The following is a 56870-nucleotide window of genomic DNA, read 5'->3' on the forward strand; positions in this document are numbered from 1 at the left end:
TCGTGGCGATACCGGTCGCCCAGCGGGCGGAACTCCGCATACGGGACGTGGCGACACCGCTGTCCCAGTGCGCGGTGGCGGCGCCGGACGATCTGCTGACCGAGGCGTTGGAGAAGCCGTCCCTGCGGACAGGCATGCGGATCCTGGTCGTGGACGGGGGGCATCTGGTGGGGATCATCACCGCCAAGGACGTCTCCCGGCTGATGCAGCGGCACACGTTGAGCGGTCGGGCGGGGGCCGGGTGAGCCCGTGGGCCAGGGGCGAGACGGGAGACGTCGTGGCGGACCCGGCGGGGGAGCGACCGCGAGGGAGCGACGGCCATGGACACGGCTACGCGGTACATCACGGTGACGGCGCTCAGCCACACCGGTCTGATCCGGGAGCACAACGAGGACAGTCTGGTCGTCGGGCCGTGGACGCTGTGCGGCACGGTGACCGAGACCCCGCAGACGCTGGTGTTCCCGTTGGGCAGCCCCTTGGTGGTGGCGGTCGCCGACGGTATCGGCGGACAGCCGGGCGGTGAAGTGGCGAGCGCGCTGACCGTGGCGCACCTGGCGGCGCTGGGGCCGTCACTGGACGGTGAGGAGGCGGTGCGGGAGGCCCTGACGCGGTGCAACCGGGCGGTGTACGCCGCCGCCGACCGCGATCGGGCGTTGACCGCGATGGGCACGACGGTGGCCGGCACCGTCGTCCTGCCCGATGAACTGCTGGTCTTCAACGTCGGCGACAGCCGGGTCCTGGAGTCGGACGGGGCCGGGTTGCGCCAGGTGAGCGTGGACGACAGCCCGCCGTTGCAGGCGGGACAGCGGACCACGTCACTGGTGACCCAGGCGATCGGCGGCGCGGCCCGGTTCAACGCGATCACCCCGCATGTGCGGAGCGTGCCGCTCGCGCGGGAGCGGCGGTACGTGGTGTGCACGGACGGGCTGACCGATCCGGTCCTGGAGGAGGAGATCGCCGCGGTGCTACGGGTGCACGACGGCGGGCGGGCCGCCTTCGAGCTGTGGAAGGCGGCCATCGAGGCGGGCGCCCCGGACAACATCACGATGGCGTTGATCGGCGTCGGGGGGTGAGGCGGACCCCCGGGCCGGACCAGACCACACCGGATCACGCCCGATCGGCGCCACGCCAGGACCACACCAGACCACGCCAAATCACGCCATGCCAGGTCAGGCCAGGAGCCAGGCCCTGGGTATGGCCCTGCCGGACGCCACGGACGCCACGGACGCCATCGGGTGTCGTCGATCGTCGCCGAGCACCCTCAGTGAGCTGTTGCGCGGGCCACCGGCGGGTGCTCCCCGACGTTCGCGGACGGGCCGGTCGAGATCAGCCGCCCGGCCTCCAGGGTGTGCACGGTGTCGGTGTACGCGGCGACGAGCGGTGCGTCATGGCTGACGACGACGAGCGTCAGGCCGCGGTCCGTCCTGATCGTGGTCAGCAGGTCCATGACCGCCACGGCGGTGTCCGGGTCGAGGGCCGAGGTGATCTCGTCGCACAGCAGCACGTCCGGTTCGGAGGCCAGGGCGCGGGCGATGGCGACCCGTTGGCGTTGGCCGCCGGAGAGTTCGTGCGGATAGCGGCCGGCGAATGCAGCAGGCAGTCCGACCTGGCCGAGGAGGTCGGTGACCCGGCCGGTGACCGCGCCTCGGGCGGCCCGGCGGTGCAGCCGCAGCGGGCGGGCCAGTGTGGCGCCGATGGTGTGGGCGGGGTTGAGGGCGCCGAGCGGGTTCTGCGGTACCAACTGGATGCGGCGGCGGTCCTCGCGTGGCCGTTTGCGGACGAGCACCGGCAGCGTTCGCCCGTCGAAGGTGAGGGCCCCCGCATCCGGGTGCTGGAGCCCGGCCAGGACACGCAGCAGGGTGGTCTTGCCGGAGCCGGAGGGACCGCAGACCCCCGCCGAACTTCCCGGCGCGGCCAGGAAGTCGACGTCGGTGAGAGCGTGATGGCTGGCGCCCCGCCGTCGGTAGGTGACGTGGAGGCGGCGCGCGCCCAGGCCGGTGGCGGCGGGCAGACGTACCGGGGGGCCGGGGGGCCGCGGCCGGGTGCGGGACGGGTTCCCGGCGGCGGTCGCCGGCGCTGCCTCCGTGACGGGCGGGGGCTCCGGTGTCTGCCTCAACTCCTGTCGGCCTTGGCCGTGTTCGGGTGTCTGGCCGTCCGCGGGGGCTCGGTCGGCGTCGCCGGCGGTGGCTGCGGGAGCCGGTGCGGTCAGGTTGACGACGTCATCCGCGTACCGGTGAACCAGTTCGAGATCGTGACAGGCGAGGGCGATGGCCAGGTGGTGCTGATCGGCGAGGTCGCGCAGCAGTGCGCCGATCTCGTCGCGGAGGGCGGGGTCGAGGCCCGCGGTGGGTTCGTCCAGGAGCAGGACGTCGGGCTGGCGGGCGAGCGCCCGGGCGAGGGCGACCCGGCGCTGCTGGCCGCCCGAAAGCGCACCCGGGCGACGGTCGGGCAGACCGTCATCGATGGGCAGCCGGCAGGCGGCGAGCAGGTCCCGTACGGCTGCGGGGCTGGGGTCGGCGGCGACCTCGGCGACCAGGCGTCGGACCCGCATCCGGGGGGTGAGCGCCGAGCCGGGGTCCTGGCCGACGTAGCCGAGGCGGTGCCGGCGCAACTCCCGTAGGGGGGACGGGGGGAGGGCCAGGACGTCCTGCCCGAGGACCTCGACCGTGCCGGTGGTGACCTCGGCGCCGTCGGGCAGTTCGCCGAGCAGCGCGCGGAGGAGGGTGGTCTTGCCGGAGCCGGAGGGGCCGGTCAGCGCGGTGATCCGGCCGGGCCGCAGGGTGAGTCGGGCGCTGGCGAGCAGTACGGGACCGTCGGCGAGGCGTATCTCCAGATCGGTGACGCGGACCAGGGGTGGCGGAGCGGACTGTTCATCGGTCATGACCGGGCTGCGTTCCTCTGCTGGAGTCCTACGGATGAGGATGAGGATGAGGATGAGGATGAAGACGAGGGCAAGGTCCGGGATGGGGACAAGGGCTAGGACGAGGGCGCGGACGCAGACGAGTACGAGTACGGGTACGAGGACGGAGATAAAGCGGACCGTGGTGCGCGCGCACGGCAGAGTCGTACGCCCGCCGCCCGCCGCGTCACGGAGCCCGCCCCACCCCCCGCTCAGCGTCCGCCCCCCGCTCAGCGTCCGCTCACCGCCCGGCGTCCGCTCACCGTCCGGCGTCCGGCCGTCGGTGCCACCGTGTCCGCGGCCAGGTTCACGCTGATGGCCAGCAGGCCGATGGCGAGGGCCGGGGCGACCACCGCCCAGGGGTTGAGCAGGATGCCGGAGGCGTTCTCGCGGATCATCAACGCCCAGTCCGCGGTGGGTGGTTGGGGCCCGAGCTGGAGGAATCCGGCCATCGAGATGACGTACACCGCCTCGACGAAGCGCAGCCCGAACAGGGCCAGGACGGTGGCCCGCAGATTGGGCAGGATCTCCCGCAGCGCCAGGTGGCACAGGCCCTCGCCACCGGCGGCGGCCGCCTCGACGAAGCCGGCGGCGGCGAGCGGCGCGGCGGCGCTGGCGACGATCCGCACCGCGTACGGCGTACCGAGGGCGATCGCCGCGACCGTCACCGAGGGCCGTCCGCCGCCCGGCCAGGCCAGTGACAGCAGCATGATGCCCAGGACCGGCGGCAGGAGGATCGCGACGTCGGCGACCGCCTCGATCTCCCGGCCCACCGCGGGCCTGAGCGCGGCGAGGCACCCCAGCAGGGTGGCCAGTGCGGTGACCACCAGCGCGACGATCAGGGCGCTGCCGATCAGGGCGCTGCCGCCGTGCAGCAGCCGGCTGAGGACGTCCCGGCCCAACTGGTCGCCGCCGAGCGGCGCGCCGTCGCCGGGCGGCGCGTACGGGGCGGTGACCGGCTGGTCGGCGGCGTGCGGCGCGAGCAGTGGGCCGAGCAGGGCGAGGACGGTCAGCAGCAGTGCGGGCGCCACCCGCGGCAGGGCGCGGGGCCGCCGAAGTCGGGCGCGGGCCGGTGCGGTCGGGGCGGCGGTGGCGTTCATGGCCGGTCTCCCAGGGCGCGGTACCGGATCAGGTCGGCGAGGAACAGCACCAGGCTGACCGCGGCACCGGCGCAGGCCACCACACCGGCGATGACGGGGGTGTCGCGGTCGGCGACGGCGCCGGCCAGCACCGTGCCGATTCCCGGGTAGTTGAAGAGTGTTTCGACCACGACGGCGCCGCCCAGCAGCATGCCGGTGGAGGTGGCGGCGCCGGTGGCGATGGTGGGCAGGGCGCCCGGCAGGGCGTGTCGTAGCAGCACCTGGCGGCGGGGGAGGCCGTCGAGGCGGGCCGCGGTGACGTGCGGGGCACGCTCCTGGTCGGCCAGGGCGGCCCGCACGATCCGGGTGTTCCAGCCGGTCTGCGGGACGGCCAGGGCCAGTACGGGCATCACCAGCATCGTCCAGTCGGCGGGGGAGCCGTCTCCGCCGGTGAGGGTGACCGCGGGCAGCCAGCCCGTCCACAGGGACAGCACGAGCAACAGGCCGACGGCGACGATGAATTCGGGCAGTGCGAAGGTGGCGGTGGAGCCGAGTCCGATCGCCCGGTCCAGCCGTCCTCCGGGCCGGGCCGCCGCCCAGCAGCCGAGCGCCAGTGCCGCGACCATCGTCAGAACGAAGGCGGTGCCACCCAGCAGCAGGGTGTTGGGGAAGGGCGCGGCGAGCAGGTCGGTCACCTTCTCCCCGCGGGCGGAGGTGCCCAGGTTGCCGGTGGGCAGCCCGGTCATCCAGTCCTGGAAGCGCTCCCACACCGGCCGGTCCAGGCCCAGCAGATGGCGGCGGGCGGCGACCCCGGCGGCGCCTTCGCCGCGCTCGGAGGTGGCCGATGCGGCGTCGCCGGGCAGCAGTTGTACGGCGGCGAACACCACGGCCAGCAGGACGGCGAGCATCAGCATCCGCTTCGCGAGCAGTGCGCCGATCCGGGCGGCGGTCCGGGCGGCGGTCCGCCCGGCGCCGGTGCTCCAGGGAGTGTCGGGTCGGGTGTCGGTCCGGGTGTCGGGCCGAGTGGTGGGCCGAGTGGTGGGCCGGGCGATGGGGCCGCCGGGCGGGGCGCTCACTGCGCCAGCCAGACGTGTTCCAGTTGCACCCGCCCGTAGCCGGGGAGCTTGGGCAGGTTGCGGACCTTGCGGGCCGCCAGGTCGATGCCGTCGGCCATGCCCCACAGGAGGTAGCCCGACCGGTCGTGCTCGATCTGCTGGAGGTCGCGCAGGGCGTGGCCGCGTTGTGCGGCGTCGGCGGTGCCCAGGACCTTGCTGCACGCGGCGTCGAACCGCGGGTCGGACCAGTCGGCCTCGTTCTGTCCGGCGCCGGTGGTCATGGTCTTGGAGGCGAAGAAGACCACCGAGTCGTTGGTGCCCCAGTAGGTGGTGTAGAGGTCGCCCTTGAGCCAGGTCCTGGCGTAGAAGGTCCCGGACTCCTGCCGGGTGACCTTGATCGCGAGGCCGGCCTCGCGGGCCTGGGCGGCGAAGAGGGTGGCGGATTCGGCGAGTCCGGCCATGTCCTCGGTGGTGACCAGCTCGTAGGTCCTCGACAGGTCGAAGTGCGCCTCGTGCAGGAGTTGCCTGGCCCGCGCGAGGTCGCGGTGGCGCTGCGGGATGTCCTCGGCGTAGTCGGGGTCGCCGGTGCCGAGGACGTCGTTGGCGACGGTGCCGTAGCCGGAGAGCACCTGCTTGACCATGGCTTCGCGGTCGACGATCAGCCTGACCGCCTCGCGGACCTTCGGGTCGGCGAACGGGCCGTCGGCGGTGCGCATCACGATCGGCATCGCCATGTCGTTGGGGCGGCGGACGACCTGGATGTCCTGCCGGCCGGCGGCGGTGCGGGCGGCCACCGCACCGGCGTTGGAGGCGACGTCGAGCTGCCCGGCGAGCATGGCGTTGGCCATGGCCTGCGGGCTCTCGAACATGGTGACTTCGATGGCGTCGAGGTGGACGTCACCGCCGTGCCAGTGGGGGTTGCGGACCAGGCGGGCGTTGCCGCCGCGGTACCAGTCGAGCGTGAACGGGCCGGTGCCGGGGGCCTTGGCCAGGTCCTTCTCGGGGGTGTCCTTCTTGAGGACGAAGGTGGTCAGGCGGGTGAGCAGCGGCAGTTCGGCGTTGGGGTGGTCGGAGACGAGGACGACGGTGTCCTTGCCGTCGGCGGTGATGCGGGGTGCCTGGACGCCGGGGAGGCGGGCGGCGCCGGCCGGGGTGTTGCGCAGCCGGCGCAGCGACCAGACGGCGTCGTCGGCGGTGACGGGCGTGCCGTCGTGGAACGTCGCGCCCTTGGCGAGCGTGAACCGCCAGGTCTTGAGGTCCTTGGAAGAGCGCCAGGACGTCGCCAGCCGGCCCACGGTGTTGTCCTTGAGGCCGGGCGTGGTGAGGGTGTCGTAGACCAGCGCGATGATGAGGTAGTCGCTCTCGTTGCCCTGGGTGCCGTGCGGGTCGCGGGTGAGGGCCGAGGCCCGGCCGAGGGCGCCGATGCGGAGGGTGCCGCCCTTGCGGGGCGGGCCGTCGGGCCCGCCGCCGTCGGGGGCCGCGCCCGTCCCGCCACCACAGGCGGCCAGGAGCGCGGCCGCGCCCATGCCGCCGCCGGCCCAGAGCAGTTGACGCCTGTTCAGGTTCACCATCGCGCCCTCGTTCCAGCGGTGCCGGAGGCGGATCCCCGTACGGCGGACCCACATTGACTAAGGTTTGCCTACCCTAATCTCGGGTACTTGCGCAAGGGCTCGCGCAGCCTCACGACTATTACGAACTAAGGTTTGCCTAACCCAACTTCCCTGTGTAATTTCGGCGGCACCCGCTCACCGCGACCGGCCTCCCCATCGGGCCCAACTCCCGTGTCGAGACGTCGAGTCGGGGTGCACCTCCGCCTCCAACGGAACGGATGGCCTCGCCATGAGCACGGGAGCCGCCCCCGTACGCCTGCTCGACGACGCATCGCTGACCGAACTGGGCCGCGCGGCCGAGGAGATCCTCACCGCCGTCGGTACCGCCGCCACCCCGCCCCACCTGCCCGCCGCCGTGGCGAAAGCGGCGAAAGTGGCGAAAACGGCCACCGCGCTCAGCGCGTCGATCCGCCACGCCTGCCGCCCCGTCGACACCGACGACGGCCTGTTCGTCCTGCGCGGCCTGCCCGTCGACGACACCGGAATCGGCCCCACGCCCGGCAGTTGGGCCACCGCCGGCGACCGCGCCGCCCGCGCCGCCCGCCACGAGATCGTGCTGCTGCTGCTCGCCACCGTCATGGGCAACCCGATCGCCTGGGAAGGCCAGCAGGACGGCCGCTTCGTGCACGACATCGTCCCCTCGCCCGGCCACGAACAGGCCCAGACCGGCGCCAGCAGCAGCGTCCTGCTCAGCCCGCACACCGAGGACGCCTTCCACCCCGGCCGCGCCCACCTGCTGATGCTCGGCTGCCTGCGCAACCACGACGCCATCGCCACCACCGCCGCCAGCATCCGCAAGGTCCGGCTCGGCGACGCGGACCTGGCCACCCTCTCCCGCCCCGAGGTCCCGATCCTCCCCGACGACGCCTACACCGAGGCCCGGGGCTTCGACGGCCGCCCGCCGAAGGTCCCCACCATCTGGCAGTCCGCGGACGGCCCCACCCTCCGCTTCGACCCCGCCTACACCCCCCTCGACGAGGCCACCCCCGCATACCGGGCCGCCTACCGCCGCCTGTCGGACCAACTCGCCGCCGTCTCCACCGCGGTCACCCTGGAACCCGGCGAGGTCCTGGTCGTCGACAACGACCTCGTCGTCCACGGCCGGGTTCCCTTCCAGGCCCGCTACGACGGCACCGACCGCTGGCTCAAGCGCGCCTCCGTACGCGTCCCCGGCCGCCGCACCCGCCCGCCCGCCGAGGCCACCGAGCACGGCTACGGGCAGGAGGCCATCGAGGCGCACACCGCAGACGAGACCGACAGCCCGCCCTGGAGGACCTCGTGACCGACCGCCGCACCCCCGTCGGGGACACACCCGGCCGCACCCTGTGCGCCCTGTCCACCAGTGACCTCGCCGGTATCGACATCGCCCTCACCGACGTCGTCGACACCGTCGAGCAGGCGTACCGCACCCTGGCCGCCGGCCGGTCCGACAACCCCCGCAAACTCACCGTCAAGCCCGCCGACGGGCACTCCGTCGCCTACGCGATGCTCGGCCGGGACGGCTCCCGCGACGTCGTCGCCGTCAAGACCTCCTACAAGCACGGCCTCGACAAGGACCGTGGGGACCAGCACTACTACACCGCGCTGACCCTCTACGACGATGTCACCGGACTGCCCCTCGCCATGATGGACTGCGGCCGCATCGGCGCCCTGCGCACCCCGGCCGTCTCCGCCCTGCTGGCCCGCTCCTGCGCCCGGCCCGGAGCCCGCACCGCCCTCGTCATCGGCACCGGCACCCAGGGCCGGCTGGCCCTGCCGTTCCTGCTGACCACGCTCCCGGACCTGGACCGGCTGCTCCTGGCGGGCACCCACCCGGACGGCATCGCCGCGGTCCGCGCGGAACTGCACCGCCACTTCCCCGACCGCACACTGGAACGCGTCACCGACCTGCGGGCGGCCGCCACCGACGCCGACGTCATCGTCGCCACCGCGGGCGGCCACACCCGCGCCGCCGTCGAGGCCGACTGGCTCGCCCCGGGCGCGCTGGCCGTCCTCGTCGGGCACGGCCTCGCCCCCTCGACCCTGCACCGCGCCGACCGGGTGATCGCCACCAGCGAGGCCCAGATGCGGGTCACCGGAACCGACATGGCCGACGCCGACGGCCACTTCCCGCCCGTGGACGCCGAGTTGCCGCAGATCGTCGCCGGTGCCGCGGACGGCCGCCGCACCCCGGACGAGCGGATCTTCGGCTACAACAGCGGACTGGTCGTCACCGACATCGCCCTCGGCCACCGGTTCGCCCAACTCGCCCTCGCCCAGGGCCGGGGAACCCAGGTGCCGCTGTGGCAGTGACCGAGGTCCGCACCCCGTCCCTGCCCGCGCTCCCGGACCCCGCCACCGACGCCGTCCTCGACAGCGGACTGCTGCCCGAACTGTCGTACGCCTTCGGCGGGCCCTTCCACTTCCTGCTCCCCGACCGCTTCGACGCCAACGCCGCCGCCTTCCGCACGGCACTGGCCGAGGCCGGCGTGGACGGCCGGATCCACTACGCCAAGAAGGCCAACAAGGCCGCCGTCTGGATCGAACGCTGCGCCGCCACCGGCATCGGCGTCGACGTCGCCAGCCTCGGCGAACTGCGCGAGGCGCTCGGCAACGGTGTCCGCGGCGAACGGATCGTGGTCACCGGCCCCGCCAAGAGCGACGACCTGCTGCGGGTCGCGGCGCTCCAGGCGTGCCTGATCGCCGTCGACTCCCTCGACGAACTGGCCCGGCTTCTGCACCGTGCCCCGCACGGCGCCCCCCGCGCGCCCCGCATCCTGCTGCGGCTGCTGCCTCCGGCGCAGGCCGGCAGCCGGTTCGGCATGACCGGCGCCGAACTGGACACCGCCCTCGCCCGCTGCGTCGAGGCCGGCGACGCGATCCGGATGGAGGGCTTCAGCTTCCACCTCGCCGGCTACGCCGTACAGCCGCGCGCCGCGCTCGCCGCCCACCTCATCGACCGCTGCCTGGCCGCCCGCACCATGGGCCTCCAGGCCGACCGCATCAGCATCGGCGGCGGCTTCGCCGTCGACTACTGCGCCCCCGCCGACTGGTACGCCTTCCTCGCCGCCCAGCAGCCGGGTCACTACCACGCGGACAAGACCTTCGACACCGCCGACTTCTACCCGTACCACTCACCGGTCGCCGGGGCCGACGCGCTGCGCGCCGTCCTCACCACCACCGGCGACGGACCCCACACCCTCGCCGACCGACTGCGGGACACCGGCACCGTCCTGCTCCTGGAACCCGGGCGCGCGCTGCTGGACCGCGCCGGCGCCTCCGTCTTCCGCGTCCAGGGCGTCAAGGACCGCGCCGGATACGGCATCGTGACCGTGGACGGCACCAGCCTGAGCCTGTCCGAACAGTGGTTCAACAGCGAGTACCTGCCGCAGCCGGTCCTGGTCGGCCCGGACGGCCGGGCGACCGGCGACGCGGCATCCCCCGCCTACCCTGCCTGCGTCGGCGGGGCGACCTGCCTGGACGCGGACCTGCTCACCTGGCGCAAGATCCCCTTCCCTCGCCGGCCCACACCGGGTGACCTGCTGGTCTACCCCAACACGGCCGGCTACCAGATGGACTCCAACGAATCCCCCTTCCACGAACTGCCGTTGCCCCCCAAGGTCGTCCTCGACCGCACGGACGGGCGCCCGCGCTGGCGGCTGGACCGCCACCCCGCCCCCTGACCCGACCGGCCACCCGCCCCAGGAGTCCCGCCCGTGAACGAGGCACTGCACCGCCCCGCCGTGGTCTCCCGCGTGTCCGAACTCATCGGCCACACCCCGCTCCTCGAACTGTGCCGCACCGAGAACGGCAGCCGGCTGCTGCTCAAACTGGAGATGTTCAACCCCACCGGCTCCGCCAAGATCCGGATGGCCCGGCAGATGGTCCTGGACGCCGAGGCCCGCGGCGAACTCCGCCCCGGCGGCCGGATCGTCGAGTCCACCTCCGGCAACACCGGTCTCGGCCTCGCCGTCGTCGCCGCCGAACGCGGCTACACCTTCACCGCCGTCGTCGACCACCACGCCTGCGCCGACAAGCTCCGCGCCATGCGCGCCCTGGGCACCGAACTCGTCTACGTCAGCGACGACGACACCGAAGAGCTGGCCACCGCCGCCCGCGAGGAACGGGCCGAGGAACTGGCCCGCGGACAGGACAACACCCACTTCACCGAACAGCACAACAACCCCAGCAACGGCGTCGGCTACTTCCCCGTCGCCCACGAGCTGCACCAGGCGCTCGACGGCCGGATCGACCTGCTCATCGCGGCCGTCGGCACCGGCGGCGCACTCTGCGGCACCACCCGCGAACTCCGCACCCTCATACCGGACATCACCACCATCGGCGTGGAACCCAAGGGCTCCATCGCCTTCGGCGGACCCGCCCACGACTACTACCAGTCCGGCACCGGCACCCCCGAAGGCGCGGAGATCGGCGCCCTGGTGGACTTCTCGCTCATCGACGAGGGCGTCAAGGTCGGCGACGTCGAAGCCTTCGCCACCGCCCGAGCGGTGGCCCGCACCGGCCTGCTCATCGGCGGCTCCGCGGGCGGCGTGGTGCACGAGGCGCTGACCCGACTCCCCTCGCTGCCGCCCGGGACGACCATGGTCGCCCTGATCAACGACGGTGGGGAGAAATACCTGGACACCGTCTTCGACGACGCATGGCTGGCCGCCCGCGGCCTCCTCGCCCCCGACGTCGAGCGGGAGATCGACGAACGCCTCGGCAAACTCCGCAGGAATTGACGGCCCATGCCCCTCATGTCCGCCACGCAGTTGACCACCCTCCTCCGCGACAGCCGGGCGCTGGCCGCCCTGGCCGTACCGCTCGTCCTCACCCAGCTCGCCCAGGTGGCCCTGACCACCACCGACACGGTGATGATGGGCTTCCTCGGCACCGCGGACCTGGCCGCCGGCGGACTCGCCCTCGTCCTCTTCAACCAGCTGCGCACCATGGGCGTCGGCCTGGTCACCTCCGTCGGCAACCGGATCGCCGCCGCCGCGGCCCGCGAGGAGGACGACGCCGGGCGCGGCACGGCCGCCGACGTGGCCGGTGTCCGGGACACCGTCCGGGCCGGCATGGCCGTCGCCACCCTCGCCGGACTGGTCGGCGCGGTCCTGATGGTCCTCATCGGCCAGGCGCTCACCTGGTTCGGTCAGGACGCCGCGATCGCCGACCGGGTCCGGCCGATGCTCGCCGCGCTCGCACCCGGACTGCTGCCCTGCCTGTGGTTCCAGACGATCCGCCAGTTCACCGTCGGCATGCGCCGCCCCCAGGCACTGCTCCGCATCACCCTCGCCTCGGTGGCCCTCAACGCCGGCCTCAACTGGGCTCTGGTCCACGGCACATGGGGCCTGCCCAAGCTCGGCCTGCCCGGTATCGGCGTCGCCACCTCCGTCGTCCACCTGCTGTCGTTCCTGGCCCTGTACACCGCCGCCCGGCGGGACGCGGTCCTCGCCCCGCGGCTCGGCCTCGACATCACCAAGGCCGACGCCGCCACCGTGCGCACCCTGGCCGGCCTGGGCATCCCGATCGCCGCCACCTACGGCTCCGAGGCCGGCTTCTTCTCCGTCACCGCCCTGATGGCCGGCAGCTTCGGCAGCGCCGCGCTCGCCGCGCACACCGCCGTCAACCAGCTCGTCTACATCGTCTTCCAGGTCGCCGTCGGGCTCTCCCACGCCGCGTCCATCAACGTCAGCCGGGAACTCGCCCTGGGCCGCACCGACACCGCCCGGCGCCTGAAGAACACCGCCCTGGCCTGCGCCGCCGCGGTCATGGCGGTGGTCGCGGTGATCTACCTCGCGCTGCCGGACCTGGTCCTGCGCGCGTTCTTCGACCCGGCCGCGGCCGGCGACCGGGACGCCGTCGCCCTCGCCACCCAACTCCTGTTCGTCATCGCCGTCCTACAGTTCTTCGACTGCGCGCAGAACATCGGCGTCGGCCTGCTCCGCGGCCTCGACGACACCAGGAGCGGCTTCCGGATCACCCTCATCGGCTACTGGCTGGTCGGCCTGCCCGCCGCCTGGACGCTCGGCTACGCCGCCGGCCTGCACACCCTGGGCATCTGGCTCGGCCTGCTCGCCGGACTCGCCACCACCGCCCTCCTCCTGCTGCGCCGGTACGGCACCGCCCTACGGATGCGCGCCGCCGTCGCCCGACAGGCGTGAGCGTGACGACCGGGCCCAGGGTGTGACCGGTGGATCAGGGTCGGACAGGCCCTACCCCCGGTCGCGGGGGAGCGCCGGCAGCCCCAGCCGATTCCCGGTGTCATCGTCGAATTCCGTGCAGAACGCACCGAGCGTGTCCTCAAGATGGGAGAAAGAGCGCGCCGCGAATAAAACGGGCTGATAGCTGGAAATGCGGTAGTAGGTACTGGCTGTCGCAGACATGTCCAGTTCGCGGACTTCCCGACCCTCGTGCGCGGCGATCTCCCCGTACGACGACAGCAGCGCCGCGCCGAACGCCTTGACGGCCCCGGATTCGGTGATCAGCCCGAATTCGAGGGTGTACCAATACACCCGGCTCAGGATGTCCAGCGCCTCCGCGGTCCGGACCCGGTTCGCGGCCCGGCCGATCACCCGGTACAGCTCGGCGATGCGCGGCGACGACAGGTGGATCCCGTGCCCGAACACGTCGTGCAGCACATCGGGTTCGGGGGTGTACAGCGGCACAGCCGGATGGCGTACGAACTGCACCGCGTGGAAGTAGCCGTGCTCCATCGCCCCCAGGAACCGCTCGTTGGGCACCACCCCGCCGGCCAAGGTGAGCGCGAATCCGGAACGGGCCCGCAGCCCGGGCGTGACGTCCGCGTGCTGCGGGACCCGCTCGGCGGGGATGTCCGCGTCCGCACCGGCCTCCAGCGCCGCCCGGCAGGCGTGCGCCCGGTGCGCCGGGGCCAGCGCGTCGTGCACCGTCCGCCAGGTCCGGTGCTCCTCCTCGGTGTACTCGACGCCGGGATACGGCGCTCCCACCGGGTGGTTGGCGGCGCGGGCGGCCAGGGCGTCGCGGCGCCGCCGGTAGTCCTGGTCGCTGCGCCCGGGGTGTTCGTTCGCGCGGCCCAGCCGCCCCTCGGCGGAGACGGGGGTCTGTTTCCGTACCGTGCTCATGGCTCTGAATCTGCCCCACGGCCGAGGGAAGATCACTTGGCGTAGCGGCCGGTGCGCGGTCCGCCGCGACCCGATCCGTGCGCGCCGCCCGTCCGTCGAGCGCCGCGCCCGCGCCGCCTTCGGTCTCTCAACGCATGACTCCCTTTTGTATCGTTATTGCTTCGTTTCTTGACGATCCGGGCTTCAGTGACGTTCACTCAGCCCTTCATGGGCCGAGTCAGGGCGGCCCCTGTGGAGGTACTTTTCATGAGGCCGATGAAGGCAATGGGCGCAGTGAATGTGATGAATGCAACAATACGTCGCCGCGTCATCGTCAGTGCGCTGACACTTTCCCTCGCCGCACCCTTGGCGGCCTGCGGAAGTGATCATCAGGCAGCGCCCGAAGGGAAGGACCATATTGGCCTCCTCCTTCCCGAGAGCAAATCCACGCGGTACGAGAAATTCGATCACCGCATCATTTCCCGGAGAATCGCGGCGCTCTGCCTCGAATGCACGGTGGACTACGGGAACGCCGAGTCCAGCGCCGAGACCCAGCGCACCCAGTTCGAGGCCATGGTGAACAAGGGCGTCAAGGTCATCGTCCTCGACCCGGTCGACGCTCGGGCGGCCAGGAGCTGGGTGGACTCCGCCGCACGTCAGGGCGTACAAGTCGTCGCCTACGACCGGCTCGCCGAGGGCGACGTCAAGGCGTACGTCTCCTACGACAACGAGAAGATCGGCCGCCTCCAGGGCGAGGGAATTCTCACCGCGCTCGGCTCCCGGGCCGCCACCGCCAACGTCGTCATGTTCAACGGTTCCCCGGACGACCCGAATGCCCCGTCCTTCAAGAAGGGCGCGCATGCCGCCCTCGACGGCAAGGTCCGCAAAATCGTCGACGAGAAGGACATCCCCGAATGGTCCGAGGCGACCGCGAAGAAGGAGATGACCGACGTCATCAACTCCCGTGGTCCACAGGGCTTCGGCGCGGTCTACTCGGCGAATGACGGGATGGCCGGCGGTATCGCCGATGCGCTGAAGTCGGCCGGTGTGAAGAATGTTCCGGTCGGCGGCCAGGACGCCGAACTTCCCGCATTGCAAAGGTTGTTGAACGGCACTCAGGCGTTCACCATTTACAAGGAGGTGCGGCCGGAGGCGGAGACCGCCGCGGAGATCGCCTTCCGTCTGCTGCGCGGGCAGAGCATCACCTCGCTCACCTCCACCACCGCCGACAGCAAGAGCAAGTCCGGCATCCCCGCCAAGCTCTTCAAGGCCACCATGGTCACCAAGGAGAACCTCAAGGACACCGTCGTCAGCGACGGAGTGGTCCGCACCGACTGGCTGTGCACCCCGGCCGTCGCCGCGGAGTGCGCGTCCCTCGGCCTGAAGTGACGCGCCCCGGGGCCGGCCGGCGCACCTCGCACCAGGCCGGCCCCGGGCCCACCGCGATCACCCCGACCGATCCGCCCACCCGATCCCCGCGCACGCCGTCCGGCGCCAACTCCCGCTGACCGCTCCCGCATCTCCGGGAACACCGCCGTACCCACCCGCGTCAGCTCCGGAGGGCGCGATGGGTCCCGGCCGGCAACTCCGCGACCGGCGCGCGCCGCCGCCGTCCCGCCCGGATCCCTCAGCCCGCGGGCCCGGCCGCGCCGCCCACGGCCTCGACCAGCGGCAGCATCCGGTGCGGCACCCGCTCGCGCAGCACCACCTCCGTGCGCGTACGGACCACCCCCGGCAGGCTGATCAGCCGCTGGATCACGTCCTCCAGGTGTGCCGGGTCCCGGGCGACCACCCGCGTCAGCAGGTCCCCGCCGCCGGTCGTGGAGAACGCCTCGATGATCTGCGGCACCTCGGCCAGCGCGGCGGCGACCTCCTCCAGATGCCCCTGCGTCACCTCGATGTGCACGAAGGCCAGCACCGGGTGGTCCAGCGCGGCGGGCGAGAGCCACGGACCGTAGGCGGTGATCACCCCGTCCCGCTCCAGGCGGTCCAGCCGGGCCTGCACCGTCCCGCGGGCGACCCCCAGCACCCGGGCGTACTCCCGCACGCTCGTCCGCGGCTGCTCCAGCAGCAACCGGAGGATCTTCGCATCCAGCGCGTCCACGGCCATCGGCCCACGGCCTCCTCACGGTCGGCGGGTTGGTCGGCGGGGTGCCGAGCACGGTCGGAGCGTTCCGGAGGCAGATCCATTATCCCGCCGCGGCGCCCCTCCCGTCACCGTACCCAAGCACGATCTTCCGTGCCGATTCGCCCCTTTAGCGTGGAGGCAGCCGACCCGACGCAGGGTCACCACCACCGTCTGGAGCACGGATGACGCACGGCACGCACGAGCGCAGCACCGACCACGGCGACCGGGGCCACCACGGCGCCGACGACGACCTCGCCGCGGTGGCGGCCGAACTCGTCGCCATGGCCGCCGCGGACAACCAGGCCGCACCCCGCGCCAACAGCGGCGACTTCGCCGACCAGTTGGCCTGGCGCCGGCTGACCGCCCGGCACGCCGACCGGCTCACCGAGATCATCGACGCCCACGGCTGGCCCACCGCGGACCGTTTCGGCACGGACGCCGCCCGCGGCGCCTGGCTGGTGGCCCAGCACGCCGACCGCCAACTGGAGGTGCAGCGGCGCGCCCTGCGCCTGATGGAACGCGCCGTCGCGGACGGCCTGGCGAGCCCCCGCGAACTGGCCTTCCTCACGGACCGCACGCTCGTCAACGACGGGCACGAGCAGATCTACGGCACCCAGATCGCCGGGGTCCGGGACGGCGCGCCCGTACCGTGGCCGTGCCGGGACCCGGAGCGGATGGACCAGCGGCGGGCCGAGGTGGGCATCCCGCCGTTCGACGAGTACGTCGCCCAGTTCGCCTGAGCATCGTCCGACGCCCCGCCCGAGGGCTCACCTCGCCCGCTCCGCCTCAGGTGCCGCCCGGACTGGTCCCCCGGCCGTCCGGTGGATCATGATGCACGGCATGACCGACCTCCCCGCGCAGCTCACCGCGGTGCGCCTCGACGACTTCACCGGCGACCACCTGACCGAGATCCTCGGCGACGGCCCCGACCCCTTCGGCGTCGCCGCCGCCGGCCTGACCTGGCTGCCCAAGGAAGAACACTTCGGCATCCGGCTCGACGGCCGCCTGGTGGCGCACGCCGGTCTGCGCCGGCTGCCGATCGAGCTGGGCGGGACGGAGACCTCGGTGATCGGCGTCGGCGGGGTGGCCGTGGCCTTGGACGTACGCGGCCGGGGGCTGGCCCGGCGGGTGGTGGCGGCCGCGCTGGACCACGCCCGCACCATGGGACCGCGGCACGGCCTGCTCTTCTGCCGCCCGGTGCTGGTCCCCCTCTACGCACGGCTCGGCTGGCGGGAGGTCCTGGCGGAGGTGCAGGTCGAGCAGCCCGCCGGACCCGTGGTCATGCCGCTGCGCACCCTGTGGACGCCCCTGCACGACGGCGCCGCCTGGCCGTCCGGCCCGGTGCGGCTGCGCTCCCTCCCCATGTGAGGTCCCCCAGGTGAGGTGTGCCCGAGGCGGCCCCGCCGCCCGGGCACCCCGCCCCGGCTGGTCCGTTGGCCCGCTACTGGCGCACCGAAACGCCTCTTCACCATGCCAATGGACCAGTCATTTCGTCATCCCTTGAGCCACCTGGTGGCTTGATGGTCTGATGTCCTCGTCAATGGCGCTGCGGAATCCGCGGCGCCTTTTTCATGGGCTGTTTCCCGCCCCCGCCCGCACCGGCCGGCGCGGGCGAAGAACAACAACGAAGGGGAGGCCGTGCTGAAGAGGATGTTCGTGGCTCCGGACCCAGGACGGATGCGGCTGCGCAGCGCCGTCCGGGCCGTCCTGGGGATCACGCTGGCGGTGACGGTGTCGGGACTCGTCGCGCAGTCGGTCCTCGCGGCCGTCGCCGGCGGGCTCGCCGCACTGCTCGCGCTCTTCACGGTCGGCGACCCCACGGTGCGCGGCCAGGCCGTCAGCACCACCCTGCTGCCCGTCGCCGGCCTCCCCGTACTCGCCGCGGCCACCGCGCTCCACGGCCACCCACTGCTGCGCGACGCCGCGTTCCTCGCCGTCGTGGGCGTCGGGGTGTACGCCCGCCGCTGGGGCCCGCGCGGCCACGCGCTGGGGATCTTCGGGTTCATGATGTTCTTCATGGTGCAGTTCCTGCACGCCACCCCGGACCGGCTGCCGGAGCTGTCCGGCGCGGTGGCGCTCGGACTGCTCGCAGCCGCGACCGTCCGCTTCGGCCTCTGGTGCTACGAGCGCCGGCTGCCGCCGCCGGCCGCGGTGGCCCCGCCGGGCGGCCGCGGCCTGGCCCGGATCACCACCCGGCAGGCGGTCCAGGCGACCGCCGCCTGCGGCTTCGCGCTCGCCGCCGGCCAGGTGCTGTCGCACGACCGGTGGTACTGGGCGGTGGTCTCGGCCTGGTGGATCTTCGTCAACACCGCCTCCCGCGGCGACACCCTGATCCGCGGATTCCGGCGGATGCTGGGCACCGTCACCGGCATCGCGGTGGGCCTGCTGATCGCCGTCCCGCTGCACGGCGCCCCGGTCCCCACGGCCGCACTGGTCGCGGTCTGCGTCTTCGGCATCTTCTACACCGCGGCGCCCTCGTACAGCTGGATGATGTTCTTCGTCACCGGCATGGCCGGCCTGCTCTACGGCCTGCTCGGCGTCCTGCACCCCGGGCTGCTGGCGGTGCGGCTGGAGCAGACCGCGGTCGGTGCGCTGGGAGCCGCACTGGCGGTCGCGCTGGTGCTGCCGGTGACCACCCACGCCGCGACCCACGCCTGGATCCAGCGCGCGGTGCACTGCGTACGGGACTGCACCGCGGTCGCCGCCCGCCGGCTCGCCGGGGACGACCAGGCCGACCCGACACCGCACGTCGCCGAGCTGGAGCTGCTGCTGGCCCGCGTGCGGCTGGCCCTGGTACCGCTGCTGCACCCGCTCAACCCGCTGCGGCACCGCAAGGCCCGCGCCCGCCAGGTCGTGGCCTACCTGGACGAGTGCGCCGCACAGGTGCGGGGCCTGGCCGCGGTCGCCGCCGATCCGGCGGCCTCGCACGACGCCCGGCTGACCGCCGCCTGCCAGCGCGTGGAGGCCGTGGTGGGCACGCTGTTCGCCGCCGGGCCCACGGCCGTGGCCGCGCTCGACGGCCCGGCCCCGGCACCGGCCCACCACCCGGGTGCCGAGCGCGCCCTGGCCCATCTGCACGACCTGGAGTCCGCGCTCACCGCGCTCGCCCACCCGGTGCGCAGCTCGCCCCGGGCGCCGTTCGCCGCGTCCTGAGTGCCGGCCGGTGGCCCGCCGGCCGTGCCACCGGCCAGTCCCGGCCACCACCGGCGCCGCCCCCACCCGTCCTGTTAGCGTCGCCCGGACAACGGGACACCGTCCGGGCGGCGGGGCCGCGACGGGCCGGCCGCCACCCCGGCCGGACGGTCCCCGACGGGCAGGCGGACGAAGGGCGACGACCAGTGGCGACGACGGGACCAGCGGGCGAGCGGACCACCGGGGGACCGGCGCACGGCGAGGGCACACGCGCCTACTTCGGCTCCTTCACCACCGCCGGTGGCCACGGCATCACCACCGCGGCCGTCGACCCGGCATCCGGGGCGCTGACCCCGCTGCACTCCACCGACGCCGTCCCCAACCCCTCCTACCTGGTGCCGGACCCCGGCGGCCGTCACCTCTACACCGTCAGCGAGACCCCGCACGGCGCGGCCGCCGCCTTCCGCCTCACCCCCGAAGGGCCCGTCCTGCTCGCCCCCGCCGTCCCGGTGGGCGGCGCCGACCCCACCCACCTCACCCTGACCGCCGGCCACCTGGTCACCGCCAACTACAGCTCCGGCGACGTCAGTACGCTCCCCGTACAGGACGACGGCACCCTCCGCGGCCCGGCGCGGGTCCTCGCCCACCAGGGCAGCGGCCCCCGGACCGACCGCCAGGAGGGCCCGCACGCCCACGCCGTGCGGCCCGACCCCAGCGGCCGGTGGCTGCTCAGCGTCGACCTGGGCACCGACTCGGTCCGGATCTGCACCCTCGACCCCGCGGGCGGCACCCTGACCGTGTGGAACGAGACCCGCCTGCGCCCCGGCAGCGGGCCCCGCCACCTCGCCTTCCACCCGCGCGGCGACCTCGCCTGCGTCATCAACGAACTCGACCCGACCGTGACGCTCTGCCGGTGGGACGCCGACCGGGGCACGCTGACGCCGCTGGGGGAGACCCCGCTGCTCCCCGAAGGGGCGGCGGGCACCGGCCCGACGTTCCCCTCCGCGCTGGTCATCTCCCCGGACGGCCGGTTCGCCTGGGCCGCCCACCGCGGTCACGACAGCATCGCGGTGCTCTCCCTGGACGCCCGGGCCGGGACCGCAGCCCTCGTCACCACCGTGCCGTGCGGCGGCCACTGGCCCCGCGACCTCGCGCTCCACCCCGACGGGCGTCACCTCTACGCCGCCAACGAACGCTCCGGCGACGTCACCTGGTTCACCGTCGACCCGGAGAGCGGGGTCCCCACCCGCGGCGGCTCGGTGCCGGCGCCGGCCGCCTCGTGCGTGGTCCTCGTCTGACGGGGCCGGCGCCCGAGGGGCCGGCCGGCGCGGCCGTCACCCCTGGGGGAAGCGCCCGCCGAAGTACACCTGGGTCTCGGTGAGCTGACCGTCCCGCACCGTCATCACCTCGACGTTGCGGTGGCGTTCACCGGTCATGAGCTCGTACTCGTAGCGGACGAAGACCTGGCCGCCGTCGAACCGGACGGCGTCGAGGACCTCCTGGGAGCGGACCCGGTCCGCGGTCGGGAAGCAGACCTCCAGGAACGCGGCCCGGTCGATGTGGTCGTCCTGCGGACTGGTGAAGACGAACTCCTCGGCGAGCAGCCGCTCCATGGCCGGCCGGTCCTGGGCCAGGTACGCGGCGAAGCAGGCGCGGGCGACGTCCTCGGGGGCGATGGTGTCCGACACGGTGTCCTCCTCCTGAGGGGTGGGGTGGGCCATGACGGTAGACGAGGCACCGGGGCCCGACTCATCGGCCGCGCGGGGACGAAGACGCGGGACGGCGCACGGTGGGGCGCACGGCACCCGCAGAGCGCCCGCACAGGGCCCGCCAGCGCCCCTTCCCGCCCCCAAGGTCCGCGTCGCTCTCCCAGGCCGCCTGACGGGCATCTGCGCCGCTCAGCGGGGGTGCGGGCGGCGCCGGAAGGAAGGCCGGACAGCGCGGAGGGCCGCCCCGCGCGTTCGGCGCGGGACGGCCCTCGGTGAACGGGTGCGACACCGGACATGCTTCCGATGCCGCGCGACTGCGACGCAGGCTTACCGGACGGGTGCCCCCAGGCCCTGGCCCGGCAGGGGGATCCCCATCTTCGCCGCGTAGTTCGAAACCACCAGCCGGCCCACCGCGCCGTACGCGCCGAGCGCCTCGGCCGACGCGCAGCCCGCCTCCGCCGCGGCCGCCCCCAGCAGGCCGTCGGCGAGCTCGGGGCCGATCAGGTACGGGGCCAGTGCCAGCTGGTGCGAGCCGGACGCGCGCAGCTGCTCGGCGGTGCGGGCGATGGCGCCCTCCTCGTCCAGGCCGGCGGCCAGGACCGGCACGGCCAGCCGGGCGGAGAGCAGCATGCCGGTGATCCCGGCGGCCTGCACCGCCTCCTCACCGCCGACGGTGGCGAGGATGATGCCGTCCGCGGCGGTCGCGACGGTGAACAGCCGGGCCCGGTCGGCACGGGCCAGACCGGCCTCGGACAGCCGGACGTGCAGCGCCTCGGCGAGCAGCGGGTGCGGGCCCAGGACGTCGGTCAGTTCGGCGCCGGAAGCGCTGTTCATGATGGCCTGGCGTATCCGGCGCAGCAGGGCGCTGTCCGGGCCGGCCAGCAGCGGGACGACGACCGCGCCGGGGCCGGGGTCGGGCTGGCCGGCCGCGGCCGCCCGGGCCTTCTGCTCGGCGGCGCCCTGCGCCAGCACCGCCTCCAAAGACGGGAACTCCGGGAACTCATGGCCCCCGCCGTCGACGTAGCCGATCCGCGCGTCGAGGCCGGGCAGTTCGGACCGGGCGATGCTGGAGACCTCCTCCGCCAGGCTGCGCGAGGCGGGGGTGGGGATGCCGGGCACGGCCAGCACCAGGGCGGGGGCGCCCTCGGGTGCGGCGAGCGGTTCCGGCTTGCGGTGGCGGCCGGACTGCCGCGTCCGCGGCATGCGTACGGGCAGGCCGGAGGCGTCGGCGTCGATACGGGGCGAGCCAGGTGCGGGCCCAGTGGGGGAACTCATGGCGCCGCATGCTAACGCCTCGTAGTGCCCGGCCGCCGAGGGAGGGTTCCGTCACGAGGTATCCGTCCCGTTTTATCCCGCGCGTCGGGGTGGTGGGTCCGTCACATGCCCTGTGATCTGCAACAACTTCCCGTCGACCGGGAGGGTCAGGCGGTCCGCGGCCAGCGCCGCGGCGATCGCCAGCGCCCCGTCGAGCGGGCTCCCGGCGGCCTCGGTGGGACGGGCGTCGGGCAGCCGCTCGGCAAGCGCCGTCCGGAGCGGGGACAGCAACGGGTCGCCCAGGCCCAGCAGACCGCCGGTGAGCGCGACCGCGGCACCGGGGCCCGGTGGGCAGACCGCGGCCGCGGAGTCGGCGATGTGGCGCGCGGCGTCGGCCAGGATCCCGGCGGCGAGCGCGTCGCCGGCGGCGCAGTGCGCGACCTCGGGGGCGAACGCGGCCAGCACGGCGGGCCGGTCGGGCCGTGGATAGAGCGCGGCGGGCAGCCCGGTGACCGGCCCGAACATCGCCTCCGCCCGGCCCAGCAGCGCCCGCGAACCGCCGGGGCGACCGTCGTATGCGCGCAGCGCCGCCGTCAGCCCGGCCCGTCCGATCCAGGCGCCGCTGCCGCAGTCGCCCAGCAGGTGCCCCCAGCCGTCGGCCCGGCGCCAGCCGCCCGACGGGGTCAGGTCGGTGCCCAGGGCGACCAGGCCGGTGCCGGCGGCGACCACGGCACCGGGCCGCTGGCCGAGCGTTCCGGCGTAGGCGGTCACCGCGTCCGAGGCGAGTGCGAGGCGCCGGATTCCGAAGGCGGTGGCCAGCGCCGCGGGCAGCCGAGCGCGCAGCGCGTCGCCGAGGGTGCCCATGCCCGCGGCGCCCACGCACCCCGCGACGAACCGTTCCGCGCCCACCCGTTGCGCCAACTCCGTTGCCGCCGGCAGGAGTTGGTCGAGCAGGTGGTCCGCGTCGATACCGGCAGGGCCGGTGCGGACCGGCTCGCGCGAGGTGAACGTGGCCGCCGGCCGGGGCCGTCCGCCGTCGGTGCCGACCCGGGCCACCGCGATCCGCAGGCCCGAGCCGCCCGAGTCCACGCCCAGGACGTGGTCGCCGGCTCCGGTGCCCCCGGGCTCAGCCAAGGCCGCGAGCGTCCTGTTTGAGGGCGGTGTCGACGGTCAGCGCGGTGGCCACCACCAGGCTCAGCAGCGGGTCGGGCAGCTGCCGGTGGATCTGGAGCACGTAGTTGTCCGCGGTGGTGAACATCGTCTTGGCCAGGCCCTCCCAGGTCTTGGTGATCCGGGCGATCTCGGCGTCGGCGTGGTCGACGATGGCGAAGTTCCAGGCGCGCCAGTTCTCCGCCTTGATGGCGCCGACCTGCTGACCGTTGACCAGAATCGAGAAGTTGATCTTCCCGATGGCGTTCTGCTGGACGATCTCGCCGACCGGCAGGCCGTCCGGACGCGCCACCAGCACCTTGGACTTGATGAGCTTCGCGGGCCGGGTCAGCACCAGCTGCGGCTGCCCGTAGGCGTCCCGGATCTCCAGCTTGTGGGTCATGTACTGATCCAGGCTGGAAACCACCCGGAGCACCTTCTTCGCGGTGCTCTGGCCGATCTCGACGACCGAGCCGAGGGCGGTGCCGTTCTGGTCGTAGACCGCGTACTCGTTGCTCACCTCGATGAGCTTGGCCTTCTGGTTGACCACCAGCACGGGCTCGGTGAAGAGCGTGCCGCCGCCCGGCCCGGTGGGGGCCACGCCGGCCTGCCGCTGCACCTGACGCCGGATGCCGCCCTGCTGCTGCGCCTGGTGGTGTGCGCCGGCGGAGTGCGGGCCCGGCTGCCCGGATTGCCCCGGCATCTGCTGCGGGTAACCGCCCTGCTGGCCGTACGGGGCCTGGGCCGGCTGCTGCTGTGGCGCGTACTGCTGGGGCATCTGAGCCTGAGGGGTCTGCTGGGGCGCCTGCTGCGGTGCGGGCTGCGGTTGGCCCGGCTGACCGGCCTGCCCCGGGGGCTGTGCCTGCTGACCGGGGTGGGTGTGCCCGGTCCACTGGGAGCCGTCCCACCAACGGAGCTGTTGGAGGGTGCCCTGCGGGTCGGCGTACCAACCCGCAGGGATGTTCGCATCCGTCATGCGGGGAACACTATCCCCCGGCCCGGGACGCGGCCCGGCTCAGGGCAGGCGCCAGTCCACCGGCTGGGCGCCCTGTCCGACGAGGAGCTCATTGACCCGACTGAACGGCCGGGAGCCGAAGAACCCGCGGTCGGCGGACATCGGCGAGGGGTGGGCGGACTCGACGGCCGGCAGATTGCCCAGCAACGGTCGCAGATTGCGTGCGTCGCGCCCCCACAGCACCGCCACCAGCGGGCCGCCGCGTGCCACCAGGGCCCGGATGGCCTGTTCGGTGACCTGTTCCCAGCCCTTGCCGCGGTGTGCGGCGGGCTTGCGCGGCGCCGTGGTCAGGGCTCTGTTCAGCAGCAGCACGCCCTGCTGGGTCCATGGGGTGAGGTCGCCGTTGGAGGGCCGGGGCAGACCGAGGTCGGAGTGCATCTCGCGGAAGATGTTCTCCAGGCTCCCGGGCAGCGGACGGACGTCCGGCGCCACGGAGAAGCTCAGCCCGACCGCGTGTCCCGGGGTGGGGTAGGGGTCCTGTCCGACGATGAGTACCCGCACCTCATCGAAGGGTTGCTGGAAGGCGCGCAGCACATTGTTGCCGGCGGGGAGGTAGGTCCGGCCCGCGGCGATCTCCGCCCGCAGGAAGTCGCCCATCGAGGCGATCTGCCCGGCGACCGGCTCAAGTGCCTTGGCCCAGCCTGGTTCGACGATGTCTTGGAGAGGTCGTGCAGCCACGGGATCACCCTACTGGCCGATGCCCGCTCCCCTTCAACTCCCGGCCGTCCCCGACTCAGGCCACCGCCGCCGCCCGCACGCAGAGCACGTCCGGCAGGTGGGCGGCGAGTTGCCGCCAGCTGTCGCCGCCGTCGGCGCTGGCGTAGAGCTCGCCGTTGCGGTTGCCGAAATACACTCCTGCGGGGTCGGCGTCGTCGACGGAGAGGGCGTCCCGCAGCACCGTGCCGTAATGCTCCTCCTCGGGCAGTCCGACGTTCAGCGGCTCCCAACTCGCGCCGGCGTCGGAGGTGCGGAAGACCCGGCAGCGATGCCCGGCCGGCACCCGGTCGATGTCGGCGGTGATCGGGAAGAGATAGGCGACACCGCCGCTGTGGGGGTGCGCGGCGACCGCGAAGCCGAAGTCGGAGGGCAGGCCGGCGCCGATGTCCGTCCAGGTCGCTCCGGCGTTGTCGCTGCGGTAGACGCCCCAGTGGTTCTGGAGGTAGAGCCGGTCGTGGTCGACCGGGTCCGGCGCGATCTTGTGCACGCACTGGCCGAACTCGGGGTGCTGGTCGGGCAGGAAGACCGCCTTGACGCCCTTGTTGGACGGCTCCCAGCTGGCACCGCCGTCGAGGGTGCGGAACACCCCGGCCGCGGAGACCGCGACGGTCACCGCGGCGGCGTCCCGGGGATCGGTGACCACGGTGTGCACGGCCAGTCCGCCGCCGCCCGGCACCCATCTCTCCCGGCTGGGGTGCTCCCACAACGCCCGGACCAGCTCGAAGGTCTCCCCGCGGTCCGTGGACCGGAAGAGGCCGCCGGGCTCGGTGCCGGCGTAGACCACGTCGGGCGCCGCCGGGCCCGCGGGATGCAGCTGCCACACCCGCTCCAGTGAAGTCCCGGTGTACTTCGGGTACTTGACGGCCGGGCGGGACGGTTCGTGCCAGCTCTCGCCCAGGTCGTCGGAGTGGAAGACCGAGGGGCCCCAGTGTGCGCTGTCGGCTCCGGCCAGCAGCCGGGGCCGCGCGCCGCGGGTGTCGATCGCGAGGGAGTACACCGCCTGCGCGGGGAAGTGCGGGCCGCTCAGCTGCCAGCTTCCGCGCCGTCGGCGGCCGATGAACAACCCTTTGCGGGTGCCCACCGCGAGGAGTACGTCTGTCATGCCGGAACACCTCCGGGACGCCGTTGTCTCAGATAGTCGCCAGTGTGCACCCGGCCACTGACAACGGCGTGCCGCATCGGCGTCCATGCAGGTCAGACGGCCCGGTGGTCAGCTTTGGCCAGGTCCCCCCGGACGCCTGCCGACCCTTCGCCGACTTTCCTGACGCCTTGTCGCATCAAGTTGGGTGGGGCGCGGGGCGTGGGGCGTCGAAAGCCGGTGGCCGACCGGGCTCGCCATCTTGTACGAAGGATGTCGTAATTCGATGACCTTCGTAGTACGGTGATTCTCGTACCAGCCGCGGCCGAGATGGCTGCCTGTGTGAACGGAGTCCTTTGTGAGCGCCCTCTACGAGCCTTTTCAGCTTCGGTCGTTGACCATCCCCAACCGGGTTTGGATGTCTCCGATGTGTCAGTACAGCGCTGAGGCGTCGGGACCGGACGTCGGCGTTCCGGGAGACTGGCACTTCGCCCACTACGGCGCACGAGCCGCTGGTGGCACTGGACTGATCATGGTCGAGGCCACTGCCGTCTCCCCGGAAGGGCGGATCAGTCCCGGAGACCTGGGTCTCTGGAACGACAGGCAATCAGCAGCGTTCCGGCGGATCACCTCCTTTCTGAAGGAGCAGGGCGCGGTACCCGGTGTGCAGATCGCTCACGCCGGTCGCAAGGCATCGGCGGACGTGCCGTGGCGCGGTGGCGCTCCTGTCGGCCGTGAAACACACGGCTGGCAGCCGGTCGCGCCGAGCCCGCTGCCTTTCGATGAGGGCCACCCGATCCCGGACGAGCTGACGGTCGAGGGGATTCAGCAGGTGGTGCAGGACTTCGCCGCCGCTGCCCGGCGGGCTCGGGACGCCGGATTCGAGGTGGTTGAGATCCACGGCGCCCATGGCTACCTGATCGGCGAGTTCCTTTCCCCGCACACCAACCACCGCACCGATGCGTACGGCGGTTCCTTTGAGAACCGGACGCGTTTCGCGCTGGAGGTGGTGGACGCGGTGCGGTCCGTCTGGCCCGAGGAACTGCCCGTCTTCTTCCGCATTTCCGCGACCGACTGGTTGACGGAAAACCCGGATGACGAGCGCGAGGGATGGACCGTCGACGACACCGTGCGGTTCGCCGCTGACTTGAAGGCACATGGGGTCGACCTACTGGACGTGTCCACCGGCGGTAACGCACCCAAGGCCCGTATTCCCACCGGTCCTGGTTACCAGGTGCCGTTCGCGGAGCGGGTCAGGACCGAAGTCGGACTTCCTGTGGGTGCTGTCGGAGAGATAACCGAAGCGCGGCAGGCTGAGAAAATCATCGAGAACCGACAGGCGGATGCCGTACTGATCGGCCGCGAGCTGCTTCGTAATCCGTACTTCGCACGGCATACCGCGCGTGAACTCGGCCGCGAGGTGGCCGTGCCGGTCCAGTATCACAGGGCTACCTGATATCGGATTCCTCCACGCGTGCTCGGGAATTCCAGCGGCACAACCACCGGCGATGAGCGGACCGCCGCCTCGGAGAGGCGGCGCCGCTCACCCGATGCCAGCATCGCTGGCCAGGGGCGGGACTCGCTACGAAGGATGCCGCCGTGCTGGCCCAGCACCCTGCCGAGGCCGACGACGTCGCCGCCGCGCTGCGTGCCTAAAAGGACGAACGCCGCCCGCGCGCCCGCTGGATGCTGAACAAGGCGTACCCCATGTCCAAGACGGAACAGTGGGAGGGCCGGCTACGGGTGGTGATCCGCAGCGCCTACTTCCGTTTTCCTCCCCAGTTTCCGATTCCCGTTCCTTCATGCTGCATTACGCCTGGAATTATTCACCCTGCTCAAGGAGCGGCCGGGCAGCACCCTCGACGAGATCACCGGCGCGTTAGAGCTGGAAGAACGCGCGGGACATGTGCTGCTGCTGGGGTGCTGCGCGTTCGAGCTCGTGCGCAAGGACGGCGAGGGGTATCACAACACCGCCGCGACCGATCTCCTGGCGGGTGATCCGGACGGCTTCATGCCCGTCATCGTCCGCTACACCCACGAGATGTTGTACCGGCCGATGGGCTGGCTCTATGAATCGCTGGTGCACAACGAAAACCTGGGGCTGCACCGCGAGTTGCTCGCCGGATCATCGGCGACCACGCTCTACGAACTCCTAGCCGAGGACGAGAACCTCGAAAAGGTGTTCACCGCCATGATGGAGCACCAAAGCCGTTCGGTGGTCGAGGGCTTCGTCAACGCCGTGGATTTCTCGTCGTATCGCCACGTACTGGACGTCGGCGGGGGAACCGGAACCAACGCCATCGGCTTCGCTCAACGATGGCCACACCTCCAGGCGACCATCCTCGAACTGCCGAACGTGGCGAAGATGCCGAACGACCAGATTGCCGAGGTCGGGCTGTCCGAGCGGGTCCGCGCGATCGGAACCGACATCTGGCAGGGCGAGTTCCCCACCACGTCCCACGACTGCGTCGTGCTCTCCCGGTTCCTCGAAATCTGGTCCCCGGAGCAGGTCCGCACCCTCTTCGCGAAGTCCTACCGAGCGTTGGAGCCGGGCGGTCACCTGGTGATCGTCGCCTGCGCTCAGGACGACGACGAGACCGGTCCCGCCCACGCCGCGTTCATGCCGGCGTACGTCCAGACGGTCGCGTCGCCCGAGGGCCGCACCTACACGCCACAAGATTTCGAGCAGTGGTACACCGAGGCGGGTTTCGAGCCGATGGATCGCCAATATCCCGGACGGATCGACGTTATCCTCCGCGCCCGAAAGCCCGCGGCTCGATCCGCCGGATGACGTCCATGGGAAGCGGGCCGGGTCTCCGGTCATGGTGTGCTGGGTCAGCAGGTGCGTCTCGGTCGGTCCGTACTGGTTCTCCAACACGGGTGCGGCGGCGGCACCCTCCAACTGCTCGCCGGCTCGCCCCGGGGCGGGAGCAGCGCGAGGCCGGCGCCGGTGATCGCCCACCAGGCCAACGCGATCCTGGCGTTGCGCACCCTGGACATCGACATCGCCCCGGGTCTGGACAAGCGCGGTGAGGTCTTCGACGAGCTCAAGTTCCTCACCAAGCGCGGCCGGCCGATCAGGGCCCTTCCGTTCCGTGCACTCGCGGACCGGCTGGGCACGTCGAACTACGCCGTCCACAGGGCCGATCTCCAACAGACGCTGCTGGACGCGCTCGGAGACGACCAGGTCATCGAACTGAACGCCGCAGCCACGGGGTTCGTCACCGGCGACGACGGGGTCGAGGTGACCTTCGAGGACGGGCGGAAGGCCGCGGGCGACGTCCTGATCGGCGCGGACGGCTTCAACTCCGCGGGGAGCCGGCGGCTCGGCAAGGAGGAGATCGCCGGCCTCTTCGCCGGCTGGGCCGACGAGGTGCGGGAGGGGATCCGGGTCAGCGCGGCGACCTGCTGGACCAGCTCGCCGTCACCCCCGCGGGCGAGGTGGCCGACCTCAAGGCCGATTTCGCCGTCCCGCTGCCGATGGGGGTGATCTGCGAGCTGTTCGGAGTGCCCGACGCGCAGCATGCGCCGCTGCACGCCCTGTGCAACGCGGTCTTCGACACCACCTCCCAACCGGCGGAGGTCGCCGCCACCGAGCAGGGTCTGTACCGCTTCATGGCCGAACTGGCCGAGAGCAAGGTCGCCGGGCCCGGCGACGACCTCACCTCCCTGCTGGTCGAACACCGGACCAACGGCACCATCACCCTCGACGAACTCGTCGACACCCTCATCCTGGTCCTGGCCGCCGGACACCAGACGACCATCAACTTCTTCACCAGCTCCCTGCTTGCCCTGATCACCCACCCCGACCAGTTGGAGCTGGTGCGCGCCGGTGAGGTCTCCTGGGAGACGGTGACCGAGTCGGCGCTGGCGTGGGACTCCCCGGTCAGCCAAAGTCCGTTCCGCTACCCGACGCAGGACATCGAGATCGGGGGCACACTCATCCGCGAGGGCGAGCCGGTGATGATGTCCTACGCGGCGCTCGGACGCGATCCGGCGCACCACGGTCCGCTGGCCGCGTCGTTCGACGTCGCCCGCGACACCCGCCATCTGCCGTTCGGCCACGGACCGCACTTCTGCGTGGGCGCTCCGCTGGCCCGGCTGGCAGCGCACATCGCACTGCCGGCCCTCTTCAACCGTTTCGATGCCGAACTCGCCGTCCCGGCAAAGGAGGTGGAGCCGTTTCCCTCGCTGGCGCTCAACGGCATCCGCGCACTTCCCGCCGTGATCAGGCCGCGTGCGGGGGCTGCCGGGGTCCGAGAGACGCGTCCCACCGGGCCGGCCACCCCACCGCCAACGTGACAACGCCCGACGGCGCATCAGCACACCGTCACGCCCACGCGCGAAAACCATGATCGTCACGCAGCCGCGGTTTCGGTATTAACCGCACATCGTCCGCGGCCACTTCGGCGGCCCCACCGTCCGCCACATCCTGGCCGAGAACCCATTGAGTTTCCGATCAACCACCGCGACTCGGCGGATCGACCGAATGCGGTGGTCCGCGCAAGCAAACGTCAATGCGCTGTCAGTGAACAACTAAGCACACAGCATGTGCAGTTGGGCTTGAGTGTTACGGTGTGTCAGGCAGGCTTTGGCGGACATGGTGTGGTCCGCTGCCGAACTCGAAGGAGAATCCCGTGGCTATCCGTCAGGCGTTAGAAAACAACTCGACGGCCCCTCGATTGGCCTCGCAATCCCTCGTCGGCGGTCTCGGTGACCAGGTCTTCAGCAGGCTGCTGAGTGACCGCATCATTTTCCTCGGGCAGGAAGTCGACGACGAGATCGCAAACAAGATCACCGCGCAGTTGCTGATGCTCGCGGCGGAATCTGAGAAAGACATCTACCTTTACATCAATTCCCCCGGCGGGTCGATCACGGCGGGTATGGCCGTCTACGACACGATGAACTACATCAAGAACGATGTGGTCACCATCGCCATGGGCTTCTGCGCTTCCATGGGGCAGTTCCTGCTCACCGCGGGCGCCAAGGGGAAGCGTTTCGCGCTGCCGCATACGAAGATCCTCATGCACCAGCCCTCCGCGGGGCTCGCCGGCACCGCCTCCGACATGCGGATCTACGCGGACCAACTGCTGAAGACCAAGCGGGAGATGGCCGAGCTCATCGCGGCGAACTCCGGTAACAGCATCGAGACGATCACCAAGGACTCGGACCGCGACCGGTGGTTCACCGCGGAAGAGGCCAGGCAATACGGCCTCATCGACAAGGTCATGACCTCCACCGGGGACGCTCCCGGCGGCGGCGGAACCGCCTGAGCACGTTGCCGGACAACTGGTGCGCCGACCGGCACGCACCGGGTGTCCGACAACGGTCCAGCGAGTACCCCGCCACCGGTGGGACGTCGGCAGCACCCGAGAAGAGGAAACGAGACCGTCATGACATCAGACTCTTTGCGCGGCGGTGCGCAGGGAATACCGACGAGCCGCTACATTCTCCCGAACTTCTCGGAGAGGACGACGAACGGGACCCGGGAGTACAACCCGTACGGCAAGCTCTTCGAAGAGCGGGTCGTTTTCCTGGGGACCGAGGTCGACGACACGACGGCCAACGATGTCATGACGCAGATCATTTGCCTGGAGTTCCTTGATCCAGATCGTGATATCTCCCTCTACATCAACTCGCCCGGTGGATCGTTCAACGCCCTCACCGCCATCTACGACACCATGCAATTCGTGAAGCCGGATATCCAGACGGTGTGCCTCGGCCAGGCGAACTCCGTTGCGGCGGTCATTCTCGCGGCCGGCACCGCGGGTAAACGAATGGTGCTCCCGCATTCCCGCGTTCTCCTGTGCCAGCCGAGCAGCCCCGTACACCAGGGCCAGATCTCCGACCTGGAAATCCAGGCGAACGAACTGGACCGTGCCAGGAACTGGATCGAGGAAGTCCTGGGCAAGCACTGCAACTTGGACGCCAAGAAGGTCCGTCAGGACATCGAGCGGGACCACATCCTGACCGCCGACGAGGCGAAAGAGTACGGCTTGGTGGACGAGGTGCTCTCGCCCCGCAGCCTCTCGGTGAAGGGCGCTGTTCCGTCGGCGGATGGCGCGGGAGAATCCTCGGGTTGATCACGGCGGGGAGGATCTCTCGCGGAGAGCGCGTCGCCGTCGTACAGGGACCACCGATAACGGGTCGAGGCGATCTCGCGCCGCGTGTGACTGGCGGGCGCCGGGGAAGCGCAGGTTGTTGACTGTGCAGACCTTCAACCTGCGGATTTCCGATCGTCCGTGACCAGAGGTGCGGGTCCTGTCCTGGAGCGGAATCCGGTTCCAGGCAGGAGACTTGAGCCGCTTGCGTGGTCGCACGCTGCCGGGAGCGGGACCTTCCGGCCTCTCGTGCGGGCGGTGCCCCGCAGCGGCGCCCCGCGGTGACTTCCCGTGGTCCGAGTGGCCATGTGACGGCTCCTGCCGATGCTGACCTTCCGCTGACCCCTCCGTGAGCGTCATGCCTGCTGCCTGTCGACTCCACGTTCCTGCGGTGGGCGGCGTAGTGCGTTAGGTGTCAAACTACGATGGTTCTCGTACAATGAGGGCTTCAAGGGCTGCTGCGACCACCGGTGAACACCATGTGCGAGTGCGCCGCAGGTCAACAGATCCGCACTGGTCAGGAGCCGTCATGTCGACCGAAACGCCAGCCGCCGGGGCCGTCTCGGGCGCCCGGACGCTCCCGCACCCGGACCGCGAGGAGATCCGGCTCGCCCAGGTCCTCCACGCCCTCGCCGACCCGATGCGGCTGCGGATCGTCTGCGCGCTGGCCGCCGCCGAGGGCGAGCTGAACTGCGCGGACATCGAGCTCCCGGTCAGCAAGTCGACCTGTACGCACCACTTCCGGGTGCTGCGCGAGCACGGCGTGATCCAGCAGTTCTACCGCGGCACCGCCAAGATGAACGGCCTGCGCCGGGCCGACCTCGACGACCTCTTCCCCGGCCTGGTCGACGGCGTACTGCGGGCGGCCGGCCTCCAGGAGCGCCGTCTCGGCGCACTCTGAACGGGCCCGCACCGCCCCGCCCACCACCCACGTAAACAACCCTGCGGGTCAATACGGCTAGCGCCCCACCATCACCGACCGCGCCGCGCGCAGCAGCCCCTCCCAGTCCGCCAGCTTGACCGTGCCGCGCCCCAGGCCGCGCCCCCGCTCCGCCTCCGCCGCCTCGATGGCCAGCCAGCCCCGCCAGGGCACCGGCCGCGCCCCGGCCCGCTCCAGCGCCGCCACCGGATCCGCCGCCACCGTCCGCCGTGCCAGCCCGGCCGCATCCGCCAGCAGGGACGTAGCGGTCTCCTTGGCGCACGGCCGGTTGGTGCCGATCACCCCGGTGGGACCGCGCTTGATCCACCCCGCCACATAGACCCCGGGGTACGACTCGCCGTCCCGCAGTACCCGACCGGCCGCGTGCGGCACCGTCCCGGTCGTCTCGTCGAACGGCAGCCCCGGTTGCGGCAGCCCCCGGTAGCCGACCGACCGCAGTACCAACTGCCCCTGGATCTCCTCGTGTTCGCCGGTGCCCGCGACCCCGCCCCGCCCGTCGGGCACGGTCCGCTCGAACCGCACTGCCCGCACCCCGGCGGCCGGGTCCCCGAGGATCTCCACCGGCCGTAGGAAGAACCGCAGATGGATCCGGCGGGACCGGCCCATCCCCGCCGCCCGCTCCACCGGCCGCTCGGCCCAGTCGCGCAACACCTCGATGTTCCGCCGCACCGGTGCCGGCAACCCGCCCGGATCGCGGTACGCCGGGTCCAGCGCCAGCTCCTCGGGCCGGACGAGCACCTGCGTACCGGGCAGTGCACCCAGCTCCCGCAGCTCCTTGGTGGTGAACTTCGCCTGCGAGGGACCGCGCCGCCCCACCATCCAGACGTCTTCGACCCGACTGTCGGCCAGGGCCCCGAGCGCGCCCTGCGGCATGTCGGTGGCGGCCAGTTCGGAGGCGCCCCGGGACAACATCCGGGCCACGTCCACCGCCACGTTCCCCACCCCGATCACCACCGCCGACCGGGCGGTCAGCGTGAACCCGTCGGCCGCCGCGTCCGGGTGCGCGCTGTACCAGGCGACGAAATCGGTGGCCGGATGGCTGCCCGGCAGCCCCTCGCCGGGGATGTTCAGATGCCGGTCGGTGGCGGCGCCCACGCAGAACACCACCGCGTGGAACATCTCCCGCAACTCCCGCAGTCCCACCCCGGCGGCGCCCACCGCGACGTTCCCCAGGAAGTGCACCCGCGGGTGCTCCAGTACCGTCCGCAGGTTGTTCTGCAGCGACTTGATCTTCTCGTGGTCGGGTGCCACGCCGTAGCGCACCAGACCGTACGGGCAGGGCAGTCGGTCCAGGACATAGACCTCGATGTCCGGGACGGCCTCCTGCCCGACCAGCGTCTGGGCGGTGTAGACACCGCTCGGTCCGGAACCGATCACTGCGACACGAAGCACGGGTGGCCCCTTCCGCGGAGTACCCCCAGCATCGCACCGGCGGGCGTGCGGCGGGAGAGCTGCGCTATCGGGGTTGCTCCCGGTCCGCTGAGCGTGCCGTGACCCGTGGCCGGGCGAGCTGGAGGCTAGGTTTTGTTTGTGTCGGAAAGTGAGTTTTATACCGATAACCACCGATATAAAGCGCAAGGCGGGGCATTGGAGTGGCCCGACTGGGAGCTTCAGGCGCATGGCTCGGCCGCGTCCGAGCTGGGCCCCTGGTTCAGCGCCCGGCTGACCTTCCCCCACGGCGCTCGGATCGACGTCCTGGTGACGGCCACCGGCGACCGCCTCACCGTCGAGGACGTCCGTGCCGACCCGCCCCTGACACTCGACGCCCTCGCCTCCCTTGCCCACTGGATCGACGGCCCGCTCGACGACGCCTGCCGGGTGGCCACCGGACGTCCCCCGAAGCCCCGGCCCGGCCCCGGAACGTCGCCGGGTCCGGAGCGCGGCCCGGCGTCCGTCGCGCCCGAAGGGGGCGGCGGCCCGGCCCGGCCCCAGGAGGCCCGCGCGGGCGGCGCCGCACCTACGGACCAGGCCGTCCACGGCGAGGGCACGCTCTGCGGCACGGATACCGCGCCGGTGGCCGGCGCCTCGGCCGCCGCGGGCGGCGCCCCGCCGGCCGACGGGACACCAGAGCCGACGGCGACCGCCGCGGCCGGCGGGGCCCCCGGCACCGGGCCCGCCCCGGCACCGGACGACGCACCGGAACCGGACGCCACCCCGCCGCCCGCCGCGGCCCGCTCCGCCGTCCTGGTCCGCTCGCGGGCCGGCGAACGCCGCAAGATCGCCGCGGCGGCCTACCGCGCGGCCCAGCAGGACGGCCAGGACCCCGTCTTGGCCGTCATGAACGCCACCGGCCGCAACCGGCGCCGGGCCCTGCGACTGATCGCCGGGGCCCGCGACGCCGGCCTGCTGACCCCGCGGCACAACAAGCGTTAGGGCCGGGGCGACGACGGGCCGACGACGATCAGGGGTGGATAGGCCCTGGGTCCCCTGTCACGCGCCGGGGCGTCCCCGGGGCGGTGTGCTCTCGGGTGGGCGTTCGCCCGGGGGCACGCCCATCTCCCAGTCCAGCCCGTACCGCTGGAACAGTTCGGCGCGCAGCCGGACCCGCGGCATCTGTGCCCCCGGGAGCAGCATCGGCACCACCGACCCCATCAGCAACGCCCGTAGCAGCGGATAGTCGGTGTCGGGATCCGCCGACCCGTAGGCCACCACCGTCTCGCGCAGCAGCTGGGCCAGTCGCTGCTGTTCCGGGCACTGGACGAAACCCGGGGACGTCAGGATGCCGGCCATGTGCGTCCGCATCAGCAGCGGCTCGTCATGGGCCAGCCCCAGGATCGCGTCGATGGCCCGGGCCATCAGCTCCCGCCCGGCGTTCGGCCCGGTCGGCCGCGGTTCCCGCTCCAGCGCGGCCTGGAGCGTGCGGTGCATCAGCCGGTGCACCGCGGACTGGAGCAACTGGTGCTTGCTGGGGAAGTAGTACGAGATCAGACCGCGCGCCGCCCCCGCGCGCTGGGCGATGTCGCCGAGCGTCGTGGCCTCGTATCCGCGCTCGCCCACCAGCTCGACCGTCGCCTGCAGCAGCCGCTCGCGGGAGCGCCGCCGCAATTCTTCATTGACCGATGCGCTGCGGGGGGACATGCTGTAACTCCTGCGTTGACTGGCTGAGAGCCAATATACTCAACACAGGTTCCGGATGTCCGCCCGCCAGGGTGGTGAATCCGGTCAGGCCGCCTGATTCGGGCGACGCGGGGGATCGTCCGAATCAGGCCGCGATGGGGCCGGAACGGCCGTTGTGAACTGCCTTTCGGCGGGTTGCGACGGGTGTTCCGGCCCTTGCCGTTACTCCGGGCCCGGCAATTGATCTTCGTTGGCCGGATTACCGCGTTCATTCCGGGTGTCCATGCGAGGGATGTGGACCGCGGCCGTGAGTCGGGGGAGGGGCGGTCGCGCAGTCGCTCCGTTGTGCGGTGTGGTGGCACGGGAGCTGCTCCGGGCCGGTGCGCGTGGTGGCCGGGAGGAGGGCCCGCTGGGTGTGCCGAGAGCTTCTCGCTCCGGCGTCCGGGTTTCCGATTTTTTGGGTTCCCGGGTTACCGAGTTCCCGGGTTCAGGGATTGCGGGCCATTCCGTCTCTGTTCATGATCTTCTCCGCTCGCAACGGGGCGGCAGTGGAAGGGATAGGGGAACAGGAACGGGAAGGGGAGCGGGGCGGTTGCCGGGGGGGGTGTCGGATGGGGCGGGTGGGGCGTTCCGGATGGAGCCTGGCGGGTGAATGTGGCGTGAGCGCAGAATTTTCACGTCTTCTTAACGGAACGTGTCTTCCGGGGCGTTGGGGAAGGTTCGGTCCGGGAAAAGGCCGGGATCGTGGGATGGGTAAATCCAGCCACCTCAATTCTCTTTCTGGTGGCTGGATTTACCGGCCTGCTCAGGCCAGTGCCCGTTGTTCCGGGGCGACTTCGGACTCGTCCAGATGCCAGTGCAGGTCCCGGACGTCGGGTTCCAGGGAGAGCCGGGCGATGACCTGTTCCAGGGCCTGGGCGAGGTTGCCGGAGACGGTGACCGCGGCGCGGATGCTGGTGGCGTCCTCGGCGTCCCGGCGGGCCCGCAGGCTGATGGGGGTCAGTCCGGACGAGGTGAGCGCCTGGAGCAGGAGGGCGCGGATGTGCGTCTCCGCCCGGCGCTCGCAGACCACGTGCACGGTGGCGTGCACGGCCGCGTCGGGGTCGGAACCGGACGCCGGGGCCCGGTCCAGCAGCCGCCCGGCCGGGCGCAGTACGAGGTGGACGGCGAGCACGGCGAGGGTGCCGAGGACGGCGAATTCGAGCCGTCCGGAGGCGGCCAGCACGCCGACCGCGGCCGAGCACCACAGGGTGGCGGCGGTGTTCAGCCCGCGTACCCCCGCCCCGTCCCGCAGGATCACCCCGCCACCGAGGAAGCCGATACCGGAGACGACGTACGAGGCGACCCGGGTGGGGCTGCCGGAGTCCCCGACGGCGGTGCTGTAGAGGACGAAGAGGGTGGCGCCGGCGGCGACGAGGGCGTTGGTGCGCAGGCCCGCCATCCGGGCGCGCCATTGGCGCTCGACACCGATGAGCGCTCCGCAGGCCACGCCGGTGGCGAGTCGGACCAGGAAGTCGACGACGGTCAGGGTGTGCATGGGAGCACCTCCTCGGAGAGGGCGGGATGGCGGACCGGTACCGGCGGTGGGCCGGAAACCTCAGTGGCCGAGCGCCACTTGGACGAGCTTGACGACGACCAGGACCATGGCGAGCAGCAGATAGCTCCGCAGCGCGGCCAGGCCGACCTTGTGTCCGGTGGAGAAGATCGGCCGGGGCAGTGCCTCCAGGGGCGGCATCCGCCAGTCGTTCCGGCCGGTGCGGTCCACCGGCCGGCCGCCGAACGCCCAGCCCTTGCGGCGGCGCCGCACCTCCGCGTACCCGAGCGCCAGCACCCCGGCCGCGCCGCAGCCGGCCATGAGGGTGAGGATGGTGCTCGCGTCGATGTCCGGGAAGAGGACCGAGGCCGTGAGTATCACCGACAGGGTGACCAGGACGCCGACGACGGCGGCGGTGAAGGCGTTGGTCCGGGGGCCGTTGACCCAGGGGCCGAGCACCGCCCGGTCGTTGCAGAGGAGCAGCAGGAAGACGGAGGCGGACGGCAGCAGCACCCCGGCCAGGGTCTGTACGCCCTCGGTGAGCAGGCCCAGCGGCGAGCCGGGGATCAGCACGATCGCGGCGGCCGCGGCGACCAGGCCCGCGTAGACGGCGTAGAAGCCCTTGGCGCCGCCGACGCCGCGGTGCAGGGAGTGCCGGATGCCGAAGACGTCGCCGATGGCGTAGGCGGTGGACAGGGACACCGCGAAGGCGCCGATGATCGAGGCGTCCAGCAGGGCGATGGCGAACAGCACTCCGGCGAGCTTGCCGGCGTGTGCGGCCAGGCCGTGTGCGATGCCGGCGGTGTCGGTGAAGGCGCCGACGCCCTGGGTGCCGGCGAAGGCGGCGGCGGTGCAGCCCATCAGGGCGGCGGCGCCGAGCACCACGATGGCGATGCCGATCCACAGGTCGGCCTTCTCGTAGCCCATGAAGCGCGGGGTGATCCGCTTGTCGATGACGTAGGACTGCTGGAAGAAGAGCTGCCACGGGGCGACGGTGGTGCCGACGATGCCGATGATCAGCAGCATCACGGACGACAGTCCACCGGGTCCGTCGGGGAGGTGCGGGACGACGAAGTCGTGGGCCATCTGCCCGGTGGACGGGTGGACCAGGAAGTAGAGCGGGACGAGCAGCAGCGACGCCGCGCACAGCGCGATGGCGATCCGCTCGAACCGGCGGAACGACCCGGTGAAGGCGGAGGCGATGATCACGGCGGCGGCCAGCAGCACCGCGCCGACCTTGGGCAGCCCCAGGTATCCGGCGGCGAGGGTGATGCCGATGAACTCCGTCACCAGCGTCAGCGCGTTGAGCAGGAACAGGTCGATGACCGAGAACGCGCCCCAGAACTTCCCGAACCGTTCCAGGATGAGCCGGGCGTGCCCCACGCCGGTGACGGCGCCGAGCCGGAGCACCATCTCCTGGTTGACGTAGAGGACCGGGACGAGCAGGAGCAGGGTCCACAGCAGGTGGGTGCCGTAGTTCTGGCCGGCCTGGCCGTAGGTGGTGAAGGCGCCGGCGTCGTTGTCGCCGACCATCACGATCAGGCCGGGGCCGACGACGGCCAGCAGGGTCTTGAGCTTGGCGGACAGGCCCCGGCGCGGGGCGGTGTCGTCGTGCCTGATGGTGCCGAGTGCGCCGCGGATGTCACCGGTGTGCGCGTCGTCGAGCACGGCGGTGGGGTGCGGGGCGGGGACCGTGGAACGGACGGTGGTCTCGGTCATGGCGACCTCCCAAGTCCCCCGAGCGGGGGAGGTGTTGGGGGCGCGGGGCAGCCATCTTCCCTGCGCGGGCGCGCAGCACGACGACCCGTGTCGGCGGTGGGCCGTACGGGGGCGTGGTGCGGCGGGGAGGCCGCGCAGGGAAGATGGTTACCGCGTGCCGGAAGAATGCGAGGGCAGGCGGAAGGGGGGCCGATGATGGCCCGGACTACTGCAATCCATGTCTCTCGCCTCCTTCCGGTCGGGGCGCGTAGGGTGCGCCGTCGTCGATCCGGCAAGGAGCGGACCAGTCGCCATCGACTGGTTCACCCCCACTCGTCAGAGCTTTGGCACGTCACGGCGTAGCCCCGTGCGGGGCAGCCACTTGGAGTCACCCCTTGGGCCGGGGAGACCTGTCCTGATCCGGAGCGTCTCTCGACGGGTGGGATCAGTGGCCTGTGTCCATGACGACGCCTCACCGAACGAGGTGACCGCTGTCGTAAACCTCTAGAAGTGTAGACCCTGTCGGGAGACACTTGCGCAAGTCTGCAAGTTTTTGACCGACTCTTAACTCCGCGGCGGGTTCGTCCCGTCGTCCGGGCTCAGCTGCTGGACACCGCGCCGACCTCGGGTGAGCATGAGCCGCATGTCCCAGGACCCCGAGCCCGGCAAGGCGGGCAAAGCCGGTAGCGAAGCCGAGCGGTTGGACCGCATCGAGGCGTTGTTGGCGCCTGCCGTCGCGGGGGTGGAGGAGGCGGGACGGCGGCTGCGGCCGGCCTGGCGGCGGGTCACCCGCGGTGAGCCCCGCTGGCCCTCGACGCTCGCGGTGTCGGTGGCGGTGGCATTGCAGTGGCGGCTGCCGGAGCGGTTGGCGATCCATCCGGAGTGGCTGCTGCCGGGGTTGGAGACCGCGCTGTTGCTCGTGCTGGTGGTGGTCGACCCGTTCCGTATCGAGCGGGTCTCCCGGCTCTACCGGTGGGCGGGGCTGGCGCTGATCGCGATGATCAGCGCGGCGAACGGCTGGTCCGCGGTGCATCTGGTGATCGGTCTGGTGCGCGGTACGGAGGGCGGGGACGCCGGGCCGCTGCTGGCGACCGGCGGCAGCATCTGGGCCACCAACGTCATCGTCTTCGCGCTCTGGTACTGGGAGTGGGACCGCGGCGGCCCGGTCGCCCGGGTCCATGCGGTGCGCCGCTACCCCGACTTCCTCTTCCCGCAGATGGCGACGCCGGAGCTGGCCCCGGAGCACTGGGAGCCGCAGTTCGCCGACTACCTGTACCTGTCCTTCACCAACGCCACCGCCTTCAGTCCGACCGACGTGATGCCGTTGACGCGTTGGGCGAAGCTGTTGATGCTGCTCCAGTCGGCGGTGTCGCTGCTGACGGTCGTCCTGGTGGTGGCCCGGGCGGTGAACATCTTCAAGTAGCTCGCGCCGGCGTCCTGTTGGCGGTAATCAAGGGGATGTTCCGGGGTGTGACGGGCTCGTTGCGAGGGTATGGCGGTGTCATGACGGCGCGATGAGACCACCGTGAGAACTCGATGAATAATTGCTCATTTGCGCAATCATTTGGCCAAGGCTTGACCGGTTGACCCGTAACCGATCCGCATTGCGGCCCTGACCTGCGGTTTTGTGGCTTCGGGGGCATGGTGCCGAAAAGAATCCCCGGCCGGAGTCAATTCTTTCCCACGCCGTGGTCAGGCGCCCGAGCCACTTTCCCAGTGCTACCTGCCCAAGCGGCCCACCGGCACTTTCACAGTACGTTCGATTAGCGGATCTGACGGCCCGGCAGGCGAACCGGTGCCTGGTCAGCGGCATCTCTAGGGGCGAACGTCCGAGGGTCTTCCACCCACCGGCACCGAACAGAGGCATATCGATGTCGTCGCCCCTTCTCGAATCGTCCTTCGAGCCGTCCGATCCAGTGCCCGAACGGGCCGTATACCGCACCGCCGGCACCCCGGCCCCGCGGACCCTGCTCGACGTGCTCGATGCCACCGCCGCCGCACATCCCCAGGCGATCGCCCTGGACACGGGTTCCGAGGTGATCACCTACCGCGACCTGTGTATCGAGACCGAACGCCGCGCACGGCAGCTCAGGGACCATGGGATCGGCCCCGGCGACCGGGTCGGAGTCCGCGTGCCCTCCGGAACCGCCGAGCTGTACCTGTCGATCCTCGCCGTCCTGCGCAGCGGAGCGGCGTACGTACCGGTCGACGCCGACGACCCCGACGAGCGGGCCGCCACCGTCTTCCGGGAGGCCGCCGTCTGCGCCGTCCTCGGCCCGGACGGCCCGCTGCCCGGCCTGTCCCGGCCCGCCGGGGACCCGCGTGCCCCGGGTCTCCAGGACGACGCCTGGATCATCTTCACTTCGGGTTCGACCGGCGCGCCCAAGGGAGTGGCGGTCAGCCACCGCTCCGCCGCCGCCTTCGTCGACGCCGAGGCCGTCCTGTTCTGCCAGGACCGACCGCTGGGCCCCGGCGACCGGGTGCTGGCCGGGCTGTCCGTCGCTTTCGACGCCTCCTGCGAGGAGATGTGGCTCGCCTGGCGGCACGGCGCCTGCCTGGTGCCCGCCCCCCGCTCGCTGGTCCGGGCCGGCCACGAACTCGGCCCGTGGCTGGTCGAGCGCGGCATCACCGTGGTCTCCACCGTCCCCACCCTCGCCGCCCTCTGGCCGGACGAGGCGATGCACCGGGTCCGACTGCTGATCGTCGGCGGCGAGTCCTGCCCCGCCGGGCTCGTCGACCGCTTCGCCGGGCCCGGCCGCGAGATGTGGAACACCTACGGCCCGACCGAGACCACCGTCGTCGCCTGCGCCGCCCGCCTTTGGCCGGGCCAGCCGGTCCGCATCGGCCTGCCACTTGCGGGCTGGCAGCTCGCCGTCGTCGACCGGACCGGGCGGCCGGTGCCGTACGGCGCGGAGGGCGAGCTGCTGATCAGCGGCGTCGGCACCGCCCGCTACCTCGACCCCGCCAAGGACGCCGAGCGCTTCCGGCCCGACGACGTCCTGCACACCGCCCGCGCCTACCGCACCGGCGACCTGGTCCGCGCCGAACCCGAGGGCCTGCTCTTCGTCGGCCGCGCCGACGACCAGATCAAACTCGGCGGCCGCCGGATCGAGCTGGGCGAGATCGACGCCGCCCTGGCCGCCCTGCCCGGCGTCCGCGGTGCCGCCGCGGCCGTCCAGACCACCCCGGCCGGCACCCAGGTACTGGTCGGCTACGTCGTCCCCGAGCAGCGCTCCGCCGACGGCTCCAGCTTCCAGCAGGACAAGGCCCGCGCGCTGCTCCAGGAACGGCTGCCGGCGCAGCTGGTGCCCGTCCTGGCCGAGGTCGAGAGCCTGCCCACCCGGACGTCCGGCAAGGTCGACCGCAAGGCGCTGCCCTGGCCGCTGCCGTCCGCCCCGGTCGACGCCGGCACCGGCGACCCGGCCGCGGCCCTGCACGGCACCGCCGCCCGCCTCGCCGGCATCTGGGAGGAACTCCTCGGCGTCCGGCCCGGTCCGGACAGCGACTTCGTCTCCCTCGGCGGCACCAGCCTGGTCGCCGCCCGGATGGCGTCCCAGCTCCGCGCCCACCACCCCGGCGTCTCGGTCGCCGACCTCTACCGCCACCCGGTGCTGCGCGACATGGCCGAGCACCTCGACTCGCTCGGCGGCCCGGTGGACGAGGCCCGCCCGGTCCGCCCGGTCCCGCGGCGCACCGCGGTCGTCCAATTCCTCGTCCAGACCGGCCTGTACGGCATCGCCGGCCTGCGCGGACTCGTCGGGCTCGCGCTCGCCGACAACATCCTCGGCTGGCTCGCCCCACAGGTCTGGGCACCGCACACCGCGTGGTGGCTGATCATCGTCGGCTGGGTGGTCCTCTACAGCGCCCCGATGCGCTGCGCCCTCGGCGCCCTCGGCGCCCGGCTGCTCGCCGGCTCCATCAAGCCCGGTGCCTACCCGCGCGGCGGCGCCACCCACCTGCGCCTGTGGACCGCCGAACGCGTCGTCGCCGCCTTCGGCATCCCGTCGCTGCTCGGTACGCCCTGGGCCCGGCTGTACGCCCGGACCCTGGGCTGCACCACCGGGCGCAACGTGTCGCTGCACACCATGCCGCCGGTCACCGGCCTCGCCGAACTCGGCGACGGTTGCAGCGTCGAACCCGAGGCCGACATCTCCGGCTGGTGGCTCGACGGCGACATCCTGCACATCGGTGCGGTCCGCATCGGGGCCGGCGCCCGGGTCGCCCACCGCAGCATGCTGATGCCCGGTGCCGTCGTCGGCCAGGGCGCGGAACTCGCCGCCGGCGCCTGCCTGGACGGCGAGGTCCCCGACGGTGCCTGCTGGACCGGCTCCCCGGCCCGCCCGGCCGGCGCCGCCGAGCGGATCTCCGGCGCCGCGTGGCCGTCCCCGCGCTGGCGGCGTTCGCTCGGCTGGAGCGCCGCCTACGGGCTCTCCCTGCTGGGCCTGCCGCTGCTGGCGCTGCTGTCCACCGCCCCGGCCCTGGTCGGCGCGTACTTCCTGCTCCGCGACAGCGGCACCCTCGCCACCGCGGCGGTCCGCCTGCTGCTGGCCGCACCGGTCTTCGCGATCGTCAGCACCGGGTGCTCGATCCTGGTGACGGCCGCCGTGGTGCGGATCCTCGGCCGCGGCATCACGCCGGGGCTGCACCCCGCGAGCGGCGGCGTCGCCTGGCGCGCCTGGCTGGTCACCCGCCTCCTGGACGGCGCCCGCGGCAGCCTCTTCCCGCTCTACGCCAGCCTCGCCACCCCGCACTGGCTGCGGCTGCTCGGCGCCAAGGTCGGCAAGCACGCCGAGATCTCCACCGTGCTGCCGCTGCCCTCCCTGCTGTACGTCGAGGACGGCGCCTTCCTCGCCGACGACACCCTGGTCGCGCCCTACGAAATCCGCGGCGGATGGCTGCGGTTGGGGACCGTCCGCATCGGCCAGCGGGCCTTCGTCGGCAACTCCGGCATCGTCGACCCCGGCCACGACGTTCCCGACCACAGCCTGATCGGCGTGCTCTCCAACGCCCCCGCCAACAATGAGCCCGGGATGTCCTGGCTGGGCCGGCCCGCCATGCCGCTGCCCCGGGTGGCGACCCAGGCCGACCCGGCGCGCACCTTCGCCCCGCCGCGCAAACTGGTCGTGGCCCGCGCCGCCGTCGAAATGTGCCGGGTGCTGCCGCTGATGTGCGGTGTGGCGCTCGCCGAGGGCGTGTTCCTCACCGAACAGGACGCCTTCACCAACGGCGGCCTCGGCCTCGCCGCGCTGGTCGGTGCCCCGCTGATGCTGGCCTCGGGCCTCGTGGCGCTGCTCATCACGACCGTGGCGAAGTGGCTGCTGGTCGGCCGCTTCACCGTGAGCGAGCATCCGCTGTGGTCGTCGTTCGTCTGGCGCAACGAGCTCTTCGACACCTTCGTCGAATCGCTCGCCGTGCCGTCGATGGCCGGGGCGTTCACCGGCACCCCGGTCCTCAACTGGTGGCTGCGCACCCTCGGCGCCAAGATCGGGCGCGGGGTCTGGCTGGAGAGCTACTGGCTGCCGGAGACCGACCTGATCACCCTCGCCGACGGCGTCAGCGTCAACCGCGGCTGCGTCCTGCAGACCCACCTCTTCCACGACCGGATCATGCGACTGGACACCGTCCGCCTCGCCGAGGGCTCCTCGCTGGGCCCGCACGGCATCGTGCTCCCCGGCACCGACGTCGGGGCGCGCGTCTCCATCGCACCGTCGTCCCTGGTCATGCGCGGCGAGAGCGTCCCCGCCCACACCCGGTGGGCCGGCAACCCGATCGCCGGCGAACGCCCGACCCGCTCCGTCGCGGCCCGCGCGGAAGGGGGGGCGGCCGCGTGACCCGATGCAGTCGGCGCGCCCTCATCCGGGGCGCCGCCCTGCTCCCGTTCGCCGCGACGGTCGCGGACGGCCCCGCCGGTCCGCTCCCGGACCGCTACTTCCCGCGGCACGGCACCTACGCCCACGACACCGTCTCCTACGACCTGCACCTGTCCTACCGCCCGGCCGACGGCGGCCTCGACGGGCGGGCCCGCATCGAGGCGGTGGCCAACCAGCCCCTGGACCGCGTGGAGTTGGACCTCTCCCGACTCACCGCGCACACCGCCCGGATCGACGGGACCCGGGTCCGCACCCGCCAGCAGAACGGGAAGCTGTACCTGTTCACCCCCGGCCCGCTCGCCACCGGCGCGCGGTTCACCGTGGACATCGGCTACCGCGGCCGGCCCCGGCCGGTCCGCTCCCCGTTCGGCCCGATCGGCTGGGACCGCACCGGCGACCCGCACAACGGGACCATGGTCGCCTCCCAACCGCTCGGCGCCCCCTCGTGGTTCCCCTGCAACGACCGCCCCGACGACAAGGCGGCCTTCACCTTCCGGATCGACGTCCCGCACGGTCAGCACGCCCTCGCCAACGGCACCCTGCTCGAACGCCGCCGCAGCGGGCACCGCGAGTGCTGGACCTACCACCACCCCGGCCCGATGGCCCCGTACCTCGCCGCGCTCTACACCGGCCGGTTCCGGCACGACAGCGGCACCGCCCAGATCGGCCCGGACCACCCGCCGATCGCGCTGCACAACTCCTACCCGGCATGGATGGCCGAGGAGGCGGCGCACGACCTGGCCCGCCAGCCGGAGATGCTCCGGGCGTTCAGCGGCCACTTCGGCCGCTACCCGTTCGAGGCGTACGGCGCGGTGGTCGTGGACGCCGAACTCGCCGCCCCGGTCGAGAACCAGACCCGGTCGGTGTTCGGCAGCAACCACATCGACGGGGCGCGCGGCGCCGAGACCCTGGTGGCGCACGAGATCGCCCACCAGTGGTACGGCAACAGCGTCAGCCTGCGCGACTGGCGCGACATCTGGCTCAACGAGGGCTTCGCCACCTACGCGGAGTGGCTGTGGTCCGAGCACATCGGCGAGGACACCGCCGACGAGATCGCCCGCCGCGAATGGCGCTCGCTGTGTGGCCGCCCCCAGGACCTGCGGATCGCCGACCCCGGCCAGCGCCGGATCTTCGACGACCGGATCTACGTCCGGGGCGCCTGCGCCCTGCACGCGCTGCGCCGGGCCGTCGGTGACGACCGGTTCTTCGCCGTGCTGCGCGGCTGGCACGGCGAGCACCGCGGCGCCAGCGCCGACACCGGGGTGTTCCTCGCCCACGCCGAACGCTGCGCCGGACGCTCGGTCCGCCCGCTGCTGCACACCTGGCTGTACGAGAAGCCGCTGCCCGCTCTGGCGGCCTGAGCACTCCGCGTCCCCGAGGGCGGACGGATTCCGCGTCCGCCACCGGGGACCGCCGGTTCAGCCCCGGCGCCGCACCTTCAGCGCCGCGTCGATCCGCTCGACCGGCTGCCCGTCGGGGCCGCTCTGCACCCGCGCGAACTCCTCGCTGAGCTGCACCTCCCACTCCTCCGGGGGCAGTGCCAGGGCCGTCAGTACTTCCTGGGTCGTCGGGAACTGCTCCACCGGGTGCGCGGGGTCGTGCGTGTGGTCGTGGTTGTGCTCCCAGGGCGGCGGCCCGGCATGCCCGACGATCAGCAGCACCCCGCCGGGCGCCACCGCCGCCACCGCGGTCCGCAGGATGCCCTCCCGGAAGATCTCGCCGGGGTGGTGCAGGAACTGCGCGGAGACCAGGTCGAAGCTGCCCTCGGGGAAGGAGACCGCCAGGTCGCGCCGCTGCCAGTCGATGCGGTCGGCGACCCCGACCGCGGCGGCCTGCTCGGCGGCCCGGCCCAGTGCCACCCCCGACACGTCGACCGCGGTGACCCGCCAGCCCGCAGTGGCCAGCCAGATGGCGTCCGCCCCCTCGCCGCATCCCAGCTCCAGCGCCGTGCCGGGGGCCCGGTCGTGGACCTCGCGGAGCAGTACCGCATTGGGGTTCCCGCTCCAGATGCGGTCGCGCTCCGCGTACCGGGCGTCCCAGAACTCCTCGTCGGGGACCGTGGCGCTGCCGTTGCCGTGGTTCATGTAGGGCACTCCTTCTCCGTCCGGTTACGGCGAAGCCTCGGCCGTACCCCGGCCGTCCGGCAAAGTCCGTTGCTGATTCCGCAACGAAACGGAGGGAGCCCCCGTTAAATCTCGCCCTCGACCACCCCGCCCACGTCATGGGCGATGTGCACCGCGGCCTCCTCGGCGGACGCCGCGCCCCCGTCGACGCCCACGTCGCGGGCGATGATGTCGTTGCTGCCGCCGCCGCGCCAGAAGCCGTCGTCGGAGCTGACGATCCGCCCGGCGCGCTCGTCGCCGACCTGGTCGTCGTAGGGTTCACCGGCACCGTCCGGCAGGTCGCCGATGCCGTCGCCGTCCGGCGCGCAGACGTCCGGCAGCTCGATGGAGAGCCGGTGGGCCAGCGACTCGCGGTCGTGCTGCTCCTGCGCGGTGGTCCCCTCGTGGTTCACCACGAACGGGCGCTCCGGCGGCGAGTAGCCGGTGTCCAACGCCTCGTCGAGCCCCGGCTCGTCCAGGGCGTCCTCCATGTCGAGGTCGTTGGGGTTGTCCTGCGGATCGGATCTGGGCGGCTGGTAGACCTCGTCGCCCATGGCGTCGTCGGACATTGCCGCCCTCCTCTTCGCCTCCATACGGGGTGGTGTGTACCCCTCCGTGGCCATTGTCCGCCACCGCGGGCTCCTCGGCCTCAGGAGCGCCGGTCCTCGGTCCCCAGCCCGAGCGATTCGGCGATGCCCTGCACATTGCCGTACCGGTGGTGGGTGGGGAGTTGCTCGGCCATCGAGACCAGGCGGTCCGGGGCGTGGTTGCGGCGCAGGATACGGAGGATGTCGTTGCGCTCGGCCGGGTAGACGCTGCGGCCGAGGTACTGCGCCAGTTCGGAACGGAGCCCCACGTCGCGCTCGGACATGCCGTGCGGGGTGCCGCCGCGGTAGACGCTCTCCGGTGACGGCGCCGCCACCGGCTGGTCCTCGCCGGGCGGTTCCAGCTCGCGGTTCTCGTCCGTGCGCAGCGAGCGGTCCATCGTCATCTGGCTCCGAAGCTGCTTCTTCATCATGTCGTCCCGGGCGGGACCGGTCTTGTCCATACCGTGTTCCATGACCATTGCTGCCTCCGATGCCTCCGGTTCCAGTCTCCCTTTTCCCCCCGTCCTGACAACACGGCGCCAGGACCGGACCCGGCGCCCGCCGGCCGCCCCGGGCCCGAATACGGGACCGCCCGCCGCTCCCGGGGGTCCGGGAGCGGCGGGCGGTCGGTGCGCGGCCCGCGCCGTCAGCTCGTGGCCTCGGCGGTGGTCGGCTTCGGGATCAGGAACGACGTCGCGATGGCGAGCGCCAGGATGACCACACCGGCGATCATGCCGGCGGTGTAGCCGCCGGACGAGGCCGGGTCGGCGGGCGTCAGCGCGGTCTTCACCGCGTACAGCGCCGCGAAGCTCAGCCCCGCGCCGAGGTTGAAGGCGCCGGCGTTCAGACCGGGCAGGAAGCCGGGGTTCTCACCGGGGGAGAGGACGATGCCCAGCCCGTTGAGGACGATGTTGGCCACGCCCGCGTAGGTGATGCCCACCAGCAGCGAGGTCACCAGCAGCAGCACGTGCGACTGGCTGTGCATGGTCAGCAGCATCAGCACCACCGAACCCACGGCCCCGACGAGGCCCAGCCGCAGGATCCGGCCGTAGCCGAAGGTCGCGGCCAGCCGGCCGGCCAGCGGACCCATCGCCAACCCGGCGAGCGCGTACGGCGACAGCGTCCACCAGGCGGACGCTTCGGCGGACATCCCCAGTCCGGCCTGGGCGTCCTGGGCGAAGGCCGGGATCAGGCCGTTCATCACCGCGAACACGCCGGTCATGGTCAGCACCGTGGTCAGCAGCAGCGACCAGGTGGCCCGCTGCTTGAGGTGCCGGGTGGCGACCAACGGGTGCCCGCTGCGGTTCTCGGTCCGCCAGAACAGGGCGAACGCGGCGGCGGCCAGGACCACGAGCACGGCGATCATCGGCCAGTTGGCGGCGGCCAGCTTGCCCGCCTCGTTAAGCGCGATCAGCAGCGCGCCGACCGAGACGACCAGCAGCGCGACGCCGGGCCAGTCCATGCGGGACGCGTTGGGCGCCTTGGACTCCGGGGTCAGGGTGGCGACCAGCGCCGTGGCCAGTGCCGCGACGACCCCCATCGCCCAGAAGACCGACTGGAAGCCGTGGTGGTCGGCGAGGTAGCCGCCGGCCAGCGAGTCGACGCCGGCGATACCGCCGTTGACGGCGGTGATCACGCCCAGCAGGGTGCCGTACTTCTTGGGCTCCTGGACCTCGACCCGCAGCATGATCAGGCACAGCGGGACGACCGGCCCGCTCACGCCCTGGATGATCCGCCCGGCGAACAGCATCGGGATGCTCGTCGCGAGCGCGGCGACCACACAGCCGACGGCCATCAGGGCGAGCATGCCGGCCAGCACGCGGCGCCGGCCCAGGACATCGCCCAACCGGGGCAGGAACAGCGAGAACAGCGCCGCGGAGGTGAAGAACGCGGTCTGGGTCATGCCCACTTCGGCGGAGCTGGCACCGAGCGAGTCCTCGATGCTCTTGAGCGCCGGGCTGAGCATGCTGGCGTTCAGCTGGAAGGCGAAACAGGCCACCAGCAACGCGGTGACCAGCACGCCGATCCGTACGCCGGAACCGCCGCCGGAAACGTCTGTGGAGCGTGGTGCGGTGGAGACGTTCATGCGCGGCCTTCGCCGATCCGCTCAAGGGCGTCCACCACGAGGTTCCAGAAGCGCTCGTGGTCGAGCTTGACCGCGACCTGGGTGTGGCAGTCGGCCGGCGCCGGCGCCCGGAAGTCGGTGACGGTCATGCCCAGGGTCAGCGCGCCGCGCAGCTCGATGTCGACCGGAGCCTTGCGGACGGTCATCACGTCCGGGTCGATGACGTACGCCACCGCGCACGGGTCGTGCACCGGCGGGAACTCGAAGCCCTGGTTCTCGCGGTACGCCTCGCGGAAGAAGTCCAGCAGCTCCAGCACGAACCGGGCCGGCGCGGTGCCGACCGCGGCGATCTTCGCCTCGACCTCGGGGGTGGCCAGCGCCTGGTGGGTGAGGTCCAGGCCGACCATGGTGACCGGCCACGTCTCGTTGAAGACGATGTGCGCGGCCTCGGGGTCGATGATGATGTTGAACTCGGAGACCGCGCTCCAGTTGCCCTCGTGGTAGCCGCCGCCCATCAGGACGACCTCGCGCACCCGCTCGGCGATCCGCGGCTCCTTGCGCACGGCCATGGCGATGTTGGTCAGCCCGGCCGTGGGGACGATGGTGATCTCGCCCGGCTCGTGGGACATCACGGTGTCGATGATCAGGTCGACGGCGTGCCGGCGGTCCAGCTCGAAGGCGGGCTCGGGCAGTTCGGGCCCGTCGAGGCCGGTCTCGCCGTGGATGTCGGGGGCGGTCTCGATGGACCGGACCAGCGGACGCGGGTTGCCCGCGGCGAACGGCACACCGGTGATCCCGGCGATCGTCGCCACCGACAGCGCGTTGCGGGTCACCTTCTCCAGCGTCTGGTTCCCGACCACGGTCGTGACGGCGACCAGTTCGATGTCGGGATTGCCGTGGGCCAGGAGCATGGCGATCGCGTCGTCATGCCCCGGGTCGCAGTCGAGGATGATTTTTCTGGCCAACGGGAGAGCCCCTTTGCTCTGCGGAACGGTGAAGCGGGGTGAACTCGATCTCAGGGGCGCGCCAGCCAGGGGGCGCGGCGTCAGCCGCTCCAGTGGAGCCGGTGCGTGCACCGGGCGCTACCTCGGGAAAACGTTCTCCGGAAATTTCGCTCATGTTGCGCGGAGATGTCAATGAATCATCAACGAAGTGTGAGGCAGGCGACCCCTCTACCCGCTGGTACGGAGGGGAACGGAGCTGGTACGCCTGGGTACGTGCGGTGATAACGATTGCCGCCACCGTCCGGGGCAGTGCGGTGCGCAGGGCCGCCGTCCCGTAGTGGAAGGGCACGCCGTCGTGGCCGAAGTGACCTTGCGGGACGTCGCGCGGGCGGCGGGCTGCTCCGTCGCCACCGTCTCCCGCGTCCTGGCCGGCACCCGCCCGGTCGGCGCCGAGACGGCGCGCGCCGTGCGGGCGGCGGCCGACCGCCTGGGCTACCGCCCCAACGAGGTCGCCCGCGCGCTGCGCAGCCGCGTAACCGGCACCGTCGGCCTGGTCCTCCCGCAGATCACCAACCCCTTCTTCCCCTCCCTCGTCCGGGAGTTGGAGCACGCCCTGCACGCCGAGGGCCGGGCCGTCCTGCTCGCCGACTGCGATGACGACCCGGAGACCGAGGCCGCCCGGATCGCCGCGCTGCTGGGCCGCCGGGTCGATGCCCTGCTGCTCATCCCGGTCGACGAACGCCGCAGCCGGGACGCGGTGGCGGCTGCCGCGGCGCAGGTGCCGCTGGTCCTGCTGGACCGCGGCTGCGGCCCCGGCGTCGCCGATTCGGTCGCCGTCGACAACGCGGCCGGGATGGCCCTGGTCCTTGCGCACCTGGCCGCCACCGGCCGCCGCCGCCCCTGCTTCATCGGCGCCGCCGGCACCGCCTCCGCCGCGGTCGAACGGCACACGGCGTACGCGGCGGGGGTGACCGCCCTCGACCCGACCGCCCCGGAACGCACGGTGCTCGGCGACTTCTCCGTGGAGTGGGGCCGGGCCGCCGTCGATCGGATCTGGCCCGCCCGACCGGACGCCGTGGTCTGCGCCAACGACCTGATCGCGGCCGGTGCCCTCCAGCGCCTGCGGCAACTCGGCGCCGACGTCCCCGGTGAGGTCGCGGTCACCGGCTTCGACGACGTCCCGCTGGCCGGCCTCGCCGACCCGGCCCTCACCACCGTCCGCCAGCCGGTGGCCGAACTGGCCGCCGAGGCCGCCCGGTTGCTCGCCCGCACCCCCGCCGCGGTCCCGGTCCCCGGGCCCCGCCGACCGGTCCGTACCGTCCGGCTCGCCCCGGAATTGGTGGTACGGGCGTCCAGCGCGCCGGGCGGAGCGGGCACTGAGGCGCTCCCGACCTCTTGACCGTACGCGGTCACAGCGTTAAGTCTAGACCAATTGCTCGGCACGCCCTCGCGTCAACCACCCCCCTACGCGAAAGGGTTGACATGAACAAGAAGAGAAGGCTGGCCCTCGCCATAGGCGCCGGTATCGCCCCCCTCCTCGTCGTCAGTCTGCCGGTCAGCCCGGCCAGTGCCCACGGCTACGTCTCCTCACCGCCCAGCCGACAGGCCCAGTGCGCCGCCGGCACCATCGACTGCGGCCCCATCAAGTGGGAGCCGCAGAGCGTCGAAGGGCCCAAGGGGCTGACGAGTTGCAGCGGCGGCAACAGCCAGTTCGCCGACCTGGACGACGACTCCAAGCCGTGGAAGGTCACCCCGATCAGCAGCAGCCAGACCTTCACCTGGCGCTTCACGGCCCGGCACGCCACCAGCAACTGGCAGTACTTCGCAGGCGGCCAGAAGGTCGCCGAGATCAACGGCAACGGAGCCCAGCCCCCGGCCGAGGTCTCCCACACCGTCGACTTCGGCAACATCAAGGGCCAGCAGAAGATCCTCGCGGTGTGGAACATCGCCGACACGGCGAACGCCTTCTACGCCTGCATCGACGTCACCATCGGCTAGTCCCGACCGGTCCCGACCAGTCCCGACCAGTCCCGACCCCGCACCGTCCGCTCCACCTCCGTCCTCCTTCTCCGCTCACCCTCCCCACTGTCGCCCCGCGCCCCGTCCCAGGACGCGGGGCGACGCCGCTGTCAGGGGCACCCGTTACGATCGGCGCATTCAAGGGCCGATGCGGGTGGCCGCGGAGGGCCGCAGCCGGGAGGAAGAGATGGGTCTGTTCCGCCGAGGACCGAAGCGGGATTCCCGCGACCTCGCACGCGACGAGGAGTTCAGCTTCTTCTCCGAGCGGGAAGGCCGCGCCTTCAGAACCCAGGTCCGGCAAGCGTTCGCCGAGCGCGGTCTGGAGGTCACCGCGTACGCCGGAGTGGTCACCGACTCCGCCGGCCGCCAGTTCGGCCTCGGCAATCTGGCCGCTGTCTGCCACCGCGACCGCCGCGGCGAGCGCAGCTGGCCGACGCTCATCCGCGACCACGTCGGCAAGGTGCTGCGCACCATGGACGGCCCGCAGCCGCTGGAGATCCTCTCCCACGACGAGATCCGGGCCTGTCTCTACCCCCGGATCGTCGCCCAGGAGACCCTGCCCGCCTCCGACTCCTTCCACTACGGCCGCGAACCGGCCCCCGGACTGTGCGAGGTGCTCGCCCTCGACCTGCCCGAGGCCGTCCAAATGCTCAGCGAGGATTCCCTCACCGACCTCGGGGACGTGGCCGAGCTGCGGATCCGCGCCATGAACAACCTGCGCGCCCTGCCGGTCGAGGGGCACGAGACGGTGCGCCGCGGCGACGGCTCGGCGTTCGAGGTGCTGCTCGGCGACTCCTTCTTCACCGCGAGCCGGGTCCTCGTCCTCGACGACCTGGTCGAGCGCCTCATGGGCACCGCCCTCACCCGGGACGGCGCCCTGGTCGCCCTGCCCTTCCGCCACCAGCTGGCGTTCCACCGCATCCACGACGCCCAGGTCATCCCGGCCCTCCAGGCCATGGCGCAGTTCGCCGCGGCCGGCCACGAGGACGCGGCGGGCGCGATCAGCCCCCGGGTGTACTGGTGGCGCCGCGGGATGATGACACCGCTGAGCGAACCGGACGGCGACGGCCTGCGAGTCGTGGTCGACGTGGAGTTCCAGGACATGTTGGAGCGCCTGGTGCAGGACGAGCCGTGACCGCGCCCGGCGCCCGGCCGGAAGTCCCCGACCCGGCCCGTCCAAAATTTTTCCGCGAAATCTTCGCCGGGAGGGAACCCCGACCGCCCGCAGCCCGTTTCTCAGTGTGAGGCCCCGCGTTCTCCCCCGTGCGCGGGGCCTCGCCATGTCCACCGGTGCCGCTGCGCCGCACCGCGCAGAGCCCCACCACGCCGGGCCCCACCGTGCGGGGCCTCACCCGTCGAGCTGCGCCCGCTCCTCGTCCGTGAAGAGCCGCGAGCGGATCAGGAAGCGCACGCCCTCCGGCGCCTCCAGCGAGAAGCCGCTGCCCCGCCCCGGTACGACGTCCACCGTCAGATGGGTGTGCCGCCAGCGGGCGAACTGGTCCGCCGACATCCAGAAGCCCACCGGCTCGGGCACCCCGTCCACCGCCAGCTTCTCCAGCAGCACGTCCGACGCGCCGGTACGGAACTCCCCGGCCGGATAGCACATCGGCGCGCTCCCGTCGCAGCAACCGCCGGACTGGTGGAACATCAGCGGCCCGTGCTGCGCGTGCAGCGACCGCAGCAGCGCGGCGGCGGTGTCGGTGAGCGCGATCCGTGCGGCGCCTTCCGGGAGGCCGGTCCCCTGGTCGTCCATGTCGTTCACGTGCTGCCCCTTCGTCGGCCGGTCACAGCGGGCGCGGTTCCCCTGCCGGGCGGGGGAGTGCCCCGCCCGGCAGCATGGCAGAAGCCCGCCGCGCCACGGAATACACCGGATCACGCCGGACCGGGACGGCTGCGCCGCCTCACCCCCGGCGGCGGCGGTTCGCCCCGGCCGGCATCCGGTGGTCCAACAGCACGCCGGCGATGGCCACTTGGGACGGCGCCAGGGCGGGGCTGCCGTCCTCGACGTCCCACAGGGCGTTCTGCAGGACCCGGCCGAGCGTCCAGCCCGCGGCCCGTTCCCGGTCCAGGCCGACCACCTCGGTCAGCAGGTCGAAACGGCGCAGCACCGCCCGCCGCACGTCACCGGTGGCCACCACGTCGTCCCACCGGTTGTCCAGGGCCGGCAGCAGCTCGAACCCGGGGTCGCCGGCCAGCGGTTCCGGGTCGATGGCCAGCCAGGGTTCACGCTCCCCGGCCAGCACGTTGTCGTAGTGCAGGTCCCAGTGCAGCAGACGGTCCCCGGCCTCGCCGAGCAGGTCGGCCACGGCGGCCGCGCAGGTGCGCACCAGCGTCCGCTCGGCCGGGTGGCGGAGCGCGGGGACGGCCCGCGGGGTGTGGTCGAGCATGGTGGCGGCGAGGTCCGAGAGCCGGCGCAGCCCCGCCGGGGCGGGCACCGCCACCAGCCGCCTCATCAGCTCGGCCAGGATCCGCAGCGCCTCGGTGTCGTCGCGTACCGCCGGCAGGGGTCGGCCGGCGTCCAGCCGTTCCAGCAACTGGGTGGCGGTCTCCGCGTCGTGGTCGAGCAGCCGCACGATGCCGTTGCCCCGCCAGGCCCGTAGGCCCGCCGATGCGCCGGCGGTCTCCTCCCGCAACTGCTGGAGCTTGAGCGCGGCCGGCGTCCCGTCCGCCCGCCGCACCGGCAGGACGAGCGAGGCCATGCCGTACCGGGCGGGGCCGTCCGGCCGCAGCGTCCAGCGGTCGAGGAACTCCGCGCCCAGCGCGGGCAGCGCGGTGAGCCAGTCCCGCTCCGCGGCGCCGTGCGCACCGTAGGACGTCGCGAACGCTTCGGGTACGTCGATCAGGGCCGACGTGGTCATCAGGGAATCTCCTTCGTGGATCCGGATCCGGGATGCGGTGCGGGAACGAAGGAGTCGGTGGGGGTGCCCGGGCTGCGGGCCAGCGTCAAAGCATGCGTTCACCCTAACGCGGCCGGCCGCGGGGGCCGGTTGCCCGGTCGGGCCCGCCGCCGCGGCCGTCGTGCGGCGCGGCGGCGGAACTCCCCCACGTCGGGCGGGAGTTACGGTCTGCCGTTCCCGGTGGCGCCGGGTCCGGAGCCCTGGGCAGGGATACGGGCCCCCGCCCAGCCCTGCACCGCCGGTTCCTCCAGGGAGTGCACCCACCAGTCGGCCATCTCGGTCTCCGGCGCGGCGGGCCGGGGGCCCACGCCGATCACCCGCAGTCCCGCCGCCGCGGCGGCCCGGACGCCGCAGGGCGAGTCCTCGACGGCCAGCGCCCTGGCCGGTTCGACCCCGCAGAGGCGGGCCGCGGTGAGGTACACGTCCGGATGGGGCTTGGGTCTGGTAGTGGCGTCGGGCACCACGATGTGGTCGAAGAACCGCCGCAGCCCCGCCACGTCGAGGCAGGACTCGACGACTTCCAGCGGGCAGTTGCTGGCCACCGCCAGCGGGGCGAACTGCGCGGCCGAGCGCACCAGTTCGGGGGCGCCGGGCATGGTCGTCGGATGCGCCGCGACGAGCCGACGGAAGCGGTCGAGCAGCGATGCGGTGAGCTCGTCGGCCAGTTCGGGGCGGCCGAGGGAATCGGCCATCAGCCGTCCGCACGCGGTGTAGTGCAGCCCCCGGGCCTGTTCCGAGAAGCCCGGTGCGGGGGTGCGGCCGTATTCGCGCAGCACCGCGTCACGGGCGTCCACCCAGTGGCGTTCGGTGTCCATCAACGTGCCGTCGCAGTCGAAGACCACGGCGGCGGGGGTCCAGGAAAGGATGCGATGTGCTGTCATCCGAGGTTCCGTTCCGATGGGCCCGGAGGGCGGCGACGTGACCGGTCGGCCCGGAGGCGTGACGGTGTCGGTGCGCGGCCGCGGCAGCGGGCTGAGGGGTTCCGGCTGAGGGCGGCTCCCGGACAGGGGAGACCTGGGCGCGCTCGGCGTCGGAAAATAACGATCGTTACGTTACGGACGGCGATGCGGCAGGGTCAATAGATCGATAAATGTCCATATTTTATGCTCTATGGGTAACCGAAGGTGCCGTAGGCCGTTGGTGTGCCGCCCTGGACGACGCGGAACACAC

51 protein-coding genes and 1 riboswitch (2 of these 52 cut by a window edge) are annotated in these 56870 nt (G+C 72.3%); of the genes, 26 read left to right on the top strand and 25 right to left on the bottom strand.

The features are described 5' to 3' along the window. Both ACFVT2_RS05580 and ACFVT2_RS05585 read left to right on the top strand, forming a co-directional pair. Positions 1 to 245, top strand: the final stretch of a protein-coding gene (locus tag ACFVT2_RS05580; protein WP_390012530.1) for a site-2 protease family protein. 889 nt of this gene lie to the left of the window's left edge; the window shows 245 of its 1134 coding nt (coding positions 890-1134); the start codon falls outside the window, past its left edge; the stop codon is at positions 243 to 245. A 75-nt stretch (positions 246 to 320) separates the two neighbouring features. After that, positions 321 to 1073 carry a PP2C family protein-serine/threonine phosphatase gene (locus tag ACFVT2_RS05585; protein WP_390012532.1) on the top strand — a complete coding sequence of 251 codons (753 nt, stop codon included), beginning with the start codon at positions 321 to 323 and terminating at the stop codon, positions 1071 to 1073. A 188-nt stretch (positions 1074 to 1261) separates the two neighbouring features. Here ACFVT2_RS05585 and ACFVT2_RS05590 read toward each other — a convergent pair whose 3' ends face one another. From ACFVT2_RS05590 to ACFVT2_RS05605, 4 genes are all read right to left on the bottom strand, one after another. Next, positions 1262 to 2881 carry an ABC transporter ATP-binding protein gene (locus tag ACFVT2_RS05590; RefSeq protein ID WP_390012534.1) on the bottom strand — a complete coding sequence of 540 codons (1620 nt, stop codon included), beginning with the start codon at positions 2879 to 2881 and terminating at the stop codon, positions 1262 to 1264. Positions 2882 to 3129: 248 nt separating this feature from the next. Further along, a complete protein-coding gene (locus ACFVT2_RS05595; protein WP_390012536.1) occupies positions 3130 to 3999 on the bottom strand; it encodes an ABC transporter permease in 870 nt (289 codons plus the stop codon). After that, a complete protein-coding gene (locus tag ACFVT2_RS05600) occupies positions 3996 to 4892 on the bottom strand; it encodes an ABC transporter permease (RefSeq protein ID WP_390012733.1) in 897 nt (298 codons plus the stop codon). Before ACFVT2_RS05600 ends, ACFVT2_RS05595 begins: the two co-directional genes overlap by 4 nt. 158 nt (positions 4893 to 5050) lie before the next feature. After that, positions 5051 to 6604, bottom strand: a complete 1554-nt coding sequence (locus ACFVT2_RS05605; RefSeq protein ID WP_390012538.1) for an ABC transporter substrate-binding protein — start codon at positions 6602 to 6604, stop codon at positions 5051 to 5053. Between the two features lie 268 nt (positions 6605 to 6872). Between ACFVT2_RS05605 and ACFVT2_RS05610 the strand changes: the two genes are divergently transcribed. The 5 genes from ACFVT2_RS05610 to ACFVT2_RS05630 are packed head-to-tail and all read left to right on the top strand — an operon-like array spanning position 6873 to position 12786. Beyond that, a complete protein-coding gene (locus tag ACFVT2_RS05610) occupies positions 6873 to 7925 on the top strand; it encodes a TauD/TfdA family dioxygenase (RefSeq protein ID WP_390012540.1) in 1053 nt (350 codons plus the stop codon). After that, entirely contained in the window at positions 7922 to 8935 is a 1014-nt protein-coding gene (locus ACFVT2_RS05615) for an ornithine cyclodeaminase family protein (RefSeq protein ID WP_390012542.1), read from the top strand. The genes ACFVT2_RS05610 and ACFVT2_RS05615 overlap by 4 nt, the downstream gene beginning before the upstream one ends. After that, positions 8926 to 10305, top strand: a complete 1380-nt coding sequence (locus ACFVT2_RS05620; protein ID WP_390012544.1) for a Y4yA family PLP-dependent enzyme — start codon at positions 8926 to 8928, stop codon at positions 10303 to 10305. The genes ACFVT2_RS05615 and ACFVT2_RS05620 overlap by 10 nt, the downstream gene beginning before the upstream one ends. 33 nt (positions 10306 to 10338) lie before the next feature. Then, entirely contained in the window at positions 10339 to 11364 is a 1026-nt protein-coding gene (locus tag ACFVT2_RS05625) for a cysteine synthase family protein (RefSeq protein WP_390012546.1), read from the top strand. 6 nt (positions 11365 to 11370) lie between these two features. Then, complete coding sequence (locus tag ACFVT2_RS05630; RefSeq protein ID WP_390012548.1) at positions 11371 to 12786, top strand: MATE family efflux transporter; 1416 nt, start codon at positions 11371 to 11373, stop codon at positions 12784 to 12786. Between the two features lie 51 nt (positions 12787 to 12837). Here the strand turns inward: ACFVT2_RS05630 and ACFVT2_RS05635 are convergent, their stop codons facing one another. Next, positions 12838 to 13725, bottom strand: coding sequence for a phenylalanine 4-monooxygenase (locus tag ACFVT2_RS05635; protein WP_390012550.1), 888 nt, complete (start codon positions 13723 to 13725; stop codon positions 12838 to 12840). 282 nt (positions 13726 to 14007) lie between these two features. Between ACFVT2_RS05635 and ACFVT2_RS05640 the strand changes: the two genes are divergently transcribed. Then, positions 14008 to 15093, top strand: coding sequence for a sugar ABC transporter substrate-binding protein (locus ACFVT2_RS05640; RefSeq protein ID WP_390012551.1), 1086 nt, complete (start codon positions 14008 to 14010; stop codon positions 15091 to 15093). Positions 15094 to 15331: 238 nt separating this feature from the next. Here the strand turns inward: ACFVT2_RS05640 and ACFVT2_RS05645 are convergent, their stop codons facing one another. Further along, positions 15332 to 15814, bottom strand: coding sequence for an Lrp/AsnC family transcriptional regulator (locus ACFVT2_RS05645; RefSeq protein ID WP_390012553.1), 483 nt, complete (start codon positions 15812 to 15814; stop codon positions 15332 to 15334). Positions 15815 to 16113: 299 nt separating this feature from the next. Between ACFVT2_RS05645 and ACFVT2_RS05650 the strand changes: the two genes are divergently transcribed. From ACFVT2_RS05650 to ACFVT2_RS05665, 4 genes are all read left to right on the top strand, one after another. Next, positions 16114 to 16572, top strand: coding sequence for a DUF6624 domain-containing protein (locus ACFVT2_RS05650; RefSeq protein ID WP_390012735.1), 459 nt, complete (start codon positions 16114 to 16116; stop codon positions 16570 to 16572). Positions 16573 to 16672: 100 nt separating this feature from the next. After that, entirely contained in the window at positions 16673 to 17200 is a 528-nt protein-coding gene (locus ACFVT2_RS05655) for a GNAT family N-acetyltransferase (protein WP_390012555.1), read from the top strand. Between the two features lie 282 nt (positions 17201 to 17482). After that, complete coding sequence (locus tag ACFVT2_RS05660) at positions 17483 to 18985, top strand: FUSC family protein (RefSeq protein ID WP_390012737.1); 1503 nt, start codon at positions 17483 to 17485, stop codon at positions 18983 to 18985. Between the two features lie 185 nt (positions 18986 to 19170). Further along, a complete protein-coding gene (locus ACFVT2_RS05665) occupies positions 19171 to 20262 on the top strand; it encodes a lactonase family protein (protein WP_390012558.1) in 1092 nt (363 codons plus the stop codon). A gap of 36 nt (positions 20263 to 20298) precedes the next feature. On the opposite strand, the gene ACFVT2_RS05670 is transcribed toward ACFVT2_RS05665, so the two are convergent. The 6 genes from ACFVT2_RS05670 to ACFVT2_RS05695 form a co-directional block, all read right to left on the bottom strand. Next, a complete protein-coding gene (locus ACFVT2_RS05670; RefSeq protein ID WP_390012560.1) occupies positions 20299 to 20652 on the bottom strand; it encodes a nuclear transport factor 2 family protein in 354 nt (117 codons plus the stop codon). Between the two features lie 348 nt (positions 20653 to 21000). Continuing rightward, complete coding sequence (locus tag ACFVT2_RS05675; RefSeq protein WP_390012562.1) at positions 21001 to 21948, bottom strand: sirohydrochlorin chelatase; 948 nt, start codon at positions 21946 to 21948, stop codon at positions 21001 to 21003. Positions 21949 to 22020: 72 nt separating this feature from the next. Beyond that, positions 22021 to 23061, bottom strand: coding sequence for an N-acetylglucosamine kinase (locus ACFVT2_RS05680; RefSeq protein ID WP_390012564.1), 1041 nt, complete (start codon positions 23059 to 23061; stop codon positions 22021 to 22023). Further along, a complete protein-coding gene (locus ACFVT2_RS05685) occupies positions 23054 to 24052 on the bottom strand; it encodes a phospholipid scramblase-related protein (protein WP_390012566.1) in 999 nt (332 codons plus the stop codon). The genes ACFVT2_RS05680 and ACFVT2_RS05685 overlap by 8 nt, the downstream gene beginning before the upstream one ends. Positions 24053 to 24091: 39 nt before the next feature. Beyond that, positions 24092 to 24769, bottom strand: a complete 678-nt coding sequence (locus ACFVT2_RS05690; protein WP_390012568.1) for a uracil-DNA glycosylase — start codon at positions 24767 to 24769, stop codon at positions 24092 to 24094. Between the two features lie 55 nt (positions 24770 to 24824). Continuing rightward, the gene (locus ACFVT2_RS05695; protein WP_390012570.1) at positions 24825 to 25910 is read right to left on the bottom strand and encodes a WD40/YVTN/BNR-like repeat-containing protein; all 1086 of its coding nucleotides are present in this window, start codon (positions 25908 to 25910) and stop codon (positions 24825 to 24827) included. Between the two features lie 334 nt (positions 25911 to 26244). Between ACFVT2_RS05695 and ACFVT2_RS05700 the strand changes: the two genes are divergently transcribed. From ACFVT2_RS05700 to ACFVT2_RS05730, 7 genes are all read left to right on the top strand, one after another. After that, a complete protein-coding gene (locus ACFVT2_RS05700) occupies positions 26245 to 27342 on the top strand; it encodes an NADH:flavin oxidoreductase/NADH oxidase (protein WP_390012572.1) in 1098 nt (365 codons plus the stop codon). Between the two features lie 450 nt (positions 27343 to 27792). Continuing rightward, positions 27793 to 28677 carry a methyltransferase gene (locus ACFVT2_RS05705; RefSeq protein WP_390012574.1) on the top strand — a complete coding sequence of 295 codons (885 nt, stop codon included), beginning with the start codon at positions 27793 to 27795 and terminating at the stop codon, positions 28675 to 28677. Positions 28678 to 28713: 36 nt separating this feature from the next. After that, positions 28714 to 29376 carry an FAD-dependent oxidoreductase gene (locus ACFVT2_RS05710; RefSeq protein ID WP_390012576.1) on the top strand — a complete coding sequence of 221 codons (663 nt, stop codon included), beginning with the start codon at positions 28714 to 28716 and terminating at the stop codon, positions 29374 to 29376. After that, on the top strand, positions 29328 to 30188 hold the full coding sequence (locus ACFVT2_RS05715) for a cytochrome P450 (protein ID WP_390012578.1): 861 nt from the start codon (positions 29328 to 29330) through the stop codon (positions 30186 to 30188). The genes ACFVT2_RS05710 and ACFVT2_RS05715 overlap by 49 nt, the downstream gene beginning before the upstream one ends. A gap of 341 nt (positions 30189 to 30529) precedes the next feature. Then, a complete protein-coding gene (locus ACFVT2_RS05720) occupies positions 30530 to 31159 on the top strand; it encodes an ATP-dependent Clp protease proteolytic subunit (protein ID WP_390012739.1) in 630 nt (209 codons plus the stop codon). A 120-nt stretch (positions 31160 to 31279) separates the two neighbouring features. Beyond that, positions 31280 to 31969 carry an ATP-dependent Clp protease proteolytic subunit gene (locus tag ACFVT2_RS05725; RefSeq protein WP_390012580.1) on the top strand — a complete coding sequence of 230 codons (690 nt, stop codon included), beginning with the start codon at positions 31280 to 31282 and terminating at the stop codon, positions 31967 to 31969. Between the two features lie 547 nt (positions 31970 to 32516). Continuing rightward, a complete protein-coding gene (locus ACFVT2_RS05730) occupies positions 32517 to 32888 on the top strand; it encodes an ArsR/SmtB family transcription factor (protein WP_390012582.1) in 372 nt (123 codons plus the stop codon). 57 nt (positions 32889 to 32945) lie between these two features. Here the strand turns inward: ACFVT2_RS05730 and ACFVT2_RS05735 are convergent, their stop codons facing one another. Further along, entirely contained in the window at positions 32946 to 34319 is a 1374-nt protein-coding gene (locus ACFVT2_RS05735) for an FAD-dependent oxidoreductase (protein WP_390012584.1), read from the bottom strand. Positions 34320 to 34514: 195 nt separating this feature from the next. Here ACFVT2_RS05735 and ACFVT2_RS05740 point away from each other — a divergent pair, with 195 nt between their 5' ends. Continuing rightward, positions 34515 to 35300: a DUF6214 family protein gene (locus ACFVT2_RS05740; protein WP_390012586.1), complete on the top strand. Its 786-nt coding sequence runs from the start codon at positions 34515 to 34517 to the stop codon at positions 35298 to 35300. 57 nt (positions 35301 to 35357) lie between these two features. Here ACFVT2_RS05740 and ACFVT2_RS05745 read toward each other — a convergent pair whose 3' ends face one another. The 3 genes from ACFVT2_RS05745 to ACFVT2_RS05755 form a co-directional block, all read right to left on the bottom strand. After that, entirely contained in the window at positions 35358 to 36005 is a 648-nt protein-coding gene (locus ACFVT2_RS05745; RefSeq protein WP_390012588.1) for a TetR/AcrR family transcriptional regulator, read from the bottom strand. 784 nt (positions 36006 to 36789) lie between these two features. Then, the gene (locus tag ACFVT2_RS05750; RefSeq protein ID WP_390012590.1) at positions 36790 to 37521 is read right to left on the bottom strand and encodes an MgtC/SapB family protein; all 732 of its coding nucleotides are present in this window, start codon (positions 37519 to 37521) and stop codon (positions 36790 to 36792) included. Positions 37522 to 37581: 60 nt separating this feature from the next. Further along, entirely contained in the window at positions 37582 to 39237 is a 1656-nt protein-coding gene (locus ACFVT2_RS05755; RefSeq protein WP_390012592.1) for an NRAMP family divalent metal transporter, read from the bottom strand. A 299-nt stretch (positions 39238 to 39536) separates the two neighbouring features. Next, positions 39537 to 39707, bottom strand: a riboswitch (M-box (ykoK) riboswitch). A 152-nt stretch (positions 39708 to 39859) separates the two neighbouring features. On the opposite strand from ACFVT2_RS05755, the gene ACFVT2_RS05760 reads away from it, so the two are divergent. The 3 genes from ACFVT2_RS05760 to ACFVT2_RS05770 all read left to right on the top strand — a co-directional run bounded on the left by ACFVT2_RS05760 (position 39860) and on the right by ACFVT2_RS05770 (position 46447). Then, positions 39860 to 40639, top strand: coding sequence for a hypothetical protein (locus tag ACFVT2_RS05760; protein WP_390012594.1), 780 nt, complete (start codon positions 39860 to 39862; stop codon positions 40637 to 40639). Between the two features lie 448 nt (positions 40640 to 41087). Further along, positions 41088 to 45047: an epsilon-poly-L-lysine synthase Pls gene (pls, locus tag ACFVT2_RS05765; protein ID WP_390012596.1), complete on the top strand. Its 3960-nt coding sequence runs from the start codon at positions 41088 to 41090 to the stop codon at positions 45045 to 45047. Continuing rightward, the gene (locus ACFVT2_RS05770) at positions 45044 to 46447 is read left to right on the top strand and encodes a M1 family metallopeptidase (RefSeq protein WP_390012598.1); all 1404 of its coding nucleotides are present in this window, start codon (positions 45044 to 45046) and stop codon (positions 46445 to 46447) included. Before pls ends, ACFVT2_RS05770 begins: the two co-directional genes overlap by 4 nt. Positions 46448 to 46504: 57 nt before the next feature. Here ACFVT2_RS05770 and ACFVT2_RS05775 read toward each other — a convergent pair whose 3' ends face one another. From ACFVT2_RS05775 to ACFVT2_RS05795, 5 genes are all read right to left on the bottom strand, one after another. Beyond that, positions 46505 to 47170, bottom strand: coding sequence for a class I SAM-dependent methyltransferase (locus tag ACFVT2_RS05775; protein ID WP_390012600.1), 666 nt, complete (start codon positions 47168 to 47170; stop codon positions 46505 to 46507). A gap of 104 nt (positions 47171 to 47274) precedes the next feature. Beyond that, positions 47275 to 47757, bottom strand: a complete 483-nt coding sequence (locus ACFVT2_RS05780) for a DUF5709 domain-containing protein (RefSeq protein WP_390012602.1) — start codon at positions 47755 to 47757, stop codon at positions 47275 to 47277. An 80-nt stretch (positions 47758 to 47837) separates the two neighbouring features. Beyond that, complete coding sequence (locus ACFVT2_RS05785) at positions 47838 to 48254, bottom strand: DUF2795 domain-containing protein (RefSeq protein WP_390012604.1); 417 nt, start codon at positions 48252 to 48254, stop codon at positions 47838 to 47840. 167 nt (positions 48255 to 48421) lie between these two features. Next, positions 48422 to 49861: an MFS transporter gene (locus ACFVT2_RS05790; RefSeq protein WP_390012606.1), complete on the bottom strand. Its 1440-nt coding sequence runs from the start codon at positions 49859 to 49861 to the stop codon at positions 48422 to 48424. Next, complete coding sequence (locus tag ACFVT2_RS05795) at positions 49858 to 50805, bottom strand: nucleoside hydrolase (RefSeq protein WP_390012608.1); 948 nt, start codon at positions 50803 to 50805, stop codon at positions 49858 to 49860. Before ACFVT2_RS05795 ends, ACFVT2_RS05790 begins: the two co-directional genes overlap by 4 nt. Before the next feature lie 334 nt (positions 50806 to 51139). On the opposite strand from ACFVT2_RS05795, the gene ACFVT2_RS05800 reads away from it, so the two are divergent. From ACFVT2_RS05800 to ACFVT2_RS05810, 3 genes are all read left to right on the top strand, one after another. Continuing rightward, positions 51140 to 52183, top strand: coding sequence for a LacI family DNA-binding transcriptional regulator (locus tag ACFVT2_RS05800; RefSeq protein WP_390012610.1), 1044 nt, complete (start codon positions 51140 to 51142; stop codon positions 52181 to 52183). 83 nt (positions 52184 to 52266) lie between these two features. Next, complete coding sequence (locus ACFVT2_RS05805; RefSeq protein ID WP_390012612.1) at positions 52267 to 52782, top strand: lytic polysaccharide monooxygenase auxiliary activity family 9 protein; 516 nt, start codon at positions 52267 to 52269, stop codon at positions 52780 to 52782. 208 nt (positions 52783 to 52990) lie between these two features. Beyond that, the gene (locus tag ACFVT2_RS05810; protein WP_390012614.1) at positions 52991 to 53938 is read left to right on the top strand and encodes a hypothetical protein; all 948 of its coding nucleotides are present in this window, start codon (positions 52991 to 52993) and stop codon (positions 53936 to 53938) included. Positions 53939 to 54151: 213 nt separating this feature from the next. Here ACFVT2_RS05810 and ACFVT2_RS05815 read toward each other — a convergent pair whose 3' ends face one another. The 4 genes from ACFVT2_RS05815 to ACFVT2_RS05830 all read right to left on the bottom strand — a co-directional run. Beyond that, a complete protein-coding gene (locus ACFVT2_RS05815) occupies positions 54152 to 54556 on the bottom strand; it encodes a DUF779 domain-containing protein (RefSeq protein WP_390012741.1) in 405 nt (134 codons plus the stop codon). A 148-nt stretch (positions 54557 to 54704) separates the two neighbouring features. Next, a complete protein-coding gene (locus tag ACFVT2_RS05820) occupies positions 54705 to 55661 on the bottom strand; it encodes an aminoglycoside phosphotransferase family protein (protein WP_390012616.1) in 957 nt (318 codons plus the stop codon). A 200-nt stretch (positions 55662 to 55861) separates the two neighbouring features. Beyond that, positions 55862 to 56581, bottom strand: coding sequence for an HAD family hydrolase (locus tag ACFVT2_RS05825; RefSeq protein ID WP_390012618.1), 720 nt, complete (start codon positions 56579 to 56581; stop codon positions 55862 to 55864). 227 nt (positions 56582 to 56808) lie between these two features. Continuing rightward, positions 56809 to 56870: the 3' portion of a ScbA/BarX family gamma-butyrolactone biosynthesis protein gene (locus ACFVT2_RS05830; RefSeq protein ID WP_390012620.1), read on the bottom strand. Its footprint extends 859 nt past the window's final position; the window shows 62 of its 921 coding nt (coding positions 860-921); its start codon lies beyond the right edge, outside the window — the gene reads right to left on this strand; its stop codon occupies positions 56809 to 56811.

This window comes from Streptomyces sp. NPDC058000 (genome assembly GCF_042886435.1).
In the GTDB taxonomy this organism is placed as follows: Bacteria; Actinomycetota; Actinomycetes; order Streptomycetales; family Streptomycetaceae; genus Streptomyces.

Bases quoted from the DNA above. Each gene is read 5' to 3' on its own strand.
- ACFVT2_RS05585 (WP_390012532.1), top strand. From the start codon at position 321: ATGGACACGGCTACGCGGTACATCACGGTGACGGCGCTCAGCCACACC.
- ACFVT2_RS05590 (WP_390012534.1), bottom strand. From the start codon at position 2,881: ATGACCGATGAACAGTCCGCTCCGCCACCCCTGGTCCGCGTCACCGAT.
- ACFVT2_RS05595 (WP_390012536.1), bottom strand. From the start codon at position 3,999: ATGAACGCCACCGCCGCCCCGACCGCACCGGCCCGCGCCCGACTTCGG.
- ACFVT2_RS05600 (WP_390012733.1), bottom strand. From the start codon at position 4,892: ATGCTGATGCTCGCCGTCCTGCTGGCCGTGGTGTTCGCCGCCGTACAA.
- ACFVT2_RS05605 (WP_390012538.1), bottom strand. From the start codon at position 6,604: ATGGTGAACCTGAACAGGCGTCAACTGCTCTGGGCCGGCGGCGGCATG.
- ACFVT2_RS05610 (WP_390012540.1), top strand. From the start codon at position 6,873: ATGAGCACGGGAGCCGCCCCCGTACGCCTGCTCGACGACGCATCGCTG.
- ACFVT2_RS05630 (WP_390012548.1), top strand. From the start codon at position 11,371: ATGCCCCTCATGTCCGCCACGCAGTTGACCACCCTCCTCCGCGACAGC.
- ACFVT2_RS05635 (WP_390012550.1), bottom strand. From the start codon at position 13,725: ATGAGCACGGTACGGAAACAGACCCCCGTCTCCGCCGAGGGGCGGCTG.
- ACFVT2_RS05640 (WP_390012551.1), top strand. From the start codon at position 14,008: ATGAATGCAACAATACGTCGCCGCGTCATCGTCAGTGCGCTGACACTT.
- ACFVT2_RS05645 (WP_390012553.1), bottom strand. From the start codon at position 15,814: ATGGCCGTGGACGCGCTGGATGCGAAGATCCTCCGGTTGCTGCTGGAG.
- ACFVT2_RS05650 (WP_390012735.1), top strand. From the start codon at position 16,114: ATGGCCGCCGCGGACAACCAGGCCGCACCCCGCGCCAACAGCGGCGAC.
- ACFVT2_RS05655 (WP_390012555.1), top strand. From the start codon at position 16,673: ATGACCGACCTCCCCGCGCAGCTCACCGCGGTGCGCCTCGACGACTTC.
- ACFVT2_RS05660 (WP_390012737.1), top strand. From the start codon at position 17,483: ATGTTCGTGGCTCCGGACCCAGGACGGATGCGGCTGCGCAGCGCCGTC.
- ACFVT2_RS05675 (WP_390012562.1), bottom strand. From the start codon at position 21,948: ATGAGTTCCCCCACTGGGCCCGCACCTGGCTCGCCCCGTATCGACGCC.
- ACFVT2_RS05685 (WP_390012566.1), bottom strand. From the start codon at position 24,052: ATGACGGATGCGAACATCCCTGCGGGTTGGTACGCCGACCCGCAGGGC.
- ACFVT2_RS05695 (WP_390012570.1), bottom strand. From the start codon at position 25,910: ATGACAGACGTACTCCTCGCGGTGGGCACCCGCAAAGGGTTGTTCATC.
- ACFVT2_RS05725 (WP_390012580.1), top strand. From the start codon at position 31,280: ATGACATCAGACTCTTTGCGCGGCGGTGCGCAGGGAATACCGACGAGC.
- ACFVT2_RS05730 (WP_390012582.1), top strand. From the start codon at position 32,517: ATGTCGACCGAAACGCCAGCCGCCGGGGCCGTCTCGGGCGCCCGGACG.
- ACFVT2_RS05745 (WP_390012588.1), bottom strand. From the start codon at position 36,005: ATGTCCCCCCGCAGCGCATCGGTCAATGAAGAATTGCGGCGGCGCTCC.
- ACFVT2_RS05750 (WP_390012590.1), bottom strand. From the start codon at position 37,521: ATGCACACCCTGACCGTCGTCGACTTCCTGGTCCGACTCGCCACCGGC.
- ACFVT2_RS05755 (WP_390012592.1), bottom strand. From the start codon at position 39,237: ATGACCGAGACCACCGTCCGTTCCACGGTCCCCGCCCCGCACCCCACC.
- ACFVT2_RS05760 (WP_390012594.1), top strand. From the start codon at position 39,860: ATGTCCCAGGACCCCGAGCCCGGCAAGGCGGGCAAAGCCGGTAGCGAA.
- pls (WP_390012596.1), top strand. From the start codon at position 41,088: ATGTCGTCGCCCCTTCTCGAATCGTCCTTCGAGCCGTCCGATCCAGTG.
- ACFVT2_RS05775 (WP_390012600.1), bottom strand. From the start codon at position 47,170: ATGAACCACGGCAACGGCAGCGCCACGGTCCCCGACGAGGAGTTCTGG.
- ACFVT2_RS05780 (WP_390012602.1), bottom strand. From the start codon at position 47,757: ATGTCCGACGACGCCATGGGCGACGAGGTCTACCAGCCGCCCAGATCC.
- ACFVT2_RS05785 (WP_390012604.1), bottom strand. From the start codon at position 48,254: ATGGTCATGGAACACGGTATGGACAAGACCGGTCCCGCCCGGGACGAC.
- ACFVT2_RS05790 (WP_390012606.1), bottom strand. From the start codon at position 49,861: ATGAACGTCTCCACCGCACCACGCTCCACAGACGTTTCCGGCGGCGGT.
- ACFVT2_RS05805 (WP_390012612.1), top strand. From the start codon at position 52,267: ATGAACAAGAAGAGAAGGCTGGCCCTCGCCATAGGCGCCGGTATCGCC.
- ACFVT2_RS05810 (WP_390012614.1), top strand. From the start codon at position 52,991: ATGGGTCTGTTCCGCCGAGGACCGAAGCGGGATTCCCGCGACCTCGCA.
- ACFVT2_RS05815 (WP_390012741.1), bottom strand. From the start codon at position 54,556: ATGGACGACCAGGGGACCGGCCTCCCGGAAGGCGCCGCACGGATCGCG.
- ACFVT2_RS05820 (WP_390012616.1), bottom strand. From the start codon at position 55,661: ATGACCACGTCGGCCCTGATCGACGTACCCGAAGCGTTCGCGACGTCC.
- ACFVT2_RS05825 (WP_390012618.1), bottom strand. From the start codon at position 56,581: ATGACAGCACATCGCATCCTTTCCTGGACCCCCGCCGCCGTGGTCTTC.